The sequence below is a fragment of the Kitasatospora humi genome (assembly GCF_020907985.1).
GTDB classification, from domain to species: Bacteria; Actinomycetota; Actinomycetes; order Streptomycetales; family Streptomycetaceae; genus Kitasatospora; species Kitasatospora humi.
This window is the reverse complement of the sequence record NZ_JAJJPA010000052.1, coordinates 1-42,460: the sequence shown is the minus strand read 5'-3', so window position 1 is coordinate 42,460 and position 42,460 is coordinate 1. Positions and strand designations below refer to the sequence as shown.

Annotated in this window: 33 protein-coding genes and 2 pseudogenes; 15 read left to right on the top strand and 20 right to left on the bottom strand. The window is 70.8% G+C overall.

Annotated elements, in window-relative coordinates; all coding sequences use genetic code 11:
• The 7 genes from LN042_RS31015 to LN042_RS30985 all read right to left on the bottom strand — a co-directional run.
• Window positions 1–1,319, bottom strand: a 1,319-nt coding sequence (locus LN042_RS31015) for a condensation domain-containing protein (RefSeq protein WP_230054753.1), incomplete at its 3' end; no start/stop codon positions are given.
• A gap of 174 nt (window positions 1,320–1,493) precedes the next feature.
• A complete protein-coding gene (locus LN042_RS31010) occupies window positions 1,494–1,775 on the bottom strand; it encodes an acyl carrier protein (protein ID WP_230054752.1) in 282 nt (93 codons plus the stop codon).
• Between the two features lie 232 nt (window positions 1,776–2,007).
• Entirely contained in the window at window positions 2,008–2,145 is a 138-nt protein-coding gene (locus LN042_RS31005) for a hypothetical protein (RefSeq protein WP_230054751.1), read from the bottom strand.
• A 377-nt stretch (window positions 2,146–2,522) separates the two neighbouring features.
• Window positions 2,523–2,735: an MbtH family protein gene (locus LN042_RS31000; RefSeq protein WP_230054750.1), complete on the bottom strand. Its 213-nt coding sequence runs from the start codon at window positions 2,733–2,735 to the stop codon at window positions 2,523–2,525.
• 537 nt (window positions 2,736–3,272) lie between these two features.
• Complete coding sequence (locus LN042_RS30995; protein WP_230054749.1) at window positions 3,273–4,070, bottom strand: FkbM family methyltransferase; 798 nt, start codon at window positions 4,068–4,070, stop codon at window positions 3,273–3,275.
• A gap of 212 nt (window positions 4,071–4,282) precedes the next feature.
• Entirely contained in the window at window positions 4,283–13,918 is a 9,636-nt protein-coding gene (locus tag LN042_RS30990) for a non-ribosomal peptide synthetase (protein WP_230054748.1), read from the bottom strand.
• A gap of 56 nt (window positions 13,919–13,974) precedes the next feature.
• Window positions 13,975–14,550 (bottom strand): hypothetical protein, encoded by a 576-nt coding sequence (locus LN042_RS30985; RefSeq protein WP_230054747.1) that lies wholly within the window; start codon window positions 14,548–14,550, stop codon window positions 13,975–13,977.
• A 768-nt stretch (window positions 14,551–15,318) separates the two neighbouring features.
• Between LN042_RS30985 and LN042_RS30980 the strand changes: the two genes are divergently transcribed.
• The 3 genes from LN042_RS30980 (at window position 15,319) to LN042_RS30970 (ending at window position 18,449) form a co-directional block, all read left to right on the top strand.
• Complete coding sequence (locus tag LN042_RS30980; RefSeq protein ID WP_230054746.1) at window positions 15,319–16,431, top strand: ABC transporter substrate-binding protein; 1,113 nt, start codon at window positions 15,319–15,321, stop codon at window positions 16,429–16,431.
• Between the two features lie 395 nt (window positions 16,432–16,826).
• Entirely contained in the window at window positions 16,827–17,258 is a 432-nt protein-coding gene (locus LN042_RS37870) for an ester cyclase (RefSeq protein ID WP_230054745.1), read from the top strand.
• A gap of 204 nt (window positions 17,259–17,462) precedes the next feature.
• Window positions 17,463–18,449, top strand: coding sequence for an NAD(P)H-dependent flavin oxidoreductase (locus LN042_RS30970; RefSeq protein WP_283843965.1), 987 nt, complete (start codon window positions 17,463–17,465; stop codon window positions 18,447–18,449).
• Window positions 18,450–18,799: 350 nt separating this feature from the next.
• On the opposite strand, the gene LN042_RS30965 is transcribed toward LN042_RS30970, so the two are convergent.
• Complete coding sequence (locus LN042_RS30965; protein WP_230054743.1) at window positions 18,800–19,141, bottom strand: hypothetical protein; 342 nt, start codon at window positions 19,139–19,141, stop codon at window positions 18,800–18,802.
• Window positions 19,142–19,343: 202 nt separating this feature from the next.
• Between LN042_RS30965 and LN042_RS30960 the strand changes: the two genes are divergently transcribed.
• The 6 genes from LN042_RS30960 to LN042_RS30935 all read left to right on the top strand — a co-directional run bounded on the left by LN042_RS30960 (window position 19,344) and on the right by LN042_RS30935 (window position 24,653).
• Window positions 19,344–20,669: a sensor histidine kinase gene (locus LN042_RS30960; RefSeq protein WP_230054742.1), complete on the top strand. Its 1,326-nt coding sequence runs from the start codon at window positions 19,344–19,346 to the stop codon at window positions 20,667–20,669.
• Window positions 20,660–21,304 carry a response regulator transcription factor gene (locus LN042_RS30955; protein WP_230054741.1) on the top strand — a complete coding sequence of 215 codons (645 nt, stop codon included), beginning with the start codon at window positions 20,660–20,662 and terminating at the stop codon, window positions 21,302–21,304. Before LN042_RS30960 ends, LN042_RS30955 begins: the two co-directional genes overlap by 10 nt.
• A gap of 16 nt (window positions 21,305–21,320) precedes the next feature.
• On the top strand, window positions 21,321–22,064 hold the full coding sequence (locus LN042_RS30950) for a DUF4097 family beta strand repeat-containing protein (protein WP_230054740.1): 744 nt from the start codon (window positions 21,321–21,323) through the stop codon (window positions 22,062–22,064).
• Window positions 22,065–23,005: 941 nt separating this feature from the next.
• Window positions 23,006–23,170 (top strand): hypothetical protein, encoded by a 165-nt coding sequence (locus LN042_RS30945; RefSeq protein ID WP_230054739.1) that lies wholly within the window; start codon window positions 23,006–23,008, stop codon window positions 23,168–23,170.
• A 48-nt stretch (window positions 23,171–23,218) separates the two neighbouring features.
• Complete coding sequence (locus LN042_RS30940; protein WP_230054738.1) at window positions 23,219–23,929, top strand: class I SAM-dependent methyltransferase; 711 nt, start codon at window positions 23,219–23,221, stop codon at window positions 23,927–23,929.
• Between the two features lie 19 nt (window positions 23,930–23,948).
• Window positions 23,949–24,653, top strand: a complete 705-nt coding sequence (locus LN042_RS30935) for a hypothetical protein (RefSeq protein ID WP_230054737.1) — start codon at window positions 23,949–23,951, stop codon at window positions 24,651–24,653.
• A 215-nt stretch (window positions 24,654–24,868) separates the two neighbouring features.
• Here the strand turns inward: LN042_RS30935 and LN042_RS38135 are convergent.
• Together LN042_RS38135 and LN042_RS30925 are read right to left on the bottom strand one after the other, a co-directional pair.
• Window positions 24,869–25,093, bottom strand: a pseudogene (locus LN042_RS38135) (hypothetical protein); the annotation flags it as partial.
• A 326-nt stretch (window positions 25,094–25,419) separates the two neighbouring features.
• Window positions 25,420–25,581 (bottom strand): hypothetical protein, encoded by a 162-nt coding sequence (locus tag LN042_RS30925; RefSeq protein ID WP_230054735.1) that lies wholly within the window; start codon window positions 25,579–25,581, stop codon window positions 25,420–25,422.
• 674 nt (window positions 25,582–26,255) lie between these two features.
• Here LN042_RS30925 and LN042_RS30920 point away from each other — a divergent pair.
• Window positions 26,256–26,765 (top strand): hypothetical protein, encoded by a 510-nt coding sequence (locus tag LN042_RS30920; RefSeq protein ID WP_230054734.1) that lies wholly within the window; start codon window positions 26,256–26,258, stop codon window positions 26,763–26,765.
• 315 nt (window positions 26,766–27,080) lie between these two features.
• Here LN042_RS30920 and LN042_RS30915 read toward each other — a convergent pair whose 3' ends face one another.
• A complete protein-coding gene (locus tag LN042_RS30915; protein ID WP_230054733.1) occupies window positions 27,081–27,218 on the bottom strand; it encodes a YbhB/YbcL family Raf kinase inhibitor-like protein in 138 nt (45 codons plus the stop codon).
• A 378-nt stretch (window positions 27,219–27,596) separates the two neighbouring features.
• Between LN042_RS30915 and LN042_RS30910 the strand changes: the two genes are divergently transcribed.
• Window positions 27,597–28,142 carry a YbhB/YbcL family Raf kinase inhibitor-like protein gene (locus tag LN042_RS30910; protein ID WP_230054732.1) on the top strand — a complete coding sequence of 182 codons (546 nt, stop codon included), beginning with the start codon at window positions 27,597–27,599 and terminating at the stop codon, window positions 28,140–28,142.
• Between the two features lie 436 nt (window positions 28,143–28,578).
• Here LN042_RS30910 and LN042_RS30905 read toward each other — a convergent pair whose 3' ends face one another.
• The 3 genes from LN042_RS30905 to LN042_RS30895 all read right to left on the bottom strand — a co-directional run bounded on the left by LN042_RS30905 (window position 28,579) and on the right by LN042_RS30895 (window position 31,341).
• Window positions 28,579–29,448: a beta family protein gene (locus tag LN042_RS30905; protein WP_230054731.1), complete on the bottom strand. Its 870-nt coding sequence runs from the start codon at window positions 29,446–29,448 to the stop codon at window positions 28,579–28,581.
• Window positions 29,445–29,627 (bottom strand): beta family protein, encoded by a 183-nt coding sequence (locus tag LN042_RS30900; protein WP_230054730.1) that lies wholly within the window; start codon window positions 29,625–29,627, stop codon window positions 29,445–29,447. The genes LN042_RS30905 and LN042_RS30900 overlap by 4 nt, the downstream gene beginning before the upstream one ends.
• Before the next feature lie 382 nt (window positions 29,628–30,009).
• Window positions 30,010–31,341, bottom strand: a complete 1,332-nt coding sequence (locus LN042_RS30895) for an NADH-quinone oxidoreductase subunit D (protein ID WP_230054729.1) — start codon at window positions 31,339–31,341, stop codon at window positions 30,010–30,012.
• 805 nt (window positions 31,342–32,146) lie between these two features.
• On the opposite strand from LN042_RS30895, the gene LN042_RS30890 reads away from it, so the two are divergent.
• Complete coding sequence (locus LN042_RS30890) at window positions 32,147–32,323, top strand: hypothetical protein (RefSeq protein ID WP_230054728.1); 177 nt, start codon at window positions 32,147–32,149, stop codon at window positions 32,321–32,323.
• 587 nt (window positions 32,324–32,910) lie between these two features.
• Here the strand turns inward: LN042_RS30890 and LN042_RS30885 are convergent.
• The 3 genes from LN042_RS30885 to LN042_RS30875 form a co-directional block, all read right to left on the bottom strand.
• Window positions 32,911–34,128, bottom strand: coding sequence for a PP2C family protein-serine/threonine phosphatase (locus tag LN042_RS30885; protein ID WP_372495850.1), 1,218 nt, complete (start codon window positions 34,126–34,128; stop codon window positions 32,911–32,913).
• A gap of 103 nt (window positions 34,129–34,231) precedes the next feature.
• Window positions 34,232–34,744 (bottom strand): MarR family winged helix-turn-helix transcriptional regulator, encoded by a 513-nt coding sequence (locus LN042_RS30880; RefSeq protein ID WP_230054726.1) that lies wholly within the window; start codon window positions 34,742–34,744, stop codon window positions 34,232–34,234.
• Window positions 34,719–35,129: a DUF3105 domain-containing protein gene (locus tag LN042_RS30875; protein ID WP_230054725.1), complete on the bottom strand. Its 411-nt coding sequence runs from the start codon at window positions 35,127–35,129 to the stop codon at window positions 34,719–34,721. The genes LN042_RS30880 and LN042_RS30875 overlap by 26 nt, the downstream gene beginning before the upstream one ends.
• Window positions 35,130–35,698: 569 nt before the next feature.
• On the opposite strand from LN042_RS30875, the gene LN042_RS30870 reads away from it, so the two are divergent.
• Window positions 35,699–37,390 carry a chloride channel protein gene (locus tag LN042_RS30870; protein WP_230054754.1) on the top strand — a complete coding sequence of 564 codons (1,692 nt, stop codon included), beginning with the start codon at window positions 35,699–35,701 and terminating at the stop codon, window positions 37,388–37,390.
• A 133-nt stretch (window positions 37,391–37,523) separates the two neighbouring features.
• A complete protein-coding gene (locus LN042_RS30865) occupies window positions 37,524–37,958 on the top strand; it encodes a nitroreductase family deazaflavin-dependent oxidoreductase (protein WP_230054724.1) in 435 nt (144 codons plus the stop codon).
• A gap of 223 nt (window positions 37,959–38,181) precedes the next feature.
• Here the strand turns inward: LN042_RS30865 and LN042_RS30860 are convergent, their stop codons facing one another.
• The 3 genes from LN042_RS30860 to LN042_RS30850 all read right to left on the bottom strand — a co-directional run bounded on the left by LN042_RS30860 (window position 38,182) and on the right by LN042_RS30850 (window position 41,934).
• Window positions 38,182–38,796 carry a class I SAM-dependent methyltransferase gene (locus LN042_RS30860; RefSeq protein ID WP_230054723.1) on the bottom strand — a complete coding sequence of 205 codons (615 nt, stop codon included), beginning with the start codon at window positions 38,794–38,796 and terminating at the stop codon, window positions 38,182–38,184.
• A gap of 209 nt (window positions 38,797–39,005) precedes the next feature.
• Complete coding sequence (locus LN042_RS30855) at window positions 39,006–40,313, bottom strand: chloride channel protein (RefSeq protein ID WP_230054722.1); 1,308 nt, start codon at window positions 40,311–40,313, stop codon at window positions 39,006–39,008.
• A gap of 238 nt (window positions 40,314–40,551) precedes the next feature.
• On the bottom strand, window positions 40,552–41,934 hold the full coding sequence (locus tag LN042_RS30850; protein ID WP_230054721.1) for a SulP family inorganic anion transporter: 1,383 nt from the start codon (window positions 41,932–41,934) through the stop codon (window positions 40,552–40,554).
• 208 nt (window positions 41,935–42,142) lie between these two features.
• Here LN042_RS30850 and LN042_RS30845 point away from each other — a divergent pair.
• Window positions 42,143–42,391 (top strand): annotated as a pseudogene (locus tag LN042_RS30845) (multicopper oxidase domain-containing protein); the annotation flags it as partial.
• Window positions 42,392–42,460: the final 69 nt, after the last annotated feature.

Genomic DNA, 42,460 nt, shown 5'->3' with positions numbered 1-42,460 from the left:
ACCGGGTCGAGCAGGTCGACGGTGCTGACGGAGGCGGTGGCCGGAGCACTGCTGAGCCAGTCCAGCACGGCCAGGTAGCGGCGGCTCACCGACGACGCCGCTTCGGCGTCATAGTGCTCGCGGTTCATCTCGATGAGGGTCTGCACACCGCCCTCGGCCGTGCTACTGAGCACGTCGACCTTCAGGCATTCGGCAGGCCCGCTTGCGAGGCCGGTCCGGGTGATCGCGCAGTCGCCGAACCTGATCCGGCGGTCGGCCACCATGACGTTGACGACCATGTCGTACAGCGGGGTGCCGCCGACCCGCTTCAAGTCCCTGAGTAGGTCCGGGTACTGGTAGCGCTGGTGACGCAGACCGCTGTGGATCGCTCGCTGCGTCTGCCGCGCGAGCTCCCCGACGGACGTGCCCGGATGGACGCTGAGCCTGATCGGCATGATGTTCGCGGTCATGCCGGGGATGCCCGCCTCACGCATGCTCGTGCGGCCACTGGCCGGCACTCCGAGCACGATGTCCCGCGCCCCGGTGGACCGGTGCTGGTAGACGGCCGACGCGGCGATCACCAAACCGGCGAAGCTGACCCGAAGCCGCTTCGCGGCAGCCCGCAGCCGAGCGGTGACGTCGCCCCCGAGATCCTGCTGGTGGATCACCGGTCGACCGGCCAGGCTCCGCCCCTGCGGTTCGTCGGGCGCCGTCCCATCCGCATGGTCCGAGAACGTCTCCAGCCAGAACTGCCGGTCCCGGTCACGTTCCTGCGCATCCCGGTAGACCCGGTCGGTCTCGATCAGCTCCGAGACCGACTTCAAAGCACCCTGGGCCGGATCCCCACCCGTCCGAAGCGCCCCGTACACCTGGGACAGCCGCTCGGCGAACTGCGAGAGACCATTGCCGTCGAGAACGATGTGGTGAGCACGCTGGTACCACAGGAAGCGATCCGACCCGAGCACGAAGAACGCATGTACCGACAGCGCCCCACCCACCAGTTCCACCGGCGTATCCAGATCAGCCTGGATCCACTCCTCCGCCATCGCGCGCGGATCGGACTCCCCCCGCAGATCCGCCACGTGAACCGGAACCTCCCCGGCCTCACCCAGGAACTGCCGCGGGGTCCCGCCCTCCACACACAGGCGCAGTCGGAAAGCCTCCGCCTCCTGCACCGTACGGCGCAGCGCACGCACGAAGAGATCAACGTCGAGTTCACCGTGGATCTCCGTGCAGTCACCGATGTTGTACGCCGGATTGTCAGGCGCGAGCTGCTGCGCGTACCAGACCCCCAGCTGTCCGGACATCAGATCCCACGGACCCTGTTCGGATGCACCCATTCTCGTATCCCTCAATCGATCGACGCACTCTGGAAGAACAAAGGCAGGACGCTGAACCACGGCACCGGCACCGCGTGAATCGAACCGGCCAACCCGGATCCCTTCGGACCCCGCCGCCGGCAGAACAGACCCGCGCTAGGAGCCGTGCAGGCCTTGAAGGCCCTTGAAGTCCCTTCAGGCCAACGGCAGTTCAGCCATGAGAGCGACCAGGTGAACGGTCAGAGCTGCCACCGTGTCGACGTCCCACACCACGGTGGGCTCCACGATCACCCCCAACTTGTCCTCGATGTCCCCGCACAACGCGAAGGCGTACACCGACTCCAACCCGTACTCGGCGAGCGAGACCTCCGGATCGATCTCCCCCACCGGCGTCTCCAGGTAGGCGGACACCCGCTCCAACAACCATCGCTCGATGTCCTCGCCCGACACCCCCACGCCCACTTCCCGATCAGTCATCGAAGTCTCTTTCTCAGCCGGAAACATGACGTCCGGACAGGTCGAGGAGCAGCCGGTCCTGGAAGCGCGCGACAGTGATGTCGAACAGCGCCTGCTCGGCACTCGCACGCTCGTCCGGAGTGATTCAGCGGGGCGCTACCGAGGCGCCCGGAGAGCCGGCCGAGGATCCCGAGGAGCGCCGCCTCCTGCTGACGGTCATCGCTGCACCAGACCGCGAGCGCGGCGGAGGCGATCAGCACCTGAAGCGCACCGCGAACCGATCGATCGGGCTCCCGGCCGACTCCCGCTCGGCGGTCTCGGCCAGCATGCCGATGAGCCCGTCACCGGACAGCACGCCGACGGCGAGGTGGTCGAAGTCCAGCGGCGGCATATCCGCGCCGAGGTCGAACAGCTGCTGCGCGGCGCCGTATCGGCCGGCGAGGACTTCCGAGCCGGCCGGGGCAGTTGCGGCAGGATCAGCGCCAGGCAGGCGGGGCGTGAGATGTGGGCGAAGGTGGCGGGGGCGGCGTCTCTGACGAGCTTCTGGAACGTCGCGTAGGAGCCCTCGCGGAGGTAGCCCCGGGCGTTGGGTGAAGCGCGACATGCGCGGCGAAGGCGACTCCCAGGCTCTGATAGCCGCCGAGATCGATAGCCATGGTGTTCCCTTAGGCTGCTGCTCCGTCAGTCACTGTTGCTCTGGGGCGCGGCGCACCGTTCCGACTCCTACCTCAGCCGAGGTACGCCGCCTCACGCCGTCCTGTTTCCGGATTACTTCCTCTCCATCGCCGCGATCAGGCTCTTCGGGCGCATGTCCGTCCAGGAGTTTTCGATGTGGTCCAGGCAATCCTGGCGAGGAGCCTCACCAAAAACGGTCTGCCAGCCGGCAGGCACCTCGATGAAGACCGGCCACAGCGAATACTGACCCTCGTCATTGACAAGGACCAGGTAATTCGCATCGGGATCGTCGAACGGGTTCGTCAACGTAGCGCCCTTTCTGGTTTTTTGATCACAGAGGGCCCGAAGCGCGCATCATCGGCATCGGCTGCGTCGGCATTGGAGATCACGGCGGGGCCGCGGACCACTATGCCCCAACCCACGTCGCTCGGTAAGTGGCAGAGTGCACGCCGATCCTGAACACACAGATGGCACAGGACTGCTGGAATACAAGGGTGTGCGGTGCGGCAGGGCCGGCGCCGACCTGCGGTCCCGGACGAGTGCGCCGGGGTGTCCAACTGGCGCACACCACCGGTTGAACACTCGGTCACCGACGAGCGGGACAGTGTCGTTCGAGCCAATGTCAAGCCATCGCTCGTGAACAACAGGGGTTTGCACGGTCGGCACCTTGACGAGGTCCGTCGCCGCTACGCCGCGATCTGACGACGCCAGGCGGCTGTCGCACGGCGGGTCGACCGGAGCATCAAACGGTCAACCGCGGCTGCACGACAGCCGCCTCGAGGGATCGCACTCAGGGCCGGGCAGGTCGAATTCATCCCTCCTGTGTCGCGACGTCACTACCGTTCACTGGCGCTCCGCGAACAGGATGTGGAGGTCGGTCTCGCGGTACTCGCTCACCTGCCGCACCTCGGTCCGCATCCCATGGCTCTTGAACAGCCCTTCGATGGCGGCGAGTTCGCCGTCGCGGTCGGAGACTTCGACGACCGCGCTGCCGATCGACGGCCAGGCTCCCTCCTCGATGCCCTGGAGGACCTGGAGTTCGAACCCCTCGACGTCGATCTTCAGCAGGTCGATCCGGTCGATGTGGTGACGGTTCATCATGTCGGTGACACGCTGCACCTCGACCGAGATCAGCTGCTGTTCGAACCTCCCGTCCAGGGTGCTGTCCAGGTTCTCCAGGACGGCGGCCTTCAGCTCCCCGTTCGCCAGATCCTCGGTGGTGTTGCGCACGTACTGCTCGACGACGGCACGATCCGCCTGCGCATCCGCGGCGAACCCAGACATCATCGTGTAGTTCGGGTAGTAGACGATCTCGCGGGTCTCCGCCTCGTTCCCGAGCGCCATGTTGTGCAGGGTGACGCCGGCCGACGCTCCCAGGTTCTGCTGGAGCGCCTCGAAGACCTGCGGGACGGGCTCGAAGGCGAAGACCCTGGCGCCGGGCCACTGCTGGACAGCGAACAGCGAAAAGATCCCGATGTTCGCACCGACGTCGAAGATGACCGGTTCGGCCGGCAGCGGTGCAGCGCTCTCGAAGACGTACGCTCGGTCTTCGAAGATCTCCTTGTAGAGGTAGTCAGTCTCACTCCGGCTGATTCCGGCAATGGACTTTCCATTGGGAAGGAACTTGCGCGTCAGCGCCATGTGGCCCAGCTCCCTTCGATATCAAGTCAACTGATCCGGGCACCTGTGGCCCGATCCGGCTTCTGCGCCTACTCAGGGGTCGCATCGCCTTTTCAACGCGGTAGGGTCCAGGCGTCCGGTGATCCACACCGCCATCGGGGTGTCGTGCGTGGCGCCGGCACCCTAGGCACGCCACGGGAGCCACAGCCGGCGCTGAGCGAACGACAACGGGCTCATCGGGCTTCCTCCTGCTTGCGCACCGGCCGCAAGGCGAGCCTGGCCTTCTTCTTGTCACCGGTCTGCTGCGCCAGCGAGGCGGCGATTCCAGCCGGAGTCGACACCTCGTACAGCACCCGCATCGACAGGGTCGACCCGAGCACCTCACGGACGCGGCTCACGAGTTGGGTGGCGAGCACGGAATGTCCGCCGAGCCGGAAGAAGTCGTCGTCCACCCCGACCGTCGGCACCCCGAGGATCTCGGCGAAGGCCTGGCAGAGCAACTCCTCCTGCGCGTTCGCGGGCTTGCGGCCGACCTCCGCGCTCCCCTTGTACTCCGGGGCGGGCAGGGCCTTGCGGTCCAACTTGCCGTTCACCGTCAGCGGCAGCGCCTCCAGCACCACCACAGCCGACGGCACCAGCTGCGGCGGCAACTGGCGCGCCACGAACTCCCGCAGCAGCTCCGGCAGTTCACTGCTCTCCTGATCCCGATCGACCGGCACCACATAAGCCACCAACCGCTTGTCACCGGCTGCGTCCTCACGCGCCAGCACCGCCACCTGCGCAACCGCCGGATGCCCGGCCAGCGCGGCCAGCAACTCACCGGGCTCGACCCGCAGGCCACGGATCTTCACCTGCTCATCGCTGCGCCCCAGGAACTCCAGTCGGCCCTCGGCGTTCCATCGCACCACGTCACCCGTGCGGTACATCCTCCCCCAGCCTTCGGCCGGGGGGACCCCCATGCCCACCGCGAACGGCGACGCCACGAACCGCTCCGCCGTCAACCCCGCACGGCCGACATAGCCACGCGCCAACTGCACACCCGCCAGATACAGTTCGCCACTCACCCCGACAGGGGCCGGGTTCAGCGAGGCATCCAGCACATACACCCGGCTGTTGGCTACCGGTCCACCGATCGGCACCACCGCACCGTCACCCGCCGTGCAGCGCGCCGCAGTCACGTCCACGGACGCCTCCGTGGGCCCATACAGGTTGAACAGCGGCACACCGTCCAGCAGTTCGAGGAACCGGTCCCGCAACGGCGCCGGCAGCGCCTCACCACTGCAGAACACCGCCCGCAGACCCGTGCACTCCCCGGCACCCGGCTCCCGCAGGAACGCCTCCAGCATCGACGGCACGAAGTGCGTCACCGTCACCCGCTGCTCCCGGATCAGTCCGGCCAGGTAGGCGGGATCCCGGTGACCACCCGGACGGGCCAGCACCAGCGCCGCACCCTGCACCAACGGCCAGAAGAACTCCCACACCGACACGTCGAACCCGAACGGCGTCTTCTGCAACACCCGATCCCCGGCACTGATACCGGACAACTCCTGCATCCACGCGAGCCGGTTCACAACGCCCGCGTGCGGCACCACCACACCCTTGGGCCGACCCGTCGACCCCGACGTGAAGATCACATACGCCGGATGCGCCGGCAACACGGCAACCCCAGGCGCCGACGACGGCGACCCGGCAACCCCCGCATCCTCCACCAGCACCCGCTCCACACCCGCAGGCACCACGTTCTCGAACACGGACGCCGTCACCACACACTCCGCCCCCGCATCCCCAAGCACCATCGCGAGGCGCTCCACCGGATACTCCGGATCCAACGGCAGATACGCACCACCCGCCTTCACCACCGCGAGCAGCGCCACCACCAACTCCACCGAACGCTCCAAACACACCCCCACCACTGACTCCGGCCCAACCCCCAGACCGATCAGGTAATGCGCCAACCGGTTCGCCCGCGCATCCAACTCCGCGTACGAGACCTCAACCCCCTCGAACACCACAGCAACGGCATCCGGAGTCCGCCCGACCTGCTCCGCGAACAACCCCGCCAGCGTCCCCCCCGACACCTCGGCATCGGTCCGGTTCCACTCCACCACCAACTGCCACAGCTCATCGGCGCCCAGCACGCCCAGCGACCCCAACCGCGCCTGCGGCGCCTGCTCCAACGCAGCCGCCAGCTCACCCAGCGCGGTCCGCAGCATCCCGCACACCCGGTCGGGGTCGACCGGGGCCTGGACATCGACGGTGATCCGGAAGCCGACTCCGTCGTCGTCCACGGCCACGTCCAGCGGGTAGTTGGTGCGACCCTCGGCCGAAACCACCCGGATGCCCTCGAAACGGAGGTCGAGGTCCTGCGCGGAGGCTTGGCCGTGCCGGTAGTTGAAGAGCGCGGTGAACAGCGGAGTCGACCCCGGCACCGCGCTGGCCTGCTGGGCCAGCGACAGCGGGGCGTGCTCGTGCACCAGCAGCTCCGCCAGCTGGCGCTGCATCCCGGTCAGTGCCTCGGTGACGCTCTGCGAACCGACCCTCGCGCGCACCGGCAGCGTGTTGACGAAGAGACCCGGCACCCGGTCGGCGCCGGCTCCTGCGTTCATCCGGCCGAACAGCACCGTGCCGAACACCACGTCATCACGGCCCGACACGGCGGCCAGCATCCGTGCGTACGCCAGGTGGAAGACGGTGGCCGCGCTCACTCCGAGCGCCCGCGCCACGCCGCGTACCCGGTCGGCCAGTTCACCGTCGACCAGTCGCTGGGCCCGGACCGGGCCGGTGGACCCCCCGAACACATCGGCCAGCCCGAACGGGGCAGTGGTGTCCTCGACGTCGCCCAGCAGACCGGTGAAGTACCGCAGGTGCTCCTCACGCGAGATGCCGTACCGTGCCTGCGCGACGAAGCCACGGAACGGCAGCGGCTCGGGCAGGTCGTCGCCCTGCCCCGACATGAACGCGTGCACCTCGTCCAGGAGTACGCCCATCGTGGTGTGGTCCTGCACCACGTGGTGGCTGTGCAGCAGCGCCAGCCAGCGATCGCTGCCGGGCTCGGCGGCGACGTGCACCCGCATCAGCGGTGCCTGGCGCAGATCCATCCAGCCCGCGCCCAGTGCCAGCAACTGCTCCACCGGGTCAGCGCCTTCGCGGTCCAGGACCACTTCCTGGACTGGCAGGGTCACCTGGCGGGCCACCACCTGGACCGCCTCCCGAAGGCCTTCCCACAGGATTGCGGTCCGGTAGATGTCGTGCCGGTCGATCACCTTCTGCAGGGCGCTCAGGAAGGCGTCCAGCCGCCCACGCGAGTCGAAACCGAGCACGGCCGGAACCGCGTACACGTCGACCTGGCTGCCACCGTTGTCCCGGTCGGCCATCAGGTGGTGGAAGAGGATGCCCTCCTGGAGCGGGGCCAGCGGGTACACGTCCGCGATGTTGGTCGCGCCACCCGGTACGGCCGCGACCACCCGGTCGATCGCGGCCTGGTCCAGCTCCACCAGCGACAGCATGTCGGGGGTGATCTCAGTGGCGCCGTCCGGGATCAGGTTCGCCGGTACGACGACGCTCTCCGGGCCTGACACCGCGGCCAGGCCGGCCGGGGTGGGCGTCTGGAACAGCGCCTTCACCGACACCGACACACCACGGGTGCGGAGCTTCTCCACCAGCGACACCGCCAGCAGCGAGTGCCCTCCCAGCGCGAAGAAGTCGTCCTCGACGCCGACCGTCTCCAGTCCGAGGATCTCGGCGAAGGCGGCGCAGAGGACCTCCTCCTCGACGGTGGCGGGTGCGCGGCCGTCCGTGGTGGCGCCGGCGGCGAAGTCGGGGGCGGGCAGGGCCTTGCGGTCCAGCTTGCCGTTCGCTGTCAACGGCAGGGCTCCCAGCACCACGACGGCTGAGGGGACCATGTGCTCGGGCAGCCGAGCCGCGATGAACTGCCGTACGTTCTCCGGAAGTCCGGCGGTGTCCTCCGGGTCGTCGGCCACCACGTAGGCGACCAGGCGCACCTCACCCGCGACATCCTCGCGCGCGACCACGACGCCCTGGTCGACCTGGGGGTGGGCGGCCAGCACGGCCTGGACCTCACCGGGCTCGATGCGGAAACCGCGCAGCTTCACCTGGTCGTCCGCCCGCCCGGCGAACACCACCCGACCGTCCGCGGTCCACTTGGCGCGGTCACCCGTGCGGTACATCCGCGTACCGTCCTCGAACGGGCAGGCCACGAACCGCTCGGCGCTCGGGCCCGGGCGGCGCACATAGCCCCGCGCCAACCCGGCACCCGCCACATACAGCTCACCGGTCACCCCCGGAGCCACCGGCTTCAGATACTCGTCCAGGACGTAGAAACGGGTGTTGGCGATCGGCGAACCCACCGCCACGATCCCACCCGACGTGAGGCGGGTGGTCGCCACACCGATCGTCGTCTCCGTCGGACCGTAGTGGTTGAACACGGCACGCTCACCGGCCACCGCCAGCAGGCCCTCCACCAACGCGGGAGGAGCAGCCTCGCCGCCGAGGACGAGGGAACGCCCGGGGAGCACCCGCTCCAGACCACCCGCCGCGCCCAGCGCCGCGAGATGCGACGGCACGATCTTCAGGAAGTCGATCTCGTTGGCACGCACGTACTCGGCGACGGCCTGCGGATCGGTGACCGCCTCCTCGTCCAGGATGTGCAGCTCACCACCACTCGCCAGTGCGGCGAACACCACCGTGTTCCCCAAGTCCGTCGCCTGCGCCTGCAGCAGCGCGTACCGACCCGCACCGAACCCCACCCGCCCGGGCACCGACGACACGTAGTTGACCAACGCGCTGTGCGTGACCGCCACACCCTTCGGCCGACCCGTCGACCCCGACGTGTAGATCACATACGCCAACGCACCAGGAGCCACCGCCACACCGGGAGCCGTCACGGGCGCGGCCGCCAGCTGCGTCGCCACCATCGCACCGTCCACCGCGACCAGGCGAACACCCACCGACGGCAGGTCCTCCAACACCTCATCCGTGGTCAGCACCAACTGCGCCCGCGAATCCTTCACCGTGAACCCGGTCCGCTCCACCGCCTGCCCCGGATCCAGCGGCAGGTACCCCGCACCCGCCTTCCACACCGCCAGAATCCCGACGATCATCTCCACACCGCGCGGCAGACACAGCCCCACCACCGACTCCGCACCCACACCCTGCAACCGCAGGTAGTGCGCCAACCGATTCGCCCGCACCTCCAACTCCCCGTACGACACCGACACGCCCCCGGACACGATCGCCACCGCGTCCGGCTCAGCCGCCACCCGCGCCTGGAACAACTTCACCACCGACGCGGCCTCAACCGCGGCGGCCGTGTCGTTGAACCCCGACAGCACCCGGGTACGCTCATCCGCGTCCAGCACGTCCACCGCACTCAGCCGCGTCCCCGGATCCGCGGCGAACTGCTCCAGCACCCGCACGAACCGCGCGGCGATCGCCCCCGCCGCCTCCGCGTCGAAGAGATCCGCCGCCACCGTCACCGTGCCCCGCACACCCCCCGGGGAACCACCAGCGCCGAACGCCTCGCTCACCATCACGTCCAGGTCGAACTTCGCCACCGGTCGGGTGATCGTCAGCGGCTCGACGCGCAGACCCGGCAGGTCCAGGGTCGGCCCGTCGGTGTCCGGTGCGGCCTCGATGGTGTTGAGCTTGGTGAGCACCACCTGGAACAGCGGCTGCCGGGCCAGCGAGCGCGCCGGAGCCAGCTCCTCCACCAGCCGCTCGAACGGCACGTCCTGGTTGGCGTACGCCCCCAGAGCGGCCTCCCGCACCCGCTCCAGCACCTGCCCGAACGTCGGGTCCCCCGCCAGGTCCGTGCGGAACACCAAGGTGTTCACGAAGTCCCCGACCAGATCATCCAACGCCTCATCGGTGCGCCCCGCCACCGCCGACCCGATCGGGATGTCGGTCCCCGCGCCCAGCCGCGACAGCAGCACCGCCAACGCCGCCTGCAACACCATGAACGAGGTCACGCCCTCGCCCTGCGCCAGCCCCACCAGCCCCGCGTGCAACGCCGCCGGCACCTCGAACGACACGGTGTGCCCCCGATGCGACGCCACCGCCGGACGCACCCGGTCGAACGGCAACGCCAACTCCTCCGGTGCTCCCGCCAACACGCCACGCCAGTAGTCGACCTGACGTGCCATCAGGCTCTCGGGATCGCCCTCGCGCCCCAGCAACTCCCGCTGCCACAACGCATAATCCGCGTACTGCACCGGCAACGGCACCCAACCCGGCACACCCCCCGCCAACCGCGACGCATACGCCGACGACAGATCCCGCGCCAACGGCTCCATCGACCAACCGTCGGCAGTGATGTGATGAACAATCAGCACCAGCACGCACTCACTCGGCCCGGTCGTGAAGAGCCATGCCCGGACCGGTATCTCCGTCTGCAGGTCGAAGGCGTAGCCGGCGGTCCGGGCGAGGGTGTCCTCGAGTTCGGCCGGTGCGACCTCGCTCTCCGCCATCTCCCACGCCACCTCGTCGAGGCCGAGGATCCGCTGGTAGGGCTCCCCGTCCTGGGCGGGGAACACGGTGCGCAGCGCCTCGTGCCGCTCCAGTACGTCCCGCAGCGCCGCGTTCAGAGCCGCCCGGTCCAGGTCTCCGGTCAGCTTCAGGACCAGCGGCGCGTTGTACGTCGAACTGGGGCCTTCCAACTGGCTGATGAACCACAGCCGGCGCTGCGCGAAGGACAGCGGCACCCGCTCCGGGCGCTCCCCGGCGGTCAGCGCCACCCGCGCCTGACCGGCACCGGCCAAGCGGGCGGCGAGGCCTGCCACCGTGGGGGCCTCGAAGATGTCGGCGGTCTCGGTCTCCACACCGAGCGCGGCCCGGACCCGGCTGACCAGGCGGGTCGCCAGGAGGGAGTGGCCGCCCAGATCGAAGAAGTTGTCGTCGACCCCGACCGTCTCCAGGCCGAGCACCTCGGCGAACGCGGCGCAGAGGAGCCTCTCCTGGGCGTTGGCCGGACCTCGGCTGATCGCAGCCGTGTACTCGGGCGCCGGCAGGGCCCTGTGGTCGACCTTGCCGTTCACGGTCAGCGGCAGTTCCTCCAGCACCACCACCGCGGTGGGGACCATGTGCTGCGGCAACCGCTCCGCGCTGAACTCTCGGACCAGGCCGACGAGTTCCGCGGCATCCGCACCATCGGCCGGTACCGCGTAAGCAACCAGGCGCTTGTCGCCGGGGGTGTCCTCGCGAACCGTCACCACCGCCTGCGCGACCTGCGGGCAGGCGGCGACGACGGCCCGGACCTCGCCCGGCTCGATCCGGAACCCGCGGATCTTGACCTGGTCGTCCGCCCGTCCAGCGAAGGTGAGTCGGCCGTCCCCGGTCCAGCTCGCCCGGTCGCCGGTCTGGTACATCCGGCTGCCGTCGGCGGCGAACGGGTCGGCGACGAAGCGCTGGGCGCTCAGGCCCGGGCGGCCCAGGTAGCCGCGTGCCACCCCGGTGCCGGCGACATAGAGGTCGCCGGTCATCCCTGGCAGCACCGGCGCCAGGTCCTCGTCCAGCACGTAGATCCGGGTGTTGGGGTTGGGCCGGCCGATGGACGGCTGATCGCCGGGTGCGAGCGGTCCGGTCATGGTGGCGCACACCGTGATCTCGGTCGGCCCATAGGCGTTGACGAACCGTCGGCCCGGTGCCCAGCGCGTCACCAGTTCGCCGCCGAGCGCCTCGCCCGCCGACACCAGGGTGGAGACCGAGGGCAGGTCCCGCGGTTCCAGCACGGCCAGCACGGCCGGCGGAAGCGTCGCATGGGTCACCTGGTGTCGGGCCACCACCTCGGCCAGCCCGGCGCCCGGCAGCAGTTGCGCCCTGGGGGCCACCACCAGCGCGGCGCCGGAGCAGAGCGCCATCAGCAGTTCCCAGCTGGCCGCGTCGAATCCGATCGAGGCGAACTGCAGCACCCGGCTGTGTTCGTCGACGGCGCACCGCTGCTGCTGCGCGGCTGCCAGGTTGGCGGCGCCGGCATGGGTGAGCATGACGGCCTTCGGCGTCCCGGTGGATCCGGAGGTGTAGATCACGTAGGCCAGTCCGCCGGGGCGGCAGCCGCGCCGGGGCGCGGTGACCGGGGCCGCCTCGAGGGCCGTGCGCACCTGCGGGGTGTCCAGGGCGACCGTCAGCATCCGCCTGACCGGCAGGTCCTCCAGGACCGCCTCCTCGCCCAGCAGCGCCACGGCGCGGCTGTCGGTCAGCATGAGGGAGATCCGGTCGGCCGGGTAGGCCGGGTCGATCGGCAGGTAGGCCGCTCCCGCCTTGAGCACGCCCAGCAGCGCCACCACCAGGTCCACGGAGCGCTCCATGCACACCGCGACCACCGACTCGGGGCCGACCCCGCGATCCTGCAGGTAGCGGGCCAACTGGTTGGCTCGCTGGTCGAGTTGCGCATAGGAGACCGTTTCGTCGGCCGCAGCGACGGCGGCCGCGTCCGGGGTGCGGGCCGCCCACGCCTCGAAGAGCTCCGGCACGGTCGCAGCCGCCGCACCACCGCTCGCGGTGTCGTTCCACTCCACCAGCACCCGGTGACGCTCGTCCTGGTCGAGCAGGTCCACCCGGCTGACCGGGTCCGTCGGCTCGGCCGCGGCCAGCCAGTCGACGACGGTGCGGTAGCGCCGGGCGATCTCCCCCAGGTCCGCCGCGTCGTGGCGGTCGGGGTTCGCGAGGACGCTGATGTCGAAGCCGGCGTCGGCCGCGCGGTCGGAGATGTTGAGCTGCACGTCGTCCACCGGGCCGGTGGCGATGTTGCGCACGACGCTGGTGCAGTCGCCGAAGGTGACCGGATAGTCGAAGGCCATGACGTTGACGACCAGGTCGAACAGCGGGCCCTCGTCCATGAGCCGCAGGTCCCGACGGAGGTCCTCGAACCGGTACCGCTGGTGGCGCAGTGCGCCGTGCACCCCCTGGGAGGTCTGGCGCACCAGGTCGGCCACGGTAGTCCGGCGGTCGATCCGGAAGCGGACCGGCAGCGAGTTGGCGGTCATACCGGGGATGCCGAGCTCACGGCTGCCAACCCGGCCGCGGACCGGCAGGCCCAGCACGACGTCGCGCTCGCCGGTCATCCGGTGCTGGTAGACGGCCGCGGCGGTGATCAGCAGCCCGCCCAGGCTCGTCCGCAGCCGCCGGGCGGCCGCCTTCAATCCGGCGGCCTGGTCGCGACCGATGTCGTCGACGTGGTGGACCGGCGGAGGCGCCAGCCGCTTGGTGCCGCTGCGGTGGGTGGCGGCCCGCTCCGGCAGGTCGGCGAGGACGGCAAGCCAGTGCTCCCGGTCCTGGTCGCGGTCGGCCGAGTCCCGGTAGGCGCGGTCGGCGTCCTGCAGCACCGACAGCGGTGCGAGCGCGCCGTCGGCGGCGTCGGTGCCGGCGAGCAGCGCGTCGTACTGCTGGGCCATGCGCCTGGTGAGCTGCCCAGCCCCGTGGCCGTCCACGACCAGGTGGTGGACGAAGTGGAAGAAGAGGTGTCGGTCCGGCGCCAGCCGGTAGACGGTGAAGGCGAACAGCGGCCCGCTCGTCAGGCCCATCGGCTGGCGCATCCGAGCGTCGACCAGCTCCAGAGCGGCCGCGCGCGGGTCGGGCTCGGTGCTCAGGTCGATGACGTGGATCGGGTAGTCGTACGGGCCGGGGACGTACTGCCGGGGTTCGCCGTCCACCATGCGGAAGCGCGCCCGGTAGTTGTCTGCTTCGTCCAGGGTGCGTCGCAGCGCCGTCACGAGAAGGTCCACGTTCAGATCGCCGTGGATCTCCAGGTATTCGGCGATGTTGAAGGACGGATTCTCCGGTGCGAGCAGCTGGGCGTGCCAGACGCCGAGCTGCCCGGCCATCAGTTCCCTGAGCTCGCCTTCGAATGCCACCATTCCTGCACACCCCACCTATTCGAATCGCCGACCGAAGAGGCAGGACCCGGCAGCCGTCAGGGCATGCCGAAATGAGCCCAGCTCCTCTGAGACAAAGCTGTGACCGGGCGGCCGGCACCGTGCGGACCGGCCCGGTGGGAACCCGCCGTGAATACCGCATCAAGCCGGATGGGTAATTCCGCGTTCCACTCGCACCGCGTTCCCACACATTCGGCCCACTCACTATGGTGCAGGCCCTGACGATGAATCAATCCTCGACGATCACCGCCGCGGCCGTTCAACCGCGCCTTCGCACCACTTGAACACCGCAGTGCGGCGGGGTCCCGCAGGCCAGTGAAGCATGCGGCGTCACCGCGGAGGAAGAAGCGGTCGGCGGAGAACACCTCGATGTCGTACGACCAGTCGTGCACGACACGGACCTCATCGACCTGCTCCGCGCCACCGAGGATGTCGGCGGCCACCAGGGCGCTCATGGGGAGCACCGTCACGTTGTCGTACGTGATGTTCGGGGTGGCTTCGGCGTGCAGCGGGGTCAGCGCGGGGGTGGCCGAGGCGGACCAGTCCGGGCCGCTGACGTTGTCGGCCAGCTTGACGTTGAACTGGGTGATGTACGGCGGCGGTGAACGTGGCATTGTCGGTCATCACGACCCCGTCGCCGCTGGCGTCGAAGTCGATGCCGACGATCCGCAGCGGCAGTCGCCTGTTGTCCTGCGTCACGGTGACGGTGTCGCCGACGTGCATCCCGGCCGTCGAGGCCAGGTAGTCGTTGATCACGGCTTCGCCGGGGTTCTGGTACCAACGGCCGTGGAGCAGCTCCAGCTTGGTCCAGAACAGGTCGCCGGTGGTGGTGTCCACCAGCGTATGGTCCCCCGTCGGCACGCCGATCACGGTCGCGCCGCTGTTGCCCCAGCGGACAGGACGATCTCGTTCGCGGTGGTCGGCCAGCTGCCCTGGACCAGGGCCAGCTGGTCCAGGCCGGAGGTGCCGGCCAGGTCGGGTCGGTCATCGGTCTGGCGGCTACCCCGTGTACGTCCCCGGGACTACGGGCAGAGCCGACGCCAATCGATACGACCTCCGTACGGAGGAGCTGCTCCAGCGTGTCTCGACATCGGAATCCGTGACCTGGCACGTCAGGACGCTCTCGGGCCAGGAACCGGCTGGGCGTGTGTCAGAAGTGACCTCTGAGGTGCAGGCCCTGCTGGTGCCGATGACGATGAGGCTTGGCAGCTCAGCGAACAAATGGTCGGTTGCCTGTCGGCGATGGTGGTTGATCCAATGACCGGCATGATCACCCGGGCGCACCCAGCGCGGCGAGACGTGATGAACGCGAACCGCCGGCACCGGCCGGCGCGCGACCCGGGCGGACCGCGACCGCATCGTCCCAGGGGAGACGCCACCCGATGAACACGCCACCATCGCCGTCCGGAGCGGACCAGGCAGACGGGTCACCCGTCCGCCTGGGTGCCCTCGTCCCGCTGACGCGGCCCGGTTGGGTCGAGGCGGGCCGGCACCTGCTCGCAGGACTCGACCTGGCCGTTCGCGAGGTCAACGTCGCCGGCGGGGTCCACGGCAGGCCACTGGAGCTGGTGGTCCGGGACACCGCGGCCGATCCGGAGCGGGCCGCGGCGGCGGTGGACGAACTGGCCGGCCTGGGCGTGGCCGCCGTGGCGGGCGAGTACCACAGCGTGGTCGCCCGCGCTGCCGCCGCCCGGGCCGACGCCCTCGGCGTGCCGTTCCTCTGCTCGTCCGCGGTGCTCGACGCGCTCACCGAAGAGCCAACGGAGTGGGTCGCGCGCCTGGCTCCCGCCCAGTCCCACGGCTGGCGGGTCTACGCAGACTTCCTTCTCGGCGCGGGCCGGCGTCGGATCGCCGTGGTGACCCAGCCGAGCGTCTACTGGGCGTCGGGGACCCGCGTCCTGCGGGACCACCTCGCTCCCCGCGGCGGCAGCGTCCTCGCACTCGACGCGAACGCGCTCACCCCTGAGGCCCTGTGCGACGCGCTCGTTGACCACGGCGCGACGGCGCTCCTGCTGCTGGTCGGCCATCCGGAGCCGGCGGTACCGATCGTCAGGGCCGTCCGGGGCGACCGGCGGCTCGCGGAGGTCCTGATCGGCGCACCGGCCGGTCAACCGGAGTTCGCCGAATGGGCCACGGCGCTGGGCGAGGACGGCGCCGGGATCCCGTTCCTGCGCTACCTGCCCGAGCGCCTCGGTCCGCTCGGCGAAAGGGTCGGCAAGGAGCTCCGCGAGCGGCTGGGCGAAGCGCCCTCCTTCGTCGCCTTCGAAGGCTGGGACACCGTCGCCGTCCTCGCCGAGGTGCTGCGTTCCCACGGCACGAACCGGGCGGCCATCGCCGAGTCGTGGGCGCGCGTGGCGGTCGAGGGCACCCGCGGGCCGATCCGGTTCTCCCGCACGCCGGGCATCAGCGTGCGGCAATGGGCTTGGGCACCAATCCAAGTCGTTGATCGGGACCCGGCGGAACCCGATCGCTTCCGGATCCTCCATGCCGGCTGAAAGAGCACGGAAGTCCGACTGCCAAATCCTGTCCGACCTTCGAACGCGCTGATCACAGCCACTCGTTGATGGCGAAACTGAGGGCCCGGTCCGTCGAGGCGGTCACGGTCGGGTTGCATGCGGCGTCGGCCCGGTTGTGCGGCACGTGCACGGGGGGGCCGGCCGGTCGACAGCCCCCTCGTGGCGTTCACCGACGCCGTACGAACCGTGAAGAGCCCGTCGTCCTGGACGGGGCCCGACCGCTGCCCCGACCGCCCCTGCCTGGCCGACGGTGGCGTGCGAGTGAAACCAGGCGACCGCTGCGAGTCCGAAACCGACCAGCGAAGCAGGGCGGCCACACTCGTTCCGACATCCTGCCGACCCGGGTGCACCGGGATGAACCACAGGAGGCGCCCGTGTCCGCCGAGGAGAACAAGAGGCTGGTCCGCCGTTTCTACCGGGAGATCGATGCGGGCAACCTGGAGGCCATGGACGAGTTGGTGGCCGAGGATTATGTCGACCACTCGCCGCCGCCGTTCCCGGTCCGGCCCGGACGGGAGGGGTTGAAGGAGGCTTTCCGGATGTTCTGGGCCGCTACGCCGGGCACCCACGAGATCGAGGACCAGATCGCGGAAGGCGACAAGGTGGTCACCCGGATGACGGCCCGGGGCACCCAGGTGGGTGACCTCCCGGGCATTCCCGCTACGGGCAAATCCGTGGAAATGACGGCCACCGTGATCCACCGCATCGAGGACGGTCGGCTCGTCGAGAAATGGTCGGACAAGGACCTCCTCCGCCTCCTACAGGAACTCGAGGTACTCCCGACCCTTGACGGCCCGATGGAGTAGTCGGCTGACGGCGCGTCGCCCAGGGTGCTGACTCCTCGGCCGTCGGCCGGACGTTGCATGAGCGGCGCCCTCTGTGCGGGCGCGGCGCTGCGGCGAGCGCGGCGGCGGGGGGATGACGCACCACGGAGTCGTGGACGGCCGTGATCACGGGCGCGGCGCCGGAATCGAAGCGCGATAATCCGACGTCAAGGAGCAGGGCCATCAATGATTCGCACACCTCTCACCGATCTCCTTGGATGCACGGTCCCCATTCAGCAAGCTCCGATGGGCACGGTCTCCTCACCGCTCCTCGCGGTGGCCGTCGCCGAGGCGGGTGGAATCGGCTCGATCAATACCCTCGGCCTTGCGCGGGAGGTCATCAGGCAGCGTCTCGACCATATGCGCGGACAGACTGACGGTGTGCTCGCGGTGAGTTTCCTGACCGACGACATCGACGCCGATGCCGTCGCCGACGCTGCATCGCGCGTACCGATCGTCGACTTCTTCTGGAGCACCCCCCGGCCGGATCTGGTCGATCTCGCCCACCGGGGCGGAGCGCTGGTCAACTGGCAGGTCGGATCGGCGGCCGAGGCACGAGCGGCGGTCGAGGCCGGTGCCGACATGGTCAGCGCCCAGGGTGTCGAGGCCGGCGGTCACTGCCGCGGCGACAGTCCCCTGCTGCCGCTGCTGTGCCAGGTGCTCGACGCGGTTGACGTGCCTGTCCTCGCCGCCGGAGGCATCGCGGATGCGCGCGGCGTCGCCGCCGCTCTCGCCGCCGGCGCCTCGGGCGTGCGCATGGGGACTCGATTCATCGCGACGGAGGAATCGGCAGCGCATCCCGACTACGTCGCCGCGATCCTCGCGGCGGGCGCGAACAGCACGCGCATCACCGATGCGTTCAATGCCTGTCCGCTGTGCGAGGTGTCACCGCGCGCCCGGGTACTGGTGTCAGCGATCGAGGCTGTCGAAGCGATCGGCGTCGACGTGGTCGGCACGATGAAGGGCACCGACGGGGAGACGTCCGTGCCGCGCCGCTCCTGGCTACCGCCGACCCGAAACATCAGCGGACACATCGAGGCGATGGCGATGTACGCAGGCGAGTCTGCGGCCCTGGTCGACACGGTCGTGCCTGCCGCACAGCTCGTGCGTTCCCTCGCCGACGGTGCCGAGGCCCGACTCGCGTCAGTGCGGCGGAGTTGCGGGGCTCGGTGAGCCGTGCCCCTGTGCTCCTGTGCTCCTGGGGCTCAGGAACGCGATCACCAAGGAGTCCGACTCCGGTGTGATGTGGTCGAAGGCCGCCGGCCGCCGAGGCGGATCCGCGCCACGGCCCGCTGCCGTTTCGGCCCTCCGGCCCGCGTGCGGGTGCTCTCCGCCCGCGTGCGGGTGCTCCCACTCGCGTGCGGGCGCACCTGATCGCCACCGAGCTGTCCGGGCGGACCCGGCTGACCGGTGAGTGGCAGCGGGCCATCGAGGAGGCCGTGGGCCGAGAGCGGGGTGGGACCGCGTAGCCGCCGCCGGTGCCGTCCGTCCGGGGCGGTCGCGGCCCGGACGCCCGCGGCCCGTTACGAGCGGCGCGGGATCCGGGCGGTCTTTGACAGCGACACGCAGATGACGGAGGTGGCGGCCCACACCAGGGGGACTGTCCACGGGCTCCACCACATGAGCGCCGGCGAGACGGCCGCGGCCGTCAGCAGCGCGACGGTGACCGGCAGCACGATGTCCCGCCGGTGCCGCCTCAACTGCTCGCCGAGGACCTCTTCGACGATCTCGGCGACGATCTCGGCGACGATCTCGGCGACCCGGTCGTCGATGGTGTCCCCGTGGTGCGCGAGGAACTGCTCGATGTCGTCGGTCCTGCCGGCCGGGCGGGGGCGGCCGGCGGCGCTCGAGTGTCGATCGGTCATGTCCCCACGATGCCGCACCGGGCGGCGCCGGGTCGGCAGCGTGAACCCACCGGCCGGGCGGGGGGTAAACCCTACCCCCCGCTGATGGGTTCTCCTTGCTGCCGATGGGTGGTCGGGTTGGGTACCGTCCCCTTGTCGAAGCGAGGCGCGGACGGTGACCAGGTCGCCGCCCGCACTGCCCACGAGAGCGGATCTGAAGCAGTTGACCGAGAACATCGCCGGCCGTGCCACCGGCAGAGCCAGCAGGGACGCCCGGCCACCCCGCGAGGTGGTGCCGGGCAATCCGCTGCGCGCGCTGGCCTCCCCCGTGCTGTTGCGGGCGTCGATCCACCTGGCGCTCGACGGTCTGGTGGCGCTGGCGGGACTGGCCGTGCTGGTCGTGCTGGCCGTCGCCGTCTGCTTGGCGCCGGCCGGCCTGGTGGGCCTGCCGCTCACGGTGGCGGCGGGGTGGGCGCTGTTCCGGCTGGCCGCCGTCGAGCGCACTCGGTTCGCCGTGACCTGCGGGCTGGAGCTCGACGAGCTGCCGGCGCCGGTCTCTTCGTGGCGGTTGGCCAAGTCGCTGCAGTCGCTCGTCCACAACCCCTGCACCTGGCGACTGATCGGCTACTTCGTACTGGTGATGCCGGTGGCGGTGGTGACCGTGGGCGGGGTGGCACTGATCTGGGCCGTGCCGCTGACCCTGGTGCTGCTTCCGGCCTACTACCGGGGCCTGCCCGGCGGGCAGGCCCAGCTCGGACCGTTCGTGGTGGATTCCCTGCCCCGGGCGCTGCTCGTCGCGGCGGTGGCGCTGCTGGTCGGCGCGGTCGTCTCCCCGCTGATCGTCAAACTCCTGCTGGCGCTGGACACCGCGCTGGCCGTCGCACTGCTCTCCCGGCCCCGCGGCATGGAACTGGAGCAGCGCATCAACGACCTGACGGAAAGCCGAGCCCGGGTGGTGGACGCCGCCGAGGCGGAGCGCAAACGGATCGAGCGGGACCTGCACGACGGTGCCCAGCAACGGCTGGTGGCGATGTCGATCACCCTGGGCCGGGCCAGCTCGCGGTTGAAGAAGTCCGGTGACCACGAGACCAACAAGATGGTCGAGGACGTCCGGCGGGAAACCCTCAGCACCATCGCCGAGTTGCGCAACCTGGCCCGTGGCCTGCACCCGCCGGTGCTGACCGACCGCGGCCTGGCGGCGTCGCTCTCCGCCGTCGCCGCGCTGGCTCCGGTGCCGGTGCGCCTTGACGTCCTGGTGGAGCCGCGCCCCTCCTCCACCATCGAGGCGGTCGCCTACTTCACCGTGACCGAGGCGCTCACCAATGTGGCCAAACATGCTCATGCGACCCGCGCTTGGGTGCAGATCCGGCGGGAGGGCGCCCGATTGGACGTTAAGGTTGGCGATGACGGTCGTGGCGGAGCCGACCTCGCGGCCGGCACGGGTCTGACTGGCCTGGCGGACCGGGTGTCCGGGGTGGACGGGCGGTTCCGGCTCAGCAGCCCGGTGGGTGGACCGACCGTGATCGAGGTGGAATTGCCGTGCGGGTAGTGCTGGCCGAGGACTCCGCGCTGTTGCGCCAGGGCATCGAACTGCTGCTCAGCGAACAGGGGATCGAGGTGGTCGCCGCGGTCGGCGACGGGGAGCAGCTCCTGCGCGCGGTGGCCGAACACCGGCCGGACGCCTGTGTGACGGACGTCCGGATGCCGCCCACCTTCCTGGACGAGGGCCTGCGCGCCGCACTGGCGGTACGCGCCCGCTGGCCGGAGACCGGCGTCCTGGTGCTCTCCCACTACGTCGAGGAGCGCTACGCCATCGACCTGGTCAACACCAATGACAACGGGGTCGGTTACCTGCTCAAGGACCGGGTGTCGGACGCCGAGGAGTTCGTGGACGCGCTGCGCCGGGTCGCCGCGGGCGAGACGGTCCTCGACCCCGAGGTGGTCAAGCAGTTGCTGGCCGGCAGCCGGCAGCGGGATCCGCTGTCCACCTTGACGCCGCGCGAACGCGAGGTCCTCACGGCGATGGCGGCGGGCCGTTCCAACGCGGGGATCGCGGCCGACCTGGTGATCGGCACGGCGGCGGTGGAGAAGTACATCCGCAGCATCTTCGTGAAGTTCGATCTGCAGCAGGAGGCGGGAGACCACCGCCGCGTGCTCGCCGTGTTGCGCTACCTGGGAGCTTGAGATCAGTACCACACCGATGAAGCGCCGCGGATGCCTCCTCATAGGGCTGGCCGTCCTCGTCGTGGTCGTCGCCGAGGCCAGTTGGGCCGTGGTCGCCTCGCTTCCGGCGCACCACCCGTACAGCGGCAACTGGCAGCAGGACGCGGCCGACGCCGGCCAGGTGACTGTCCAGGCCGACGGACTCGGCGTGACGCTGAGTCAGGACGGCTCCTCGCAGGTCACCGTGGCCATGAGCGGCAGCTACACGGGCCATGTCCCGCAGGTCTCCGTCACCCGGTCCGGGTCGGACGTCAAGGTCACCGCCGGCTGCTCCGACGACTGCTCGGAGCACCTGCGGATCACGGTGCCGGCCGGCCTGGCCGCGCAGGTGAGCACCGGGGACGCCGGGATCCAGGCGAAGGGCCTGACCGGCCGGCTGGATCTGACCACCGGGCTGGGCGGGGTCGAGGTGGACCAGTCGTCCGGCCCGCTGACCGTGCGGAGTTCGGGCGGCGCGGTGACCCTCGCCGACAGCAGCGCCCCGAACGCCGAGGTGACCACCGACGGCGCGGTCAGCGCCTCCTTCACGGCGGCACCCGCCTCCCTGAAGGTCACCACGGGATACGGCGGGGTCGACCTCAAGGTGCCCCACGACGCCACCTACCACGTCGACGTGCAGAGCTCCTGGTCGTCGCCGAGCGTCTCGCTGCCGAACACCGCCACGGACGCGCCGCACAGCGTGGTGGTGAAGACCACGCGCGGCGACATCACGGTCCACTGAGCACGCCCGTGCCGCGAACGACGGTGGCGTCCCCGGGATCTCCCGGGGACGCCACCGTCGTTCGGCCGGTGCGCCGTCGACGACCCGGGCGAGCACGCCGGGGGCGCCGACACACTCGAAGGGCACCACGTCGGTGGCCGGCAGCCCGCGGTACTCCGCGGCCATCCGGTCCAGCATCCCGGGGATCACCCCGAGCGAAGTCCAGCGGTCGTAGGGCGACTCGACGGCCGGGCTTATCAGGATGTCGGCACCCAGCCGCTCGGCCGGCGCCCGCCGCTTGGGCGAGAAGTCGACCGCGGCGACCGGGCCGTGGCCGCGCGCCTTGAGCACCGCGACGACGCCCAGGCCGACCGGGCCGAGGCCGGGCACCACGGCGACCGAACCCGGACCGGGCTCGCCCCGCCGGACCGCCGCCCGGCGAACAGGTCCGCGACGGCCTGTACCGAGCCGCAGCGGTCGGCCACGGCCTGCAGCAAGTCTTCGCACACCACGGCCTGCGGATCACTCTCCACACACGATGCGTGGGAACAGCGGCATGAACACCCACGCACGCCGGGCCAACCTCGTGGCTGCGGCCGCCGCCGCACCGGCGGCGATCAATCACCCTCACCCTCGTCACGCCCGCCATCGCATCCGCGGTCAGCGTCGCCGCGCAGCCGCGCGCCGCTACCGCCCCGGCCGACACCACCGACGCCACCCCCCGGCTCGGCAACAACGGCTGGGACTGACAGGTGGGTTATCCCTACCCCGGTTCGGTGGGTTGGCCACGTGTCCCCACCTGGCCGAACTGCTGTTGGCTGTACGGCAGATGGCCGGTGGGGGCGGCGCGGGTGCGCCACTCCGCAGTGCCACCGCGAACCACCGGTGAAGGCCACCGGCCTTACCCGAGAACGAGGAGTGGAACGATCAATACCTCAAACCGCACCGCCCGACGGTGCACCATGACGACCGGCGACGGCGCGGTCGACCTCGCGGTGCCCTCGAACACCGGCTACCGGATCGACGCCCGCAGCAGCTCCGCGCCGCAGATCGACCTGCCGGACTCCGACGGCGCGTCGGCCTCCCTCACCGTGGCCGCCTCCAACGGCGGCATCCACCTCCACTGAGCGGGCACCACCACCGCCCCACGCGACGACCAACGTTGGAGAAGAACCATGCGCCACCCCTCCTCATCCCTGCGCGCCCCGTTCGGCAAGGCCGGCATCTGGGCCCTTGCGGGCGCCTCGGCCGCGGCCGCGGCCACCGCCTGGTGGGTGACCGACTCCGCGCCGTACCCGTACGCGCAGCACCGACTGCTCGACCTGCCGCTGCCGTTCCTGTCCTGGGAGCGACTGGCCGAGCAGCTCCAGCCGCTGCCGGGCGAGCGGATGCTGGAGATCGGTCCCGGCACCGGGCTGCAGTCGCTCCAGGTGGCGCCCCGGCTCGGCGCCGACGGCCGGCTGGACATCGTCGACATCCAGCAGGAGATGCTCGACCACGTGATGCGCCGGGCCGCCGGATCCGGCCTCGACACCATCGTCCCCACCCTGGCCGACGCGCGCGAACTCCCCTTCGACGATGCCACGTTCGACGCCGCCTACCTGGTCACCGCGCTGGGCGAGATCCCGGACGTCCCCGCCGCCCTGAGCGAGCTGCGCCGGGTCCTCAAGCCGACCGGTCGCCTGGTCGTCGGCGAGTTCTTCGACCGCCACCAGATCCGCCCGGCGACCCTGGCCCGCCACGCCAACGCCGTCGGCCTGCACGTCATCCGGCAGTCCGGACCGGCCCTGGCCTACTTCGCGCTGCTGCGGCCGTGCACCTCGGGCTCCGACGGTCGGCCGGACGCCGGTGCCGCGGACCGGTGTGCGGCCGCCATCGACTCCTGATCGGGACTGGAGGACTATCGTGAACCATCCCGGCATCCGACGCGCGGCCGAGAGCGAGTGGGGCCTGCTCTACCGCCGGGCGCGCGCCCGGCTGCGGGCCAGGGGCGCCGCCGCACTGACCCTCACCGTGGTCTCCAGCTGCCTGGTGCTGCTGTTCGCGGCGGTCGACGGGTTCCCGGGCGGGGCGGCCTTCGTCGCCCGGATAGGCGTGGTCCGGGCCACCGAGCCGTGGGACGTCGCGCGGCTGCGCTTCCCGGTCTCGATATTCGTGCCGGCCCTGGGCCTGCCGGTCTGGGGGGCGCTGGCCCAGGTGTTCGTGGTCTTCGCGATCGCCGAGCTGACCCTCGGCCCGTGGCGCACGCTCGCCGTCGGGTACGCCTGCTCGCTGGTGGGCACCTGCTACGCGCGCTTCGGGGTGTCCCGGCCGCCCGGCCACCTGCTCCACCTGCCCGCCGCATTCGCCCAGGTCCGGGACACCGGGCCGTCGGCGGCCGTGATCGGGCTGGGCCTGCTGGTCGCCTGGCGCTTCGGGGCGCGCTGGACCGCGCTGGGCGTGGTACTGCTGACGGCCGCGATCACGGCGATGGACCCGGAGTTGGCGGGTTACGAACACATGGCCGCGCTGGTGACCGCCGCCTTGCTGCTGCTCGCGGACGGGGTCGCCGGCAGGCTGGCCGCCCGCGGTGCGCAGGGCTCCGCCGCCGTGGCACCCCGACCGCGGTGACCTGACCCCCGGCGACCGGGGCGGCGACGCTCACGCCCGGCCGGCCGGCTCGCCCCGAGCGCGCAGGCACCACTCGAGCACCGCCATGGCGCTGTGCAGCTTGTGACCGGCCTGCCGGAACGCCATGCTGGACGGGCCGCCAGACTGGCCTTCGCGTAGTGGACGGCTTCCTGAATCTCCTCATCCGTCGCGCCGAAGAGCTTCGCGGCCTCGGTGTGGAACAGGCTGCAGTAGCGGCACTTCGTCTCGGCGTGCAGCCCGACGCCGATCAGTTCCTTGTACTTGTTGGGAATCAGCGTCTCGCCGAGCTCGATCCTCTTGAAGATCTCCCACTCCGGCCCGAGAAGCTCGGTTGGGATGCTCTGGAAGAAGTGCGGCACGAGGCCCAGGGTCTCCTTGATGTCGGCTTCGATCTCGCCGCGGTTGGCCGTGGCGGTCATAACGGCCTCCTCGCCAGGGACCCGCCTGCCCGGCCCCGTCCGCGCCGATCGCGGGCTGCCAGGACCGGCGCGCGGCTGGCCCTGAAACAAGCGTAGGTCGATGAAGGTACCTCGCGCCCCGTGCTTCATGGGTCACCGAGAGACTGGGCACCTCACAACAGAACGAGTACGGGAACCGGGAGCCCGAACACCTCACCACACGCTGAGGAGTCAGCCCCCGGGCGAGGACAAAGCCCTATCCTCCGCGGGCTGGGGCCAGCATGATCAACTATCTCAACGACCCTCTCGGGAGCCCCGCAGGTCATTGGCCGCCCTACCGCGTCACTTCAGCCCTCGACGCCCGCGCCGACACCCGCGCCATCGGCACCATCACCGACAGCGGCGGCTACGTCTTCCACCGCCACAGCCGCCTCCTGCACCCCAAGAACATCCCCGACCGCTTCCACCTGCTCCGCGACAGGGCCGGTGTCCCCCGCATCGCCCTCCACGACCTACGCCACCTCATGACCAGCTTCCCGAGGCCGCCAGCGTCCACCTGCCGATCACCTCCAAACCCTGCGCCACCGCACCCTGTCGACCAGCGCGAACATCTACGCCGACCTCACCCGCCTTGCCGCCCGCGCGGCCGTCGTCGCCGTCGCCGGGTGCCGTCGCCTGGCTCCTCGGCAACGCCGACCGCGCCGTCCACGGACGCCCCGCCTGCCACGCCCAGCTCTCCTGGCGCCAACGCCCACGCCCCCATCGGCAACTGCCCGCCTATCAGCAGGCACGAACAAATGAACCGGCAGCGGAATGGCCGATGTGGCCCGGCGACCACCATGCGACCACCAGCTGACACAGCAACCGAAAAAGGGGCACCTGGTATCCCAAGTATCCGCTCTCGCAGCCGACTTCACAGTTGGGACGACAGGATTCGAGCCTGCGACCGCTTGATTCCCATGTGGCAGGGGCCGCAGCGCCCCGCCGGCCGGACCGGAGCCGTCTCGTCTGACCGGCCGCCCCCGAAGACGGGATACTCGGCCGAGCCAGGCGACCTGGATATCCCTTCGCGTGTGTCAAGGGCAAGTCCCCCTCGGAGGTGAAAAGATGGGCGATCCGCACCGCTCCCCCGTGCGGCGGCGGTAAGTTGGCGACCTCCCGCGACGTGGGTAGAAAGGCAGACGTGACCAAGGACCAGAGCGCCATTGCCAGTGCCACCAGCGCGGTCACCGCCGCCGTGCACGCTGATGACCTGGCCGCGCTGTACCGGGCCGTGATGCCGCCGGACGGCTCCGCCACCCCGCCGGACCAGGCCGCTACCTGGTTCGCGACACTCGTCATCCGCCTGGCGCTCGCCGCTGCGGCGGCGTCCGAGCTGGAGCGGGGCTGCTCGCGGGAGGCCGTTTCAGGGTGGATCGAGCAGGTGCTGGGCCCGCCGCCGACGCCGGCGCTGCTGCGGGCCCAGGACCCCGGCCGGATCGACCACGTCGAAGCGGTGCGGGCGGCGGCGGAGCACGGCCGGTGCCGCGAGTACGCGGTCGACCTGGTCCGGTTGGGCCTGACCGAGCCGGAGGACGCCGTGGACGAGCGGGGGGCGGCTGCCCTCAGTGCGGTGACCGGCGACAAGCAGCGGCAGATCACCGTGATCCAAATGCTCGGCCGCCTGGCGCCCGATCCCGGGCGGCGTTTTTGACGGCCCGTGGTCCGTCGTGAGCGCCCCGGTGTGCTCGGCACCGTCCTGTGCCTCACCGCGCTGGCCGTGGCAGGCGGGGCTGCCGATGTCCGGCCACAGGGCGGCGCAGACCAGCACCAGGAGGACGGCGGCGGCTCCGGCGCTGCGACTGTAGGCGAATCATGCCGGACGGCCAACGATTTCCACGGAGGACGACCGAGGCGTCAGCCTGATTGAGGGGCAGGCCACCGAGCTACGCCGATCTACGTCCTCCACTGTCAGGGTGCGTACCGATCTTGCTCCCCACGGCCGGTGGGAGGCGGCCACATGGATCGGCTACGAGCGCGGTTCACCGGTGGGGGCCATGACCGCTCGGGCCAGCACGTGGCCCCGGATGACGAAATGCAGCAGGGCGATCGTGGACTGCTCGGTGACGCCCAGCGCGCGTACCGACTCCACGTCCAGCGCGTGCACGGCCGTGTAGTCGCCGCCGCACTGCTCGCCTCGGGGCGAGTATCCGGACGAGGAGGACGACCGCGACGAGTGGGACCGGTTCGAGCACGCCCGCTTCATCCGCCGCGTCGCTGATCCTCCATGACGCGTTCGGCCGACGCCGAGGAGCCGACGGCCTGCTCCGTATGTGGACGCGGCGGATGCCGGCCACGCCATCACGGACGGCAGGCCTGAGCAGCAGCGTCCGAGACAGGCTCGGGCCCGATCGGCGCAGGTCTGCTTGCGTTGCGGACGCGGCCGGCCCTGACTGGTGTCAGGCGACGGCGTTCGAATACAGGGCGCGCCGCAACCACCAGTCCCGCGCCCTCCGGGGCCGGTGAGGCGCGTACGGAGGCAGACATGTCCGTGAACCCCTATGCCAAGCTCGACCCGGGCATGGCATCGTTCGCAGTGACGAGTGCGGACAGCGAGGACGGTGCACCGTACGCCGACCAGCACTACAGCGGCCTGTTCGGCGTCCCCGGCGGTGAGGACGCCTCACCGCAGCTGTCCTGGTCCGGCGCCCCGGCCGGCACGAAGAGCTTCGCCGTGACGATCATCGACCCCGACGCCCCCACCCCCAGCGGCTTCTGGCACTGGGGCCTGGTCGACCTGCCCGGCGACGTAACCGAACTACCCGCCCGCTCCGGTTCCCCCGACGCGAAGTTGCCCGGCGCGGCGTTCCAGTTGAAGAACGACGCCAGCACCGTCGGCTACATCGGCGCCGCCCCGGCCGCAGGCACCGGACTGCACCACTACTACACCGCCGTGCACGCGCTGGACGTGGAGTCCGTCCGCAGCCTCGGCGTCAACGAGCAGTCCACGCTCGCCCTGCTCCACTTCGTCATCCGGGACCACGTCCTGGCCCGGGCGGTCATGGCGCCGACCGGCGAGCCGCGCTCGTAGTCGGGGCCACACCGGCGACGGTCGTCTCCTCGTGCGGCGAGGCGACCGTCGGCCACTTCCGTGCCATTCAGTTGTTCGCACTCCCTCCAGCACCGGGCCGTCGCCGGGCTCGTGCAACCAGGCCGCGAGCCGCTCCCCGCCCTCCGCGATGACGGTGCAGACGGTCCGCGGCCGACGACCCACCAGTTGCCGCTCGGCCCGGCCAGGCCGTGACCCACCCGTCGGCGCCAGCCGTCCGGCCACTCCCCCGTGCCCAGCAGCGCCACCGCAAGGGCGACCCGCACGCTCGCCACCAGGCCGTCTCCGACCGCTTTCTTCCTGCTCGTTCTCGTCATGCCCGGAACGGAAGGAGCAAGGGGCGTGCGGGGAGCCCACGGCTGAGCGAGAGACCCATGGACCGCGTCCGGCGGCGGCACCCCACGCGCAAGCGGCACCATCAGGGCCTACCCCGCTCTGCGATGGACCGGGTGACAGCGGCGAGATGGTGGGAGGTCTCCCAGGCACGCCGCTGGCTCGGGCCCCCGGGGCCGTCCGCGAGACCAACGGCTCGGATTCGGATTTCACCGTCTCCCCAGGACAGGTCGGTGTGACTGTCGCGCCAGACGTCGGCCTGGGTGAGTTGGCGACACAGCCGAAGCGTGTCGACGCCTGCCGTGCCGACGGCCCGGACGACGTGCCAGTGGCGGCCGCTGGTGTAGCGCAGGTTGGCCGGGGCGGCTCGCACGCGGACAGCGGCCGGCGGGTCGGGGTGTGTGACGCCGTGATCGCCGAAATCGGGCGGCGGGCCTGCGGATCGTCGGGCGACGTGTTCCCAGAGGTCCAGGTCGTAGCGGCGCAGAGCGGTCAGGACGTGGGGTGTGACGCGGCGCAGTGTCGGGGGGAACGCCCCTCCGGCGAGGGCGATGTGACGCCAGGACAGTGTGCGTGCCCAGGTCAGGACCTCGAGTGCTCGTGGGACGAGGGCAGTGACCGTGTCTGTGTCGGGGAGGTAGCCGGCGTCAAGGAGAAGGTCGGTGTCCTGCGGCTCGAGCGCGACGGCTGCAAGGGCATCGAGCACGTCTTCGGTCATTGCCCGGGGGCCGTCGGGTAGGTGGTGCAGGTCGATGCGCAGGCAACCTCCCGCGCCATGGGCGAGCTGGGCCTGGCGTATCTCGTCAAGGGAGCCGGCCGGATCGGTGGTGCGGAATGCGGGGATGAGCGTGTGGAGCCAGTCGCCGAAGGCGTCGCTGAGCCAGCGCATGGCGTGGCCGCGGAAGCCGGTTCCCACGACGCCGTGCTGCCAGAGTTGCCCGCAGTCGACGGTCACGGTGAGGTTGCCCGGCAGGTGCTCGCCGGGTGTCTGGCGAAGGTCCGCACGACGTCGGCCAGGCGCTGGTCGGGGTGGACTTCGAGGAGCGGGCGGATGTGTGCTTGCACGTCGGCACTGGTGTTGCGCAGGGCGATGAACTCGCCCGCTTTGCCACGCAGGATCGGTACGTACTCCATCGGCATCCCCCTGCTGACGGTCGTGCGTGCGCTACCCGGGCTGCTGTCGCCCCGTCAGTGTGCAGCGCTCGCCGCCGTTGCACCAGAGCGCGCACACGCCGCAGCAGGGCTTGCGTTCACCACCTGAGCCCACCAGAGCGCCGGGGACAGGCACCCCGTACCGGAGCCGACGCAGATGACGTCCTGTCCGAGTCGTGGCCGGCGACAACCCTCGTCCCGAAGGCCCGCAGCGCGCTGGCACGCGGCTGGTGAGCGAGGCATCCCAGTGCCGCGCCGAACCCGGATCCGTATCCGTGCCCGCGTCCCATGGGCGCGAACCGCCGGCGTCGCCGTCTCGCCTTGCCTCGGACTGCCCCGCAGTGTGTCCGCGGTGCGGCTGCTCTCACCGGTCCACGCCTCCCATCACCGGGTCGATGCTTGCCACCGCGACGATGACGTCCGCGACCTGCCCGCCCTCGCACATCGCGGCCATCGTCTGCAGGTTGGTGAAGCTCGGGTCGCGGAAGTGCACCCGGTACGGTCGCGTGCCGCCGTCGGAGACGACGTGCACGCCCAGCTCACCCCTGGCTGACTCGACCGCCGCATACGCCTGGCCGACCGGAACCCGGAAGCCCTCCGTCACCAGCTTGAAGTGGTGGATCAGCGCCTCCATGGACTCACCCATGATCTTTCGGATGTGGTCGAGCGAGTTGCCCAACCCGTCCGGGCCGACGGCCAGTTGGGCGGGCCAGGCGATCTTCTTGTCGCCCACCATGACCGGGCCGGGGGCCAGCCTGTCCAGGCACTGCTCGACGATCCGCAGCGACTGGCGCATCTCCTCCAGCCGGATCAGGAACCGGCCGTAGGAGTCAGCGGTGTCGGCCACCGCTACCTCGAACTCGTAGTTCTCGTAGCCGCAGTACGGGTCGCTCTTGCGCAGGTCGTGCGGCAGGCCGGTGGCCCGCAGGATCGGGCCGGTGGCGCCGAGCGCCAGGCAGCCGGCCAGGTCGAGGAAACCGACGTCGACCAGCCGTGCCTTGAAGGCCGGATTGGCGGTGGCGAGCTTGTCGTACTCCGGCATCCGCGAGCGCAGCAACTTGATCGCCTCGCGGATCTGGTCCATCGCACCCGGGGGCAGGTCCTGCACCAGGCCGCCCGGCCGGACGTAGCCATGGTTCATCCGCAGGCCCGTCACCAGCTCGAAGACGTCCAGGATGACCTCACGGTCACGGAAACCGTAGACCATGAGCGTGGTGGAGCCGATCTCCATCCCGCCGGCCGCCAGCGCCACCAGGTGCGAGGAGATCCGGTTGAGCTCCATCATCAGCACCCGGATCACGCTCGCCCGGTCCGGGACCTGCTCGGTGATCCCGAGCAGCCTCTCCACCGCCAGGCAGTAGGCGGTCTCGTTGAACAGCGGCATCAGGTAGTCCATCCGGGTCACGAAGGTTGTGCCCTGCACCCAGTTGCGGAACTCCATGTTCTTCTCGATGCCGGTGTGCAGGTAGCCGATACCGCAGCGGGCCTGCTTCACGGTCTCGCCGTCGATCTCCAGGACCAGGCGCAGCACGCCGTGGGTGGACGGGTGCTGCGGACCCATGTTGACGATGATCCGCTCGTCGTCCACCCGGGCGACGGCGTCCACCACCTCGCCCCAGTCGCCCCCGGTGACGGTGTAGACGCGGCCCTCGGTCGTGTCCCGCGCTCCTGCCGACTCGTGCTCACTGCCGCTCATCAGCCGAATGACCTCCGCTCGGATCGCCGGTCACGTGCTGCGCCACCCGTGTCGCGGCCCGCGATCGGGCACGACGGCCCGCCACCCTCTGAGCCGGTGGCCCTCGCTCCGAGCCGCACCGGCACGACTTCGCGGCTTGGGCCGCTCCACTCCAGGATCGCCCACATGGAAGACGAACACACGGGCAGCCCGTGTCCGCGACCGGCGCCCCACCGCGCCGAAGGTCCGGCGGGACGGCCATCAGCGGCCACAGGACCACGGCCACGGTGGGCCGGGCCGGGCCGGGCCGGTGAACCGTCGTGACGTTCACCCACCTGCCGCACACCCGCACCCAGGGCCTCGCGCGCGAGCACGGCCACGCCGCCGAGCACGACCGAGGGACCGAGCGGGGACGAGCCGCAGGCGCCAAGCCGCCCCGAGACCCACGGCGCCATTCCTTTTCCGCCCGCCGCGACCAATCCTGACGGGCCGTCGGCCGACCTTCCACCCATTGTTGCACTATGCAAAATGTTCGGGGACAATTGGTCCATGTGACCCGAGTCCAGCGGCACCCGACTTGCTCCGTCCACCACTGATGGCCACCGACCGAGGCCCGCCGTCGAGCCGGCCCACGGGCATCCACCGGACCGCCGCGGCCGAAGCCTTCCCCCTGGCGGGCAAGCTCGACGGGATGAGGGTTTCGGCCTATGGGCGACAGGTTGACGCACCCGGCACCACAGCGCCCAAGCGGCGCCGCCCGCGCACCCCCTCCGTGGACGCGGAGCGCGTAATCCTGCCCCTGCCGTTCGCACGGAAGCGAGCTGCCATGTACTTCGTGATCACCACTTACGATCAGGCCGGCATGCCGACCGCGACGGAAACCGTCGACCTGCCCACCCTGCGCGAACGCCTGGCGTGTGCCGCCGCAGCCGGCGAGCACCTGCACGTTCACCCTCATCGACAGTCCCAGACCCGCGCCACCCCGGAGGAGGCCGGCCCTTGAGCACAGCGGGAGTACGGCGGGGCAGCACCCCCCCAGCCCGGCCGAGCAGATAGCGGCCTACGCGAAGGCGAGCTCATTGAGGCACTCCACCCGGTCAACCTGCCCCTCCACCCCCGACGATCCGACCGTCGGACAGGAATGATCGCGAGAGCGCCATACCGAACCTTGGGGGACTTTTTGCACCGTCATACTTTTGGCTAGTGCAATAATCCTTGCGGGATCGGGCGGCTCGTCCGGAGGGGCACGACATGGTTGTCGAACCAGGCGTCGAGACAGTCGAGTTCATCTGCGCGCGATGCGATCAGCGGTGGGTACGCGAGTACGAGCTGCGGCTGTGCCACCTGCCGTGCGGCGAGGTGCAGGAGTACTACCGACTGAACGGTCTGCCGGTGATGCCTCCCTACAGCGACTGCGGCGCCCCACTGTGTCAGGCGTGCGGCTCTCCGGTGCGAGGTCGTCTGATGACTCGACGACTCCGTGGCACCGACGCGTCGACGGCACCGGAAGCCGTCGGCACCGCGGAGGACCGAGACCCACTCGACTGAGGTCCGCGACGGGCAGCCGGTCGATGGCCCGAGCCCGACGGGTCACCGGCGCTGCGGGCGCCGTTCGAAGAGCACGATGGTGGCGTCGTCGCGCAGTTGGTTGCGCTGGTGGTCGAGGATGTCGTGGATGAGCAGGCGCAGCGCCTCGGACGGGCGCTGGCCGGTGGCAGTGGAGCGGATGATGAAGTCGGTGAACCGGTCGAGGCCGAACTCCGCGCCGTCCGTGTCGCGTGCCTCGACGACACCGTCGGTGTAGAGCAGGACGCGGTCGCCCGGTTCCAGGGTCGTCTCGTGCACCTGGCGAGCTGCCGGGGCGAGTTGGAGGGCCAGGCCGAGCGGTGGCTGCGGAGGGCTGTCCAGCACGCCGTGGAGCACCCGCTCGTCGCGGATCAGCAACGGCGGCGGGTGGCCGCAGTTGATCCAGCGCAGCACCCCGGTGTCCGCGTCGAGCCGGCACAGCACGCCGGTGCAGAACTGGTCGGGCTGCCACTGGGCGAGCGCCTGGTCGATGGATCCGGCGATGTCGGCCAGGTCGCCGCCGGCTCGGCGGGCGTTGCGTGCCGCCGCCATGGCGACCGACGTGGTCAGGCCGGCGGTCAGATCGTGGCCCATGGAGTCGAGGATCATGGTGTGCAGCACGTCCTTGACCACCATGTGGTCGTAGGCGTCGCCGGCGATGTCGTAGGCCGGTTCCAGGACCGCGGTCGAGACGCAGCTGCTGCTGCCGACGGTGCGCGGCGGCAGGAAGGCTCGCAGCATTTCGGCGGGCAGCCGCATGGCCGCGGTACGGGTGAGGCCGGCGAGCCAGTCGCTGTACGTGCGCTTGGAGGTGATGAGCATGGCGAAGAGATGGGCCAGCATCTGGCTGCGGCGCATCCGGACCTCGTCGGGCGAGGCGCATCGCACCCCCAGCACGCCCAGCCGGTCCTCGCCGTCGATCAGGGGCAGCCAGACGGTCACGCCGTCGTCGGCCTCGACCACCCGCGGCGAGACGGCGCGGTACGCCCACCCGGCCGGGGAGCCGGCCACCGGAAGTCGTTCCAAGGCCTCATCGAGGGGGACGAGCACCCGTTGTTGCAGGTCGACCAGGTAGATCAGTACCGCGTCCAGGCCGAGCAGGGAGCCGCACCGGTTCGCCAGCTCCGGCAGCTCGACCGGCAGGGCAGTCTGCGCCTCGGCGAGCAGCTCGTCCAGCCGGGCCTCGTCGACGCCGGCCTCGGCACCGGCGGACGCGCGTGGTGGCTGCGACACGGGGATCACCCCTTCCGCCCTCAGTCTCACACCGACCCGGCGCCCTTTCACCCCGGCAGGTGTGGGCACCGGTGGTGCGTCCGCGAGGCAAGCCGACCGGCGGCGGGCGTGGTCACCAGCCGAGGAGGTCCGGTTGGCGCTGCGGTGCGGCGGGTTCGGCTCCGGCTTCGGAGAAGGCTCGCAGGGCGTTGATGAGGCCGGTGCGCTGGCGGGGGGGCATCTTGGCGATGACGCGGGCGATTTCGGCTCGGCGGCGTTCGGTGGCGTCCGTGACGGTGGCGATGCCGTCCTCGGTGAGGATGATGCGGACTTCGCGCTTGTCCTGGGGACTGTTCTCGCGGGCGACCATCCCGGAGGCGACCAGGCGATCGATCATCCGCATGGCGGTGGAGGGATTGACGGCGAGGTGCTCGGCCAGCCGGGACAGGCTCATCGCGCCACGGCTGTGCAACAGGACCAGCATCCGGAACTGCGGCAGGGTGAGGGAGTCCTCGACCTCACCCAGGGAGCGCGCCGAGATGGCCACCAGGACGCGCGACGCGGTCAGTACCGCGGTGACGAAGTCCTCCTCGGTACTGGTCGAGGCGAACTGGGCGGCTTCATTGGACGCTGACTCGGACGGCATGCCTCTTTTCTATCGCGTACGGCCATCCGACGCCGCATCCGGGCGGCTCTGCCGAGCACCGCCCCCGCCTCGGATCACTGCGTGGAGCCGGCGCTGCTGGAGGCGCCGGGTTCCTGGGTCTGGGGTCCCTGGACGCACTTGGTGAAGAACTCGTCGACCCCGGGGGTCGGTGGCGCTGTCGACGATGAGTCTTGACGTTGTAGGTGACCCACACGGCGCCGTGCTCCAGGGAGTGGACGGCGTTCTCGTTGTGGACGGGCTGGTCGTAGCCGCCACCTTCGATGGTGACACGACCCCTTCGAGCCGGCCCGACCGCCTTCAGTCGGGACCCACCGGAGCGCGAGGCGACGCGCACGCCCCCGAAAGGGAATGCGGACTGGCGCATCGGCATTTTCCTTTGCATAATGCAATTGCCTTGCCGGTGGGGTCACGCCCCCGGGTGCGGTCACGCCGTCCCTCGACGTCGTGCCGGGGTCAACCGCGAGGCGATGCACGTCCGAAGGTCTGCGCCTCTCAGCCTCGGGCCGTGCGGCTCCGGCGCTCGGCCGCCGACGGGTTTCTCCAGCCCGGCAGCGGCCGCCGGAGTTCCCATCCCGGCCCAGCCCAGCCCAGCCCAGCCGGACCAGCGACACCCGCCCGCTCGCCGCCTTGATCCAGCATCCGAGCCCGCCACCATTGCATCATGCAAAGGAAATCGGCGAGACTTGGCTCGCACTCCCTGACAGAGCCGCCAGGCACACGGCATGGCGACGAACGTGCGACGGCGCACGGACGACGAGCCCCGTGCTCCGTGTCGTTCATCTCAGCCGCAGAGATCCTGGTGCGATCCGCCGGTATTATTTGCATAATGCAAAGGTGACCGCTGACCCCTCCCTCGCTCCCCCGCCCCCGATACCGGTGCGCCGCGGCCTGGCCGCCACCCCCCAACTGCTGCGCGGCGCCAAGACCGGCCTCATGGTCCTGGCCCTGGTGATCGGCGCAGGCGCCGGGCTCGGGGCGATCGCCTTCCGCTGGCTGATCAAGACCTTCACCCTGCTGCTGTCCGGGCACGCCGACTACGCGGCCGCCGGCCACGCCGCCAACCCCCACGTCCCCTTCCTCGGGCGGTGGTTCGTGGTCCTCGCCCCGGTCGTCGCCGGTCTGCTGTACGGGCCGCTGGTGCAGCGGTTCGCCCGCGAGGCCCGCGGCCACGGCGTGCCCGAGGTGATGTTCGCCGTCGCCCGTCGCGGTGGACGGATCGCTCCGCAGGTCGCACTCGTGAAGTCACTGGCGTCCGCGCTCACCATCGGCGGCGGCGGCTCGGTCGGCCGCGAGGGCCCGATCGTGCAGATCGGCTCCGCCCTCGGTTCCACCCTGGGGCGCATCGTGCGGGTGCCGGAGGACCGGATGAAGGTCCTGGTCGCCTGCGGCGCCGCCGGCGGCATCGCCGCCACCTTCAACGCGCCGCTGGCCGGGGTGTTCTTCGCGATGGAGCTGATCCTGCGCGACTTCACCGCCGAGGCGTTCGGCATGGTCGTGCTCTCCTCGGTCACCTCCTCCGTCATCGGCCGGGCCGCCTTCGGCGACACCCCCTTCATGAAGCTGCCCGCCTTCGGCGTCCACCACCTCTCCCAGTACCTGCTGTTCGCCCTGCTCGGCGCCCTCGCGGGCGCGGTGGGGGTTGGCTTCACCCGGATCCTGTACTGCATCGAGGACGCCTGCGACTGGGCCTGGCGCGGACCGGAGTGGGCCCGCCCCGCCGTCGGCGGCCTGCTGCTCGGCCTGGTCCTGCTCGTCCTGCCCGAGATGTACGGCGTCGGCTACCCGGTGCTGGAGAACGCCGTCGCCGGGAAGTACGTCATCGCCTTCCTCGTGCTGCTACTCATCGGGAAGATCGTCGCGACCAGCCTGACCATCGGCATCGGAGGCTCCGGCGGCGTCTTCGCCCCCTCGCTCTTCATGGGCGCCATGCTCGGCTCCGCCTTCGGCGCCACCGCCCAGCACCTCGCCCCCGGCACCACCGGCCCGGTCGGCCCCTACGCGCTGATCGGCATGGGCGCCGTCTTCGCCGGAGCGGCCCGCGCCCCCATCACCGCCGTCATCATCCTCTTCGAGCTCACCGGCGAATACACGATCATCCTGCCGCTGATGGCCGCCATCGTGCTCGCCACGCTCACCAGCCGCGCGCTCTCCCGCGACACCATCTACACCCTCAAACTCCGCCGCCGCGGCATCGACCTCGATCACCAGCCCACCACCCCGCCGCTCGCCGGACTCACCGTCGCCACCGCCATGGACCCCCTGCCCCCGGCCCTGGACGAAACCACCCCGCTGGCCAAGGCCGCTGATCTCCTCGCCGCCTCCCCGCACGGAGCACTGCCCGTCATCACAGCCGACGGCGCCTACCTCGGCATCGCCACCGCAAGCTCGGCCGCCGAACTCCTCGCGGACGGCGACCACGACGACACCGCGATCGACGCCATCACCCACCGCCCGGCACTCATCACCGCGGAGACCCAACTGTCCGACGCCCTCGGCCTGCTGGTCAACGCCAACGGCAGGGGCCTGCCCGTCCTCGACGCCGGCCACACCCACCTGACCGGCTGGCTCACCCACCAGTCCGTCCTCACCGCCCTCCACCGCACCCACGCAGTAGCAACCGCCTGACCAGGAGGACTTGGCGGGTGCGGCGGCCGTACCGCCACACCCGCCACCGCCGACCCGCAGCCCAGGGAAGGACCCGCCCATGCCCCGCCTGGTCAGAACTCCCGCATCCCCGAGCGGTTTTCGCCGTGCCGTCATGCGCGCACCGATCCGGCTCTACCACTGGCACCTGGGCTGGGTCCTCGGGAAACGGTTCCTGCTGCTGACCCACACCGGGCGCAGCAGCGGGCGTCGGCGGCAGGTCGTCCTGGAGATCGCCGGCCGCGACCGCGCCACCGGCGCCTACCACCTCGCCTCCGGCTTCGGCCCCCGCTCCCAGTGGTACCGCAACATCCTGGCCGACCCGCGCGTGACCATCCAGATCGGCACCCACCGCAGCACAGCCCTGGCCCGACCCCTGGGACCGGAGGAGTCCGGCCGCCTCATGGCCTCGTACGCCGGCCGACACCCACGCCTCGCACGTCAACTGACCGCGCTGTGCGGGCTGAGCGTGGACGGCACCGAACCGGACTACTACGCCGTCGGCCGCGACCACATCCCGTTCGTCGCCGTCTACCCGACCCAACCCTGAACCACCGCCGCGCCACACAACACACACACCCGTGCGAGCAAGCGATCGGCAAGGATTCGGCCCGGGGAACCAGCGATCGTGCGCACCGCTTCGGACAACGGGAGCGAGGGCCACCTCGGCCGAGTACGTGACACACCCGCAGTGGAGGCGATCCTGCGGCTGCTCCACGTGGCGTGGACGGGTCCTTGGCGTCCCGATGCGCTCATTCCCGCGGAGCTGTCGGCTACGGGTTGCCGATGTGGTTGCGAGTGGCCCAGACCTCCACGAACACGCCTTGATCGATGTGGTCGACTTCGAACCCGGCGTCGGCCACTGCGCAGGCGAACGCCTCGGCGTTCCACACCGTGTACCAGCGGCGACCGTCGGGCTCGTCGAGCCAGCCGGTGCGGCCGACGGACCTGACGCACGCGTACAGCTTGCCGCCTGGGCGCAGCAGCCTGGCGAACTGGCCGAGTACGTCCACGGTGTCCGACTCGCCGAGGTGCACGAGCGATGCGCAGGCCCAGACCCCGTCGACCGCCCCTGCGGGGAATCGAGATCCGATGTCGCGCAGGTCGCACCGCGAGGTGGGTGCGTAGGCGTTGGCCATGGCGACGAACACCGGGTTGAGGTCGACGCCTCGCGCGTTGTGACCGTGGGCGGCGAATCGCGCGAGGTCGCGGCCGGGGCCGCAACCGGCGTCCAGGATCAGCGAGGGAGTCGGCAGGGAATCGGCGAACCGCTCGACCTGGTCGGCCATCTTGGGGGCGTGGGTGACCGCGTAGTCGTCGGCGTAGTCGCTGTAGGCGGCGACAGACGCAGCAGCCGCGTCGAGCAGTGGATCCCTACTGTCGGTCATGGTGGTTGAAGTCCCTCGCACGGGGTGGTCTCGCTCCATCGTCGATCATGGGCCTGTCCCAGTCTCCACCGCCTTCCAAGACGGAGCAAGGTGGCTCTCGTACAGCGCGGCTCGCCTCGCGCCGTGTCGCAGGCCAAGGACTCCCGCGACCCTTCGCCCCCGTCCTCTGATCGGCCGCCCAGCTGATCAGCGGTCTAGCTGACTGGGCGTCAATCGGTGTTCCCGGTACCGCGGCGCCGCAGTTTGAGCGTGTAGACGGTGCCGCGGGAGAGCGTGTTGCTGACGAGGACGGCCAGGGCGATCGTGGCCATCAGGGGCAGCACCAGCGCGTAGTCGCCGGTCAGTTCGGGCAGAGCCACGACCGCGGTGACGGGGGCGCGGGCGGCGCCGGCGAAGACGGCCGCCATGCCGATGAGGCCGTACAGCCCGGCCGGCCCTGTCTGGCCGGCCTGGAGGTGCTGCACGGCCTGGCCGAAGGCGGAGCCCAGCATGGCGCCCATGAACAGCGTGGGCGCGAGGATCCCACCGGTCCCGCCGATGCCGATGGTCAGGCAGGTCGCGGCGGACTTCCCGGCCAGCAGCGCCAGCAGGAACGCGGTGGCGTACCCGCCGGTGACCGCGGTCTCCATGACGGGGTAGCCGACCCCGTACAGCTGCGGCAGGAGGAGCAGCAACCCGCCGAGCAGGAACCCGCCGACGGCCGGGCGGGCCCATTCCGGTCCGCGCCAGACGAAGTCGCAGGCGTCCTGGACCTGGTAGAGGATGTGGGCGAAAGCCACACCGGTCAGGCCGGCCAGGACGGCCAGGACGGCCAGAAGCACGAGGAACGGGTAGGCGGAAGGGGACGGCGCGGCGAACGCGGGCACGTGGAAGGCGGGCCCGGCACCGTACAGGGCCCGGCCGACCAACGTCGCGGTGACGCTGGCCAGCGCCAGCGGGGCGAAGGCTTCGACGCTGAATTCGCGCAGCAGCAGCTCCGACGCGAAGAACATCCCGGCCAGGGGCGCATCGAACGTGGCGGCCGTAGCGCCGGCGGCCCCGCAACAGAGCAGGACCCTCAGCTGAGCTGCGGGCAGCCGTGCCAGCTGCCCTGCGGCCGAGCCGAGCGCGGCGCCGACCTGGACCAGCGGCCCCTCACGGCCCACGGAACCGCCTCCGCCGATGCACACGGCCGAGGCCAGCGCCCTGACCACCGGTACCCGCAGCCCGATCCGCCCGCCCTGGTGCGCGACCGCGTCCATCGCCTCCGGTACGCCCAGGCCGCGCACCCCGAAGGCGAAGAACTGCACCAGCGGCCCGTAGACCAGCCCGGCGACCACCGGCACCAGCACGACGAACCACCGTCCGAGCCACGGCAGATGGGGATTGGCCGCATGGTCGGCCGCCGCGTAGTCCGGGTGGCCCGACAGCAACAGGGTGAAGGCCCGGATCAGCCGGCGGAAGACGACTGCCGCGCCGGCCGCCGCCGCGCCCACCAGCACAGCGAGCCCGGCCAAGCGGGCCCGGCCCGCGTTCATCGTGCACCGCGGCGGTTCACACAGGGCCTTCGCACCGTGCAAGGTTAACCACATTCAGCAGCCGATCACGGCCAAGACCCGGCTCACCAGCTTCCCGTCCACCTCGGCGAAGGAGGACAGGGCCCAGCCGATCCTGAACCCTACGCGCGGTCGGCACGCGCGTTTCCCCCAGAGTGCCGAGCGCGGCCTCACCCGGCTCGTGGTCATGCTGACGCCCCGCCAGACCAGCTACGCGGCGTCAGCTCAACGGGTCCGAGTACTCGACCGCCGAGCTGCGCGCACGGTCATCGGTGTCAGCCGCGACAAGGCGGCACCGGTCGACGGCGAGGCGTGCCAGGCACAGCAGCAGGCCGACCAACAGTACGTCCGGCAAGGGCAGTTGCGTGACCGCCAGGAAGGTGGCGACCAGCACCGCCCGCTCCCCGGGGCCTCCGCACCAGGCCGCGCGGAGCGCCGCCACCCGTCCGACGGCCAGCCTGACCCCGATGACGATCAGCAGGGCCCCGACGACCGGCAGCGGGACCAGGCCTGCCTCCTCCCCCAGCCCGGACCACAGCAGCAGCGCCAGGACGCACCCCGACACCACCCCGGCCCAGCGAGTACGGGCACCCGAGCCGACGGACACCGCCGTGCGCGACGGCGAACCGCCGACCGGCAGTGCGTGGCAGAACGCACCGACCACGTTCGCCGCGGCCTGCACCAGCATGTCCCGCGTACGGTCCGCCGGGCGAAGCTTTTGCCCGGCGGCCGGCCCGGGTGAGATCCCGGCGGCCTGGGCGAGCGCGACCAGCGCCACCGAACAGGCCCCGCCCACCAGGTGCGGCATCGCTCCCCAGGCCGGCATCGTCAGCGGCGGAACGCCGTCCGGGATCCGGCCGAGCGAACCCGCCAGCGGCACCGCCACCCCTGAGCTGCGCACCAGCACGGCGGTGACCACCAGCGCGATGAGCACCGCCAGCGGACGCACGCGCGGCACCGCATGGGCCAGTGCCCACACGAGCACCGTCAGCACCGCCACCGCGGTGGCCGCCGTCGACCACTGCCCCGGCTGCGCGAGCCACGCCAGCACTCGCAGCAGCCGGTTGTGGTGGTGCGTCCGAAAACCGGTCGCCTCGTGCATGGCCCCGGCGATGATCTGCACCGCGCAGCCCACCGAGAAGCCGGCCATCGCCCCACCCGGCACCAGGCGCAGCAGCGAGCCCAACCGGAGCACCGTGAACAGCACCATCGCCAGCGCGACCATCAACGTCAGCGCGGCGACGTTGCCCGGCACCGCCGGATCCAGGTGCGCGTGTCGCAGCGCCCCTCGCGCGGTCAACGCGATGGCGCTGGTCAAGGTCGTGACCATGAGCGGAGTCCGCACGAGCAGCGATCCCACGATCGACGGCCAGACCCCCGCGTACAGTCCGGCCTCGGCGTCGAAGCCCACCATCGCCGCGTACGCCATGCCCTGCGGCGCGCTGAACAGCGCCGTGACCAGCCCGGCCACCACGTCCACCGCACCTGCCGTGGTCGGCCGACCTCGCCACCTGCCACTTCCCGGCATGGCTTCGACGGCGGCCCGCGCCGCCGGAACGCGTAGGCCGGGCGCCGCGCCCTGGTCCTCGTCGAGATGATCCACCCTTCGCCTCCCATGCGGGGGTTGCCGCCCGTGCTGCGTCCCGGGCCGACGGCCTGCCGCCCTCCAGGTCAGCAGCAACTGGACCCGCACCGTGAGAGCCGGCAGCTGTTACTAGGCCAACCAGGTGCACTGCGCGGCCCGGCGGCGTGTCGCCGGCCCCACTCCCCTAGGGACACCCGCCCCGCCCGTGGCTGCGAAAAGCCGTGTTCCACAGCAAGGACAGCGGGTACGCATGGAGTTCACCAACACCACCGACATGTGGCACCCGGTGCACCTGCACGGCCACACCTTCCAGCTCGGCGCCACCGGTCCGCGTAAGGACACCGTCATCGTGCTCCCGGGCAGCACCGTCACCTGCGACTTCGAGGCCGACAACCCCGGGCAGTGGCTGGTCCACTGCCACAACGTCCACCACGGAGAAAGCGGGATGATGGGCCTGTTCGCCTACACCACCTGACCCGCTCCCGAAGGATGCCGGCCTGTCAGCTCCTCCCATGCCAGTTCCCCACCGATCAGCGGAACACTC

Excerpts from the sequence above, each read along its gene's own strand:
- LN042_RS31010 (WP_230054752.1), bottom strand. The coding sequence starts at position 1,775 with ATGACTGATCGGGAAGTGGGCGTGGGGGTGTCGGGCGAGGACATCGAG.
- LN042_RS31005 (WP_230054751.1), bottom strand. The coding sequence starts at position 2,145 with ATGCCGCCGCTGGACTTCGACCACCTCGCCGTCGGCGTGCTGTCCGGT.
- LN042_RS30995 (WP_230054749.1), bottom strand. The coding sequence starts at position 4,070 with ATGGCGCTGACGCGCAAGTTCCTTCCCAATGGAAAGTCCATTGCCGGA.
- LN042_RS30990 (WP_230054748.1), bottom strand. The coding sequence starts at position 13,918 with ATGGTGGCATTCGAAGGCGAGCTCAGGGAACTGATGGCCGGGCAGCTC.
- LN042_RS30985 (WP_230054747.1), bottom strand. The coding sequence starts at position 14,550 with ATGCCACGTTCACCGCCGCCGTACATCACCCAGTTCAACGTCAAGCTG.
- LN042_RS30980 (WP_230054746.1), top strand. The coding sequence starts at position 15,319 with ATGAACACGCCACCATCGCCGTCCGGAGCGGACCAGGCAGACGGGTCA.
- LN042_RS30970 (WP_283843965.1), top strand. The coding sequence starts at position 17,463 with ATGATTCGCACACCTCTCACCGATCTCCTTGGATGCACGGTCCCCATT.
- LN042_RS30965 (WP_230054743.1), bottom strand. The coding sequence starts at position 19,141 with ATGACCGATCGACACTCGAGCGCCGCCGGCCGCCCCCGCCCGGCCGGC.
- LN042_RS30950 (WP_230054740.1), top strand. The coding sequence starts at position 21,321 with ATGAAGCGCCGCGGATGCCTCCTCATAGGGCTGGCCGTCCTCGTCGTG.
- LN042_RS30945 (WP_230054739.1), top strand. The coding sequence starts at position 23,006 with ATGACGACCGGCGACGGCGCGGTCGACCTCGCGGTGCCCTCGAACACC.
- LN042_RS30940 (WP_230054738.1), top strand. The coding sequence starts at position 23,219 with ATGCGCCACCCCTCCTCATCCCTGCGCGCCCCGTTCGGCAAGGCCGGC.
- LN042_RS30910 (WP_230054732.1), top strand. The coding sequence starts at position 27,597 with ATGTCCGTGAACCCCTATGCCAAGCTCGACCCGGGCATGGCATCGTTC.
- LN042_RS30900 (WP_230054730.1), bottom strand. The coding sequence starts at position 29,627 with ATGGAGTACGTACCGATCCTGCGTGGCAAAGCGGGCGAGTTCATCGCC.
- LN042_RS30895 (WP_230054729.1), bottom strand. The coding sequence starts at position 31,341 with ATGAGCGGCAGTGAGCACGAGTCGGCAGGAGCGCGGGACACGACCGAG.
- LN042_RS30890 (WP_230054728.1), top strand. The coding sequence starts at position 32,147 with ATGTACTTCGTGATCACCACTTACGATCAGGCCGGCATGCCGACCGCG.
- LN042_RS30880 (WP_230054726.1), bottom strand. The coding sequence starts at position 34,744 with ATGCCGTCCGAGTCAGCGTCCAATGAAGCCGCCCAGTTCGCCTCGACC.
- LN042_RS30875 (WP_230054725.1), bottom strand. The coding sequence starts at position 35,129 with ATGCGCCAGTCCGCATTCCCTTTCGGGGGCGTGCGCGTCGCCTCGCGC.
- LN042_RS30870 (WP_230054754.1), top strand. The coding sequence starts at position 35,699 with ATGGTCCTGGCCCTGGTGATCGGCGCAGGCGCCGGGCTCGGGGCGATC.
- LN042_RS30865 (WP_230054724.1), top strand. The coding sequence starts at position 37,524 with ATGCGCGCACCGATCCGGCTCTACCACTGGCACCTGGGCTGGGTCCTC.
- LN042_RS30860 (WP_230054723.1), bottom strand. The coding sequence starts at position 38,796 with ATGACCGACAGTAGGGATCCACTGCTCGACGCGGCTGCTGCGTCTGTC.
- LN042_RS30855 (WP_230054722.1), bottom strand. The coding sequence starts at position 40,313 with ATGAACGCGGGCCGGGCCCGCTTGGCCGGGCTCGCTGTGCTGGTGGGC.